The organism is Lysinibacillus antri (assembly GCF_003977595.1).
GTDB lineage: Bacteria > Bacillota > Bacilli > Bacillales_A > Planococcaceae > Ureibacillus > Ureibacillus antri.
In genome coordinates, this window is sequence record NZ_RYYR01000010.1 from 1 (window position 1) to 57,671 (window position 57,671).

Annotated in this window: 55 protein-coding genes, 1 pseudogene, 1 riboswitch and 1 other annotated feature (1 of these 58 running past the window's edge); of the genes and pseudogenes, 32 read left to right on the top strand and 24 right to left on the bottom strand. The window is 37.8% G+C overall.

Annotation, left to right across the window (positions count from 1 at the left end; all coding sequences use genetic code 11):
• Positions 1–128: 128 nt before the first annotated feature.
• The 3 genes from EK386_RS08955 to efeO are packed head-to-tail and all read right to left on the bottom strand — an operon-like array spanning position 129 to position 3,937.
• Positions 129–1,844, bottom strand: coding sequence for an FTR1 family iron permease (locus EK386_RS08955; protein ID WP_126658820.1), 1,716 nt, complete (start codon positions 1,842–1,844; stop codon positions 129–131).
• Positions 1,819–3,054: an iron uptake transporter deferrochelatase/peroxidase subunit gene (gene efeB / locus EK386_RS08960; RefSeq protein ID WP_126658821.1), complete on the bottom strand. Its 1,236-nt coding sequence runs from the start codon at positions 3,052–3,054 to the stop codon at positions 1,819–1,821. The genes EK386_RS08955 and efeB overlap by 26 nt, the downstream gene beginning before the upstream one ends.
• 13 nt (positions 3,055–3,067) lie before the next feature.
• Positions 3,068–3,937: an iron uptake system protein EfeO gene (gene efeO, locus EK386_RS08965; protein ID WP_126658822.1), complete on the bottom strand. Its 870-nt coding sequence runs from the start codon at positions 3,935–3,937 to the stop codon at positions 3,068–3,070.
• A gap of 224 nt (positions 3,938–4,161) precedes the next feature.
• Here efeO and EK386_RS08970 point away from each other — a divergent pair, with 224 nt between their 5' ends.
• Complete coding sequence (locus tag EK386_RS08970) at positions 4,162–5,232, top strand: nucleotide kinase (protein ID WP_246027632.1); 1,071 nt, start codon at positions 4,162–4,164, stop codon at positions 5,230–5,232.
• Positions 5,233–5,542: 310 nt separating this feature from the next.
• On the opposite strand, the gene EK386_RS08975 is transcribed toward EK386_RS08970, so the two are convergent.
• Positions 5,543–6,730, bottom strand: a complete 1,188-nt coding sequence (locus EK386_RS08975) for a pyridoxal phosphate-dependent aminotransferase (protein WP_126658823.1) — start codon at positions 6,728–6,730, stop codon at positions 5,543–5,545.
• A gap of 322 nt (positions 6,731–7,052) precedes the next feature.
• Between EK386_RS08975 and EK386_RS08980 the strand changes: the two genes are divergently transcribed.
• From EK386_RS08980 to EK386_RS08990, 3 genes are all read left to right on the top strand, one after another.
• A complete protein-coding gene (locus EK386_RS08980; protein WP_126658824.1) occupies positions 7,053–8,279 on the top strand; it encodes an ATP-grasp domain-containing protein in 1,227 nt (408 codons plus the stop codon).
• Between the two features lie 66 nt (positions 8,280–8,345).
• Positions 8,346–9,725 carry a UDP-N-acetylmuramoyl-tripeptide--D-alanyl-D-alanine ligase gene (locus EK386_RS08985; protein WP_126658825.1) on the top strand — a complete coding sequence of 460 codons (1,380 nt, stop codon included), beginning with the start codon at positions 8,346–8,348 and terminating at the stop codon, positions 9,723–9,725.
• A 184-nt stretch (positions 9,726–9,909) separates the two neighbouring features.
• Entirely contained in the window at positions 9,910–10,704 is a 795-nt protein-coding gene (locus EK386_RS08990) for a carbon-nitrogen family hydrolase (protein ID WP_126658826.1), read from the top strand.
• Between the two features lie 275 nt (positions 10,705–10,979).
• On the opposite strand, the gene EK386_RS08995 is transcribed toward EK386_RS08990, so the two are convergent.
• A complete protein-coding gene (locus EK386_RS08995) occupies positions 10,980–11,801 on the bottom strand; it encodes a CPBP family intramembrane glutamic endopeptidase (protein ID WP_126658827.1) in 822 nt (273 codons plus the stop codon).
• A 203-nt stretch (positions 11,802–12,004) separates the two neighbouring features.
• On the opposite strand from EK386_RS08995, the gene EK386_RS09000 reads away from it, so the two are divergent.
• The 8 genes from EK386_RS09000 (at position 12,005) to EK386_RS09035 (ending at position 19,556) form a co-directional block, all read left to right on the top strand.
• Complete coding sequence (locus tag EK386_RS09000) at positions 12,005–13,177, top strand: sensor histidine kinase (protein ID WP_158674399.1); 1,173 nt, start codon at positions 12,005–12,007, stop codon at positions 13,175–13,177.
• A gap of 1 nt (position 13,178) precedes the next feature.
• Positions 13,179–13,832: a response regulator transcription factor gene (locus tag EK386_RS09005; RefSeq protein WP_126658829.1), complete on the top strand. Its 654-nt coding sequence runs from the start codon at positions 13,179–13,181 to the stop codon at positions 13,830–13,832.
• A 218-nt stretch (positions 13,833–14,050) separates the two neighbouring features.
• Positions 14,051–14,884: a CPBP family intramembrane glutamic endopeptidase gene (locus tag EK386_RS09010; protein WP_158674400.1), complete on the top strand. Its 834-nt coding sequence runs from the start codon at positions 14,051–14,053 to the stop codon at positions 14,882–14,884.
• Between the two features lie 14 nt (positions 14,885–14,898).
• Positions 14,899–15,789 carry an SDR family oxidoreductase gene (locus EK386_RS09015; protein WP_126658831.1) on the top strand — a complete coding sequence of 297 codons (891 nt, stop codon included), beginning with the start codon at positions 14,899–14,901 and terminating at the stop codon, positions 15,787–15,789.
• A 170-nt stretch (positions 15,790–15,959) separates the two neighbouring features.
• Complete coding sequence (locus EK386_RS09020) at positions 15,960–16,640, top strand: nuclease-related domain-containing protein (RefSeq protein ID WP_158674401.1); 681 nt, start codon at positions 15,960–15,962, stop codon at positions 16,638–16,640.
• A gap of 198 nt (positions 16,641–16,838) precedes the next feature.
• Complete coding sequence (locus EK386_RS09025; protein WP_126658833.1) at positions 16,839–17,729, top strand: transporter substrate-binding domain-containing protein; 891 nt, start codon at positions 16,839–16,841, stop codon at positions 17,727–17,729.
• A gap of 96 nt (positions 17,730–17,825) precedes the next feature.
• Complete coding sequence (locus EK386_RS09030) at positions 17,826–18,368, top strand: cysteine hydrolase family protein (protein ID WP_126658834.1); 543 nt, start codon at positions 17,826–17,828, stop codon at positions 18,366–18,368.
• A gap of 240 nt (positions 18,369–18,608) precedes the next feature.
• Positions 18,609–19,556, top strand: a complete 948-nt coding sequence (locus EK386_RS09035) for an L-threonine 3-dehydrogenase (RefSeq protein ID WP_126658835.1) — start codon at positions 18,609–18,611, stop codon at positions 19,554–19,556.
• A 168-nt stretch (positions 19,557–19,724) separates the two neighbouring features.
• Here the strand turns inward: EK386_RS09035 and trpB (EK386_RS09040) are convergent, their stop codons facing one another.
• The 7 genes from trpB (EK386_RS09040) to EK386_RS09070 form a co-directional block, all read right to left on the bottom strand.
• On the bottom strand, positions 19,725–20,888 hold the full coding sequence (trpB, locus tag EK386_RS09040; RefSeq protein WP_126658836.1) for a tryptophan synthase subunit beta: 1,164 nt from the start codon (positions 20,886–20,888) through the stop codon (positions 19,725–19,727).
• A gap of 133 nt (positions 20,889–21,021) precedes the next feature.
• Positions 21,022–21,804 carry a tryptophan synthase subunit alpha gene (trpA, locus tag EK386_RS09045; RefSeq protein WP_126658837.1) on the bottom strand — a complete coding sequence of 261 codons (783 nt, stop codon included), beginning with the start codon at positions 21,802–21,804 and terminating at the stop codon, positions 21,022–21,024.
• The gene (gene trpB / locus EK386_RS09050) at positions 21,801–22,991 is read right to left on the bottom strand and encodes a tryptophan synthase subunit beta (RefSeq protein ID WP_126658838.1); all 1,191 of its coding nucleotides are present in this window, start codon (positions 22,989–22,991) and stop codon (positions 21,801–21,803) included. The genes trpA and trpB (EK386_RS09050) overlap by 4 nt, the downstream gene beginning before the upstream one ends.
• A gap of 7 nt (positions 22,992–22,998) precedes the next feature.
• Positions 22,999–23,625: a phosphoribosylanthranilate isomerase gene (locus EK386_RS09055; RefSeq protein WP_126658839.1), complete on the bottom strand. Its 627-nt coding sequence runs from the start codon at positions 23,623–23,625 to the stop codon at positions 22,999–23,001.
• Positions 23,625–24,422, bottom strand: a complete 798-nt coding sequence (gene trpC / locus EK386_RS09060; RefSeq protein WP_126658840.1) for an indole-3-glycerol phosphate synthase TrpC — start codon at positions 24,420–24,422, stop codon at positions 23,625–23,627. Before trpC ends, EK386_RS09055 begins: the two co-directional genes overlap by 1 nt.
• Positions 24,423–25,457: an anthranilate phosphoribosyltransferase gene (gene trpD, locus EK386_RS09065; RefSeq protein ID WP_126658841.1), complete on the bottom strand. Its 1,035-nt coding sequence runs from the start codon at positions 25,455–25,457 to the stop codon at positions 24,423–24,425.
• Between the two features lie 100 nt (positions 25,458–25,557).
• Positions 25,558–25,812 (bottom strand) — a binding site (T-box leader).
• Between the two features lie 179 nt (positions 25,813–25,991).
• Positions 25,992–26,474 carry a QueT transporter family protein gene (locus tag EK386_RS09070; RefSeq protein ID WP_126658842.1) on the bottom strand — a complete coding sequence of 161 codons (483 nt, stop codon included), beginning with the start codon at positions 26,472–26,474 and terminating at the stop codon, positions 25,992–25,994.
• 6 nt (positions 26,475–26,480) lie between these two features.
• A riboswitch (PreQ1 riboswitch) is annotated at positions 26,481–26,525 on the bottom strand.
• 433 nt (positions 26,526–26,958) lie between these two features.
• Here EK386_RS09070 and EK386_RS09075 point away from each other — a divergent pair.
• Genes EK386_RS09075 through EK386_RS09085 form a run of 3 tightly spaced genes read left to right on the top strand, consistent with a single transcriptional unit; the run spans position 26,959 to position 29,804 of the window.
• Positions 26,959–27,957: an ABC transporter substrate-binding protein gene (locus EK386_RS09075; protein ID WP_126658843.1), complete on the top strand. Its 999-nt coding sequence runs from the start codon at positions 26,959–26,961 to the stop codon at positions 27,955–27,957.
• Positions 27,958–27,985: 28 nt separating this feature from the next.
• Positions 27,986–29,017 (top strand): ABC transporter permease, encoded by a 1,032-nt coding sequence (locus tag EK386_RS09080; protein WP_126658844.1) that lies wholly within the window; start codon positions 27,986–27,988, stop codon positions 29,015–29,017.
• Positions 29,010–29,804, top strand: a complete 795-nt coding sequence (locus EK386_RS09085; RefSeq protein WP_126658845.1) for an ABC transporter ATP-binding protein — start codon at positions 29,010–29,012, stop codon at positions 29,802–29,804. The genes EK386_RS09080 and EK386_RS09085 overlap by 8 nt, the downstream gene beginning before the upstream one ends.
• Here the strand turns inward: EK386_RS09085 and EK386_RS09090 are convergent.
• From EK386_RS09090 to thiD, 6 genes are all read right to left on the bottom strand, one after another.
• Entirely contained in the window at positions 29,801–30,217 is a 417-nt protein-coding gene (locus EK386_RS09090) for a hypothetical protein (RefSeq protein WP_126658846.1), read from the bottom strand. The two genes, EK386_RS09085 and EK386_RS09090, sit on opposite strands and share 4 nt — an antisense overlap.
• A 62-nt stretch (positions 30,218–30,279) precedes the next feature.
• Complete coding sequence (gene ilvA / locus EK386_RS09095; protein WP_126658847.1) at positions 30,280–31,542, bottom strand: threonine ammonia-lyase IlvA; 1,263 nt, start codon at positions 31,540–31,542, stop codon at positions 30,280–30,282.
• Between the two features lie 198 nt (positions 31,543–31,740).
• Positions 31,741–33,090, bottom strand: a complete 1,350-nt coding sequence (locus tag EK386_RS09100; RefSeq protein WP_126658848.1) for a YjiH family protein — start codon at positions 33,088–33,090, stop codon at positions 31,741–31,743.
• A gap of 426 nt (positions 33,091–33,516) precedes the next feature.
• Positions 33,517–34,194 carry a bacillithiol biosynthesis deacetylase BshB2 gene (gene bshB2, locus EK386_RS09105; RefSeq protein ID WP_126658849.1) on the bottom strand — a complete coding sequence of 226 codons (678 nt, stop codon included), beginning with the start codon at positions 34,192–34,194 and terminating at the stop codon, positions 33,517–33,519.
• A gap of 12 nt (positions 34,195–34,206) precedes the next feature.
• Positions 34,207–34,557 carry a YojF family protein gene (locus tag EK386_RS09110; protein ID WP_126658850.1) on the bottom strand — a complete coding sequence of 117 codons (351 nt, stop codon included), beginning with the start codon at positions 34,555–34,557 and terminating at the stop codon, positions 34,207–34,209.
• 119 nt (positions 34,558–34,676) lie between these two features.
• Positions 34,677–35,510 carry a bifunctional hydroxymethylpyrimidine kinase/phosphomethylpyrimidine kinase gene (gene thiD / locus EK386_RS09115; protein WP_126658851.1) on the bottom strand — a complete coding sequence of 278 codons (834 nt, stop codon included), beginning with the start codon at positions 35,508–35,510 and terminating at the stop codon, positions 34,677–34,679.
• A gap of 190 nt (positions 35,511–35,700) precedes the next feature.
• On the opposite strand from thiD, the gene EK386_RS09120 reads away from it, so the two are divergent.
• From EK386_RS09120 to EK386_RS09145, 5 genes are all read left to right on the top strand, one after another.
• The gene (locus tag EK386_RS09120) at positions 35,701–36,378 is read left to right on the top strand and encodes a uracil-DNA glycosylase (RefSeq protein ID WP_126658852.1); all 678 of its coding nucleotides are present in this window, start codon (positions 35,701–35,703) and stop codon (positions 36,376–36,378) included.
• A 286-nt stretch (positions 36,379–36,664) separates the two neighbouring features.
• A complete protein-coding gene (locus EK386_RS09130) occupies positions 36,665–36,955 on the top strand; it encodes a YwdI family protein (RefSeq protein WP_126658854.1) in 291 nt (96 codons plus the stop codon).
• Between the two features lie 55 nt (positions 36,956–37,010).
• Positions 37,011–37,388 (top strand): DUF423 domain-containing protein, encoded by a 378-nt coding sequence (locus EK386_RS09135; protein ID WP_126658855.1) that lies wholly within the window; start codon positions 37,011–37,013, stop codon positions 37,386–37,388.
• 119 nt (positions 37,389–37,507) lie between these two features.
• On the top strand, positions 37,508–38,686 hold the full coding sequence (locus EK386_RS09140; protein ID WP_126658856.1) for an amidohydrolase: 1,179 nt from the start codon (positions 37,508–37,510) through the stop codon (positions 38,684–38,686).
• 33 nt (positions 38,687–38,719) lie between these two features.
• Complete coding sequence (locus tag EK386_RS09145) at positions 38,720–40,402, top strand: methyl-accepting chemotaxis protein (RefSeq protein WP_126658857.1); 1,683 nt, start codon at positions 38,720–38,722, stop codon at positions 40,400–40,402.
• An 82-nt stretch (positions 40,403–40,484) separates the two neighbouring features.
• On the opposite strand, the gene EK386_RS09150 is transcribed toward EK386_RS09145, so the two are convergent.
• Entirely contained in the window at positions 40,485–40,922 is a 438-nt protein-coding gene (locus EK386_RS09150) for a spore coat protein GerQ (protein ID WP_246027633.1), read from the bottom strand.
• 47 nt (positions 40,923–40,969) lie between these two features.
• Positions 40,970–41,302, bottom strand: a pseudogene (locus EK386_RS09155) (cell wall hydrolase).
• A gap of 343 nt (positions 41,303–41,645) precedes the next feature.
• On the opposite strand from EK386_RS09155, the gene EK386_RS09160 reads away from it, so the two are divergent.
• Entirely contained in the window at positions 41,646–41,828 is a 183-nt protein-coding gene (locus EK386_RS09160) for a hypothetical protein (protein WP_126658859.1), read from the top strand.
• Positions 41,829–41,864: 36 nt separating this feature from the next.
• On the opposite strand, the gene hemQ is transcribed toward EK386_RS09160, so the two are convergent.
• Positions 41,865–42,620, bottom strand: coding sequence for a hydrogen peroxide-dependent heme synthase (gene hemQ / locus EK386_RS09165; RefSeq protein ID WP_126658860.1), 756 nt, complete (start codon positions 42,618–42,620; stop codon positions 41,865–41,867).
• Positions 42,621–42,801: 181 nt separating this feature from the next.
• On the opposite strand from hemQ, the gene lipL reads away from it, so the two are divergent.
• Positions 42,802–43,632 carry an octanoyl-[GcvH]:protein N-octanoyltransferase gene (gene lipL, locus EK386_RS09170; protein ID WP_126658861.1) on the top strand — a complete coding sequence of 277 codons (831 nt, stop codon included), beginning with the start codon at positions 42,802–42,804 and terminating at the stop codon, positions 43,630–43,632.
• Between the two features lie 78 nt (positions 43,633–43,710).
• Here lipL and EK386_RS09175 read toward each other — a convergent pair whose 3' ends face one another.
• Positions 43,711–44,382, bottom strand: a complete 672-nt coding sequence (locus EK386_RS09175) for an RsfA family transcriptional regulator (protein WP_126658862.1) — start codon at positions 44,380–44,382, stop codon at positions 43,711–43,713.
• 319 nt (positions 44,383–44,701) lie between these two features.
• Between EK386_RS09175 and EK386_RS09180 the strand changes: the two genes are divergently transcribed.
• Together EK386_RS09180 and EK386_RS09185 are read left to right on the top strand one after the other, a co-directional pair.
• Entirely contained in the window at positions 44,702–44,926 is a 225-nt protein-coding gene (locus EK386_RS09180; RefSeq protein WP_126658863.1) for a YuzB family protein, read from the top strand.
• Between the two features lie 258 nt (positions 44,927–45,184).
• A complete protein-coding gene (locus EK386_RS09185) occupies positions 45,185–46,435 on the top strand; it encodes an HD domain-containing protein (protein ID WP_126658864.1) in 1,251 nt (416 codons plus the stop codon).
• 53 nt (positions 46,436–46,488) lie between these two features.
• On the opposite strand, the gene thmT is transcribed toward EK386_RS09185, so the two are convergent.
• Entirely contained in the window at positions 46,489–46,674 is a 186-nt protein-coding gene (thmT, locus tag EK386_RS09190; RefSeq protein ID WP_126658865.1) for a 2-hydroxymuconate tautomerase, read from the bottom strand.
• 66 nt (positions 46,675–46,740) lie between these two features.
• Here thmT and EK386_RS09195 point away from each other — a divergent pair, with 66 nt between their 5' ends.
• Positions 46,741–47,259 (top strand): YwhD family protein, encoded by a 519-nt coding sequence (locus tag EK386_RS09195; protein WP_126658866.1) that lies wholly within the window; start codon positions 46,741–46,743, stop codon positions 47,257–47,259.
• Between the two features lie 448 nt (positions 47,260–47,707).
• Here EK386_RS09195 and EK386_RS09200 read toward each other — a convergent pair whose 3' ends face one another.
• Positions 47,708–49,765, bottom strand: coding sequence for a transglycosylase domain-containing protein (locus tag EK386_RS09200; protein WP_126658867.1), 2,058 nt, complete (start codon positions 49,763–49,765; stop codon positions 47,708–47,710).
• Between the two features lie 373 nt (positions 49,766–50,138).
• Between EK386_RS09200 and speB the strand changes: the two genes are divergently transcribed.
• From speB to EK386_RS09235, 7 genes are all read left to right on the top strand, one after another.
• Positions 50,139–51,011 carry an agmatinase gene (gene speB, locus EK386_RS09205; protein WP_126658868.1) on the top strand — a complete coding sequence of 291 codons (873 nt, stop codon included), beginning with the start codon at positions 50,139–50,141 and terminating at the stop codon, positions 51,009–51,011.
• 277 nt (positions 51,012–51,288) lie between these two features.
• Positions 51,289–51,729 (top strand): YwiB family protein, encoded by a 441-nt coding sequence (locus EK386_RS09210; protein ID WP_126658869.1) that lies wholly within the window; start codon positions 51,289–51,291, stop codon positions 51,727–51,729.
• Positions 51,726–53,393, top strand: coding sequence for an arginine--tRNA ligase (gene argS / locus EK386_RS09215; RefSeq protein ID WP_126658870.1), 1,668 nt, complete (start codon positions 51,726–51,728; stop codon positions 53,391–53,393). Before EK386_RS09210 ends, argS begins: the two co-directional genes overlap by 4 nt.
• 189 nt (positions 53,394–53,582) lie before the next feature.
• Positions 53,583–53,972 (top strand): MerR family transcriptional regulator, encoded by a 390-nt coding sequence (locus tag EK386_RS09220; RefSeq protein WP_126658871.1) that lies wholly within the window; start codon positions 53,583–53,585, stop codon positions 53,970–53,972.
• On the top strand, positions 53,965–55,464 hold the full coding sequence (locus tag EK386_RS09225; protein ID WP_126658872.1) for a class I adenylate-forming enzyme family protein: 1,500 nt from the start codon (positions 53,965–53,967) through the stop codon (positions 55,462–55,464). Before EK386_RS09220 ends, EK386_RS09225 begins: the two co-directional genes overlap by 8 nt.
• Positions 55,465–57,132: an acyl-CoA dehydrogenase family protein gene (locus EK386_RS09230; RefSeq protein WP_126658873.1), complete on the top strand. Its 1,668-nt coding sequence runs from the start codon at positions 55,465–55,467 to the stop codon at positions 57,130–57,132.
• A gap of 296 nt (positions 57,133–57,428) precedes the next feature.
• Positions 57,429–57,671 carry the beginning of an acyl-CoA dehydrogenase family protein gene (locus EK386_RS09235; protein WP_126658874.1) on the top strand. Its footprint extends 969 nt past the window's final position, so only the first 243 of its 1,212 coding nucleotides appear in the window; it begins with the start codon at positions 57,429–57,431; its stop codon lies off the right edge, out of view.

The following is a 57,671-nucleotide window of genomic DNA, read 5'->3' on the forward strand; positions in this document are numbered from 1 at the left end:
CTTAAAATAAATCGATATAATACCCAAAAATCCGGAAAAATGACAAAAGGCTTTCAGAATGAGACCATTCTGAAAGCCTTTTGTCGACAATCTGAACACTCGCTCAAGATTAGCGAGTGTTGTTTTTGTTAGATAGTTTTTGCTAACTTTTGTCTAAATGCTACCGCAATTGAAATTACAAGTAATAAAATTTGTCCAATTAGTGTTTCAATAGTAGGATAGAAGCCAATCGAACTAATGACCGGTAGTTGGTGAAGTACGTTTGATGGGATAACATCTGTTAGTTGTAAGGTATGAATACTTGTGCCAATAATTTTAAAGGCTAAAAGGTAAATAAAAATAGTGGCTAAGAAGAAAAACTTATGCACAGGTATTTTCAATGACAACTTAAACATCACTAAACCAACAACGATTAAAATAGCAATAGCCAAGATAATTCCTAAAACAAAGTCGAATATAGGCATCTTAGGCGCAACACCAACATAAAAAATAACTGTTTCAGCTCCTTCGCGGAAGACTGATAAAAAACTGATCATTGCCATAGCAAATATCGATTGTTTAGAGATAGCATTTCCCAATTGCTTTGATAAATAAGCATTCCAAGATTTCACGGTTGATTTATTATGAAGCCAAATCCCAACGCCAATCATCATGGCAGCAGCTATTAATCCTACATAACCTTCAAGCATTTCTCGACTTGTATTAACGGATAGTGAATTAAAAATTGCAGATAACATCACAGCAGCTAAAATAGATAGTACAACTCCTGCAAGTGCTCCCGTATAAATCCATTTTGTCATATGATTCTGATTTGATTTTCTTAAAAATGAAACAAGTACCATGATAATTAATAGTGCCTCAAGACCCTCACGTAGTAAGATCAAAGCCGAATCCCAAAAACTATAACTAGTATGGTCCTGTAATAAAGAGATTTCTGTTTTAAATTGACTTAGTTGATCTTTCACACTATTATAATTCGGACTTTCTTTTAATAACTCACTTACTAAAATCGGCATTTTGCTTTCAATGGCTGTATACAAGCTACCGTTACGTGTTGATACTTCCATTTCTACATTTGGCCAAACGATAATGAATTCTTTTAAAAGATCGCTAGCTTCTGTAAATTCCCCATTGTCAATGGAGTCTTCCGCATCATTCATTAAATCAATTAACGTTTGAAGTGAATATTCTCCTTGAGCAACTTCAACGTCCTCACCAGCAATAAATTGTTCAATAGTTGTTTTTAATGTTTCATATTGTGACTGAACAAGTGATAAGTCAGGCTCTTCACTAGCAAGGGTAATACGGATAAACGACATTTGGGTTTCGATTTGTCCGTACATACCAATACTTTCTTCACGTATTGGCCGTTCATAAAGATTCCATTTCTTATCAAACTCATTATAAGCTTGTGTGATCGTGGAAATGTCCTGTGATGTTAAGGCTTCTTCAAACATTTCCATCACGGGTGAGAACTTATTCTTGAAATCACTTCGTTGTTGTTCTTTATCTACTGGGTTTTCCAATTTTTCTAAATTAGAAAGAGCTTTTGATAAACTAGATAGTGCAGTTTGTCGTTCTTCTGCAGAGGCTGCATTTTGTACTTCTAGCAATATATCGTCTACTACTTGTTTAGCTTCTGTTTCAGTAGAGCTAACATGTGCCCAGTTGGAAGAAAACTTTTCAATAGCATTGATCGCCGCTTCATCATTTCCTTGCTTTGTATTAATTAATGCATCTGTAATGGAAATATAGTACTCACTGTAAGAAGTCTCCGCGTAAGTAGGAGAAACAAATAGAACAACACAAAATATGAGACTACAAAGTTGTGAAAAGAGCTTCACCGATATAACTCCCTTTAGCTACACCTGGGAAGCAAGCAAAAATTGCACTTCCGCGGTGTGTAATGTATTCATTTAATCGATCCAAACGACCAAGACTATTTTGGATATCAATAAAGCTTTTAGGATCCTTTTGGAATGAAATGAATAATAAGCCTGCATCATAAGCACCAGTTGCACTAACGATTCCCGATGAATAGGAAAAGGCACGTCTTAATATCGTTTTATTTGCCTTTTTCGCTAAAAATACATGAGAATCTTCAGGAATGAGTAATTTATTATTTTTATCTACTGCAGTTAAATCCACTTCATCAAATTCATTTGTTTTACCAATCGGTGCACCACTATCACGATGGCGTCCAAAAGCTGCTTCCTGATCTTTTAAAGATGTGCGATCCCATGTTTCCAAATGCATTTGAATACGCCGAACAATTAAATAGGTACCATTTGTCATCCAACTCTTTCCACTATCTACCCAAACAGTACGATCAAAATCAGTAGGAGTGGATGGATTGACAGTTCCATCTTTAAAGGAAAAGAGGTTTCGTGGTGTACCCCCATTAGCTGGTAGAGCATTAAATCCGGTTTGTGTCCATTTTAAAAGGACTTTGCCGGATGCTTGCCGGATTAAATTACGTACCGCATGAAAAGCGACTTGTGGATCATCCGCGCACGCTTGAATACATAGGTCTCCGCCACAAAAAGCCTCATCAAGTTGGTCTTTCGGGAAGTGGGGCAACTCTTTTAATTCACTTGGCTTCAAATGAGCTAGACCCAGTTCTTTTTTTTCAAAAAGGGAAGGACCAACCCCAAATGTAAGTGATAAATTGGAAGCGTCCAATCCATTTGTTTCTCCGGTATCAGTAGGTGGCACATAAGCATTGGTTGTACTGTCACCAATGTCTTCTCCATTCATTAGTCTTACGGAAAGAGGCGTCCACAGTTTAAAGAGGTCTTGTAATTCTTCTTTTGTCGATGCAAGTACCTCTAATGAAGCGAAGTAAACATGCTTTTGGACTGGTGTTGCAATACCGGATTGATGTTTTCCATAAAACATAACTTTATTGGCAGCCAATAGATTGTCATCAACGGGCATTAAATTATAGCCAAGTGCCTTTGCAACACCACCAAAACCAGAAGCTCCAATAGCGACACCAGCAGCAGTCATACCTGTTAGCTTTAACATTTCACGTCTTGTAATTTTTTTAGACATTGCTCTCGTACCTTTACTCTAGAATAATTCCCATTTGACTAAGTGGTTCACCTAATTGATTCACTGCAGTTGCCAGCTCTTTTGTGTTTTCTTCTGTAAGGTCTACAAATGAAACATAACCACCATCAGCCGTTTCGTATTTAGCAAGTAAATCGTTTACAGCAGTGAATTTTTCTTCTAAAGTCGTCGCTAAAGCTGCATCTTTGTCTTCAATCTTAGCTCGTAAAATATCAAAGATTTTTTCTGCACCTTCAATGTTTGCTTTGAAGTCATAAAGGTCCGTATGGGAATAAATTTCTTCTTCGCCTGAAATTTTTGAAGTTGATACTTCATTCAATAAGTCAACTGCACCTGTAATCATCAAATCAGGAGTCACTTCAACTGTTTGAACCAATGCATACAATTCCTTTACATCTGTAAGTAATTGATCGGCAATCGCTTCGTAGCCCACAGTTGTATTTTCTTCCCATAGTGCATACTCAAGTTTATGGTAACCTGTCCATTCCTCTTCACCTTTACCTGCTTCTTGAATATCAACAAGTCGTCCATCAATTCGTGGATCTAAATCGCCAAAACTTTCCGCAATTGGTTCTGAACGTTCAAAATACATACGAACAAGGGGATATAATGTTTTTGATTGTTCTAGATCGCCAGCTTTAAATGCATTCACGAATTTTTCTGTTTCAATTAAAAAGGAATCCATTTGTTCTAATGCAAATGCTTTATATGTATCTAGCTCTGTTTGTAAATCTACTTGTGGTATCGTGCTAGTTTCTTCAACTTTTGATGATTCCGATGTATTAGAAGCTTCATCCGTAGAATTACAAGCACCCATTATTATGCTGCTTGCTAATAAGGCGGTCATGAATGATTTATATTTCATTTTTATTCCTACTTTCGTTACCTTTTACGATAATGATAATCTTTCTCGATTGAAAAAACAATACTATCCATTAACATGGACAAAATATTAATAGGATTATAGAAATAATAATAAAAGATAATTTAATTTGTGAATTTATAAATGGAGGGAATTAACCACATCTGGTACATTTTTTAGGCTTTCAACATAAAAATAAGGTATCAACCTTATGGAAGGATGAGATTTTGAGCGGAACAGTGACGCACTTTTTCGGGCGAGCGTTAACAGGGCAAGGGATGAAGGCTTTATATAAGGAATTAATGGAAAATGAAGCAAACACAATCTACCTCCTTAAAGGGGCATCTGGTTTTAAAGTCTCGGAGTTAATAAAAAAACTGGGCTATCATTATAACAACCAAGGCGCTGACATTGAGTATTTCCACGACCCACTATTTGAAAATGTATTCGAAGCATTATATATTCAACATCCTCACAACATTCTTTTTCTTCATACAGCTAACATCACCATCGACCCCAAATTATCAAAGCCGACCATCACAATTCCACTACATGAAAGTGTAAACGTACAAAAGCTCTTAGAAAATGGTGAGCAACTATTAAAGTTGAGCGAAACAAAAGAGGATTATCATAACAAATATTTTGCAAGTATAAATAAAGCGCTAAAAATCCATGACGATTGGGAAGTTGAAACAAGACGTCAAATGGATTGGGGCGGCCTTAATAAGCAAATTGAAGAGTTTTTCCAACATTTATTTGGCACGTCGAAATTAGAAAAAGAGGGGAAACGTACCCATCGTTTATTGGGAACATTAACCCCTGCTGGCGCTCGCGATACGCTACAAAGTATTACGCAAAACCTCGAGCAACGATTATTTATTAAAGGCTATCCAGGCACAGGAAAGTCTTCGATGCTGAAGAAATTAGCCAATGAAGCCCAGGCGAGAGGGTATGATGTCCAACTCGTTTGGTGCGGATTGGATTCGAATTCCATTGATATGGTCATACTTCCAGAATTAAAGTTTTGTATATTTGATAGCACCGAACCACATGTCTATTTCCCTGATGAAACACGACCAGGTGATGTGATATTTGATATTGCAAAACATTGTCATCCAACAAAAGTAGAAGAAGCCAATATTAAAGAAATCGTTGCAAAATACAAATCCGCCATATACGATGCGATTGCCTACGCGAATTTGTATGCCGAAGCCGAAAGAAAAGTTCGGGAAATCCATGATGCAGCTATAAATATGGAGGAATTTGAAAGCCGAGTGAAAGGGTTGTTTGGGGAGTAGTAAGTGGTCGCAAAAAACTGCTAAGCACATAATCCATGAAAAATCGCACATAACCCAATTCCAAAACTAGCCAAGCGCCCACAAACGAAGCGATTTCAAAAATCATAAAAGGGATTCCTTCTAAGTCCAACGCTTAGAAAAGAATCCCTTTTCCCATTTATCCCGCATTAACGGGCAGTAAAGACTCCCACCTCAAGACTTAAGTAAAACAAAAAGGATGGGTGGGAGATCAACTGCTGGCATGCGCCCGATTGGTTCAACTAACAATCCGTGGGGGATGAAGAAAACCCCCACGGATTGAAGTTTCACTTTATTTAACTGATATCGATTCCGTTTTAAAAATCCCTAATCGTTCAATTCGTCCAATCGCTTCCTTCATGCGTTCTTCATTCACTAACAAGCCGACACGCACGTATCCCTCGCCAAATTCACCAAATCCATTTCCAGCAGCAACGGCTACATTGGCTTTTTCCAACAATAGATCAGCAAACTCCTCACTCGTGTAGCCATCTGGAACCTTTAACCAAGCAAAAAAGGAGCCTTTTGGAGCTTCGACATTCCATCCAATTCGGTGTGCTTCTTCGATTAATACGTTACGGCGACTTTCGTAAATCGCGCGTTGTTCCTCAACACAAGCTTGATCGCCATCCAACGCGGCTACTGCTGCATGTTGCACAGCAGGGAATAGGCTACAGAATAGGTGGTCTTGAATTAAGTTGATTGCCGCGATGATGTCAGCATTTCCCACTGCAAACCCTACACGCCAGCCTGCCATATTATATGTTTTCGATAATGTATAAAACTCAATTCCCACATCTTTCGCACCTTCTGCTTGAAGAAAACTGACAGGACGCTCTCCATCAAAACCAAGAGCGCCATAGGCAAAGTCATGCACGATTGCAATGTCATGGTCCTTCGCAAATTGCACCGTTTCTTCAAAGAATGCTAGATTTGCCGTACCACCAGTCGGATTATTTGGATAGTTTAAATACATTAATTTTGCGCGGTTCTTAACCTCATCGGATAAAGCATCATAATCGGGTAAAAATTCATTTTTATCCACTAAAGGCATTGTGTCGAAGTGAACATCTGCCAGCACAGCACCTGATAGATAATCTGGGTAACCAGGGTCAGGAAGTAACATATAGTCTCCAGGGTTTAAAATCGCCATTGGTAACTCGACTAATCCGACCTTCGCACCACCTAAAATGGCTACCTCTGTCGTAGGGTCAATGTCGACATTGTACTCACGTTTATAAAAGTTTGCTGCAGCTTCCCGTAGTTCTTGAACACCTTGAAATGGTGGATATTTATGAGAAATTGGATCTTCAGCAGCAGATTGTAGCGCTTTAATTATATGTGGAGGCGTCGGTCTGTCCGGATTCCCTTGACCAAGATTAATAATGTCACGCCCTTCAGCAATCGCCGCACTAACCTTTTGTGCAAGGGCAGCAAAAAATTGAGTAGGAAGTTGTTGAAGTTTAGTTGATTGTTTCATATATATTTCCTCTTCTATATGTAATTTTTCTTCATACAATGGATTCTTTTAAATTCAGAAAATAATTACAATTTAATATGTTGAAATAATCGTACAATAATCTGGGAGTGCCTGCAATATGAATTATCCACCTTTAGTATTTATGACTTCAATAATAATCGTAATCGACATAATGTCCGAAATGCTGTATGTAGCCCTTAAACCGAAAGTTCCAAAATAAATTTTTATCTGATTACTTATGCCTAATAGTTTTCGGAAGTTCAAAATATAAATAATGATAGTGAAAAAAATTTAATAGAAAGTTTTGGAGGCGTTAAAAAGGATGAACGCTATTATATTTATTGAAACATATCAATCAGGTTCCTCAAGGGAGGGTGTTAGAGCAGCAAAGAAACTGGGTTACAAAGTTCATCTAATCACTTCAAATAAGAAAATAATAGAAAAGAAAGATGCTTTTCCTGAAATTGATGAAATACATTTTTTAAACACGGAGGATATTTTAGAAATTGAGGAGACCATCAGTAAAATCGCCGAAATTGATTCCATTTCTTGTGTGATTAGTTTTATCGATGCGTTTGTTCAAATTGCAGCAAATTTTTCTAACCAATTTTGTGGAACGAATATTTCGGCGGAATCCATGAAAATTATGGACGATAAGTTATTAACAAGACTAAAAGGCGGAAATAAGGAGTATTCTTTAAGCCATTTTATATTAAAAAAGGATAGCCATATTGATCAATTCTTCAGAGAGTTTCCCTCACAATCTCCAATAAGATTCCCCTTAATTGTTAAGTTACCAAAATCATGCGGATCAAAAGATGTATATTTAGTAAATTCAAATATGGAATTAACACAACGATTGGAGTTCTTAAGAGATAGTTCTCCAACAAGCGATATATTGATTGAAAAATTTGTAGATGGTCCACAAGTGATTGTTGAGGCAATTGTTTATAACGGAAAAATCGAAATTTCCGCCATCATCGAACAACAAATAACGAAACAGGAAAGATTTATTGTAACAGGCTATAGTCTTTCTAATGAACTTGATGACGATTATAAACATTCATTAATTAAAGTATCACAGGAAATTTTACAAGATATGGAATTTAAAAATGGGAATTGTCATTTAGAATTAAGGCACGACGGGGAAAAATGGAGATTAATTGAAGCTAACCCTCGTATCTCAGGAGGAGTTATGAATAAACTCATCAATGAAGCTTATGGATATAATTATGCGGAGCAAATATTAAAAGTTTATTTAAAAGAACCTCCAACATTGTCCAAAACGAAGGAAGAATGTGTGTATGCTCAATATTTGACGGTGGATACAATGGGTGAATTATTAAGAGTGACAGGAAGAAAGAAAGCGGAAAAGACACCTGGTGTTGTTGAGGTGTATATTAAGCCAAAAAAAGGTCAATTTCTCCAACCACCATTGGCAATGGGGCATCGTTATGGTTATGTACTAGCGAAAGGAACAACAAAAGATGAGGCAAAACAAATTGCTATAAAAGCAGCCGATTTAATCACGTTTATTCTTAAATCATAATATTTTTGGAAGCCTAGGATGCGTTTCTTCACCTATTTTTCTATTACTAACAGGAGTGATTGAAGTGTGAAAAAGTTATTATTAAGCGAGATCAACAAAATAATAGATGGTCGCATATTAAATAAACATGAAATTAATCCAGTAATAAAGAATGTCATATTAGGAAAATCGGATAAAATTAAAAATTCGACACTCATATTTTTTCCGAGGAAAGCAAAGCTAGAAACCTATAAAAATGATTTGAAATCCTGTGTGATCGTAACCGAAAGACCTGAATTATTTATGGATTTCGCTGAATGTTTTACGATAGTGAAGGTAGAAGATTCAAGAAATGCCTATAATAAGTTTGTTCAATTTTATCGTCACCTTTTTCCAATACCTGTAGTAGGGGTAACGGGTACGTGTGGGAAAACCACTACGAAAGAAATGATTGCAACAATTTTAAAAGAGGATCGAAAAATAGTAAAAACGATATCCAGCCAAAATTCACGCTCTTTAAATCTGGAGTATTTAATGAAAATCAACGAACAAACAGATGCGGCAGTGATTGAGGTTGGCGTAGGGTTTCCAGGTGGGATTAAGGACTTCGATTTGCATTTTGAGCCATGTATAGGTGTCATAACGAATATAGAAATCGACCACATGAAGGGTTTTAAAACGCACCAAAGTTATATTAATGAAAAGGCGGAGATGGTAAATATTATTAATAAAAATAAAGGAACAATTATCTTAAATAAAGATGATATGAATATTCGAAATTTAGATTTGAAGGATTTTAAAGGTAAAATTCGATATTACGGAATAAATGATGGTGATTTAAGAGCAAGCAATATTCACTATAACGAACAGGGTATGGAATTTTCTGTTTATGATGGTAAGCAAATTTATCAATGTAAAATTAATTGTTTTGGAAGACATAATGTTTATAACGCACTAGCCGCACTAGCTGTCTCTACTACTCTTGGTATCTCTTTAAAAGATGCGATTAAAAGGCTACAAAATTTCCAACCATTAAATAGACATTTGCAAATACGAACAGGGATTAATCAGTGTACATTAATTGATGATACGTGGAATACTAACTCCAAATCAATTGATGCAGCTTTGCAAACGTTGGCTTCCCTCGCAAATGGGAGAAAAACAATTGCTGTTTTAGGGGATATAGAAGAGCTTGGAGATTTATCTGAGAGTGAACATAAAAAAATTGGAACCTTTATTCATAAATATAAAATTAATCAACTAGTTACAATTGGAAAAGAAGCGAAATTTATTGCTCAAAAGGCAACTGAACTGGGCATGAACCCGGGTGATGTTTTTACATTACAACATCAAGACGAGTTGTTAAACATTTTAAAAACAATTGCGGATGCAAATAGTTTAGTTCTAGTAAAAGCCTCTATGAGAAATTCCTTCCACGAAACTTTAAAAAAACTTATTATTGATTAGTTCGAAAATCTATCTATCTCTATCTTAATCACCTCGTTGTCTTGTTTTAAGATGAGGTGATTATTTTATATGTTTTCAAAAACAGATGGCATACATTTCTCTAAATACGTGGAGATATATGGCATTGTAACGTCCTTTCTGCTATCGTTTATAAGAGAATCAGAATTGTCTAGGGGGTAGAAAAATGAAAATCGGATGTATTCAAATGAATGTCGGCTTTGGGAAAGTGGAAGAAAATTTCGAACGCGCAGAAAATCTAATTCGTGAAGCAGCCAGTAAAGGGGCAGAAATCGTCGTACTCCCAGAAATGTGGAATACGGGCTATGCGCTCGAAAAATTAAGCGAACTAGCAGATCTAAATGGGGAACGTTCACAGGCATTCTTAAGCAATTTAGCAAGTGAATTAGACATACATATCGTTGGTGGTTCGGTGGCAACAGAAAAAGAAGGCAAATTCTACAACACAATGTATGTATACAATCGTGATGGGGAGCTTGTAAGTGAATATAGTAAAGTACATTTATTTAGATTAATGGATGAAGATAAATATTTAGCAGCTGGCGATGAAATGAATCGCTTTGCATTAGGAGACATCGAGGCAGGCGGGGTAATTTGCTATGATATTCGTTTCCCTGAGTGGCTGCGTGCCCATGCATTAGCCGGGGCAAACGTGTTATTTGTTTCTGCACAATGGCCAACACCGCGCATTGATCACTGGAAAACGTTATTGCAAGCACGTGCCATCGAAAACCAGTGCTTTGTTATCGCCGTCAATCGAATTTCACGCAACCCAGAGAACTTCAATGGGCAATCGATGGTCATTGAACCGTGGGGCGAAGTGTTATGGACAGGTGCAGAAGATGAAGAACTAGCCATTATCGAAGTAGACTTCTCAAAAGTTGAAGAAGTGCGCGGCCGCATTCCAGTATACGATGATCGCCGTCCTTCTCTTTATGCAGGCGTTGTGGAAGAAGACTAGAGGTACGACTTATTCAATATTAAGCGTTCTTATGGTGGGATTAGCACTTAATATATGTTATGTCGTATCAAGTGATCGGAAATCTATCATTTTGAGTGGCAAATGAATCGAATCCATTTCAAATGAATAATGTTTACAAAAAATTAACAAAATTCATGCAACAAATGAAAACTTTCACATATGGTAATAACAAGACTCTCTGGGGCTGACGACAGCTTTGGGGGGTCTTTGTTGTTTCGTAAAGAACCATAAAAAAAGCTGGCAAATGCACCAGCTTAGATGTTCTTTCCAATCGCTTTTCTCTTTTTCAAATCTTTCCGAATGACTAGATAGATAATGAAATAGAAAATGACGCCAATAATTCCAACATCACCTGTTAGATAAGCAACGATCGGGTCAGTGTTTGTTGTAAAGCTTGCACCGAACCCCCAAAGGACATTGTGTGCACCGTGAGCAATCACAGCAGGCCAAATACTACCCGTAATAAATCGTAAGTAACCAATAAAAAAGCCAACGAACAGCAAATTCATCATAAATAATGGGATGAAAATGATAAAGTTTGTATCGGAGTGATATTGACCACTAAAAAGAATCGGTGCTATATGAAAAAGGCCCCAAATAAATGAACTGACAAACAACGCTTTTTCGATCCCTAATGGTTGTAAGCGAGGGAGTAGGTAGCCCCTCCAACCAATTTCTTCACCGAGGATTTTCGTTAATGACGTAATGACAATGGTCGCAACGAAACTAAATAGTAATAGGGGAATATTTCCTTCCAGTTCAGCGGGGACCGTGAATTCGGCTAGACCAGTATTCCAAACAATCACATAACCTACCACAATGGGAATAATTGGTGTCACAAACCCGATTAAAAAACCTTTCATTGAAAACTTGTGCAAGCCAAGTGATGACCAGCCACTCTTGCTGAATAGTTCGCCTGTGAAAAGCATCATCATAAAGCCAACGAATAACGGGACAAACATTAGTAAACCAACATCTGTATTTTTAGGTAAAAGGAAAGTAAAAGCAGTCGCCAAAATGAGTGTAAAACTAGTAAAAGCAAACGCCTTTTGAATATCGGACAATTTCTTTAACATGTTTGATCCAACCTTTCTTGAATTTCAATCTTCTCCGCACATCTGTTTCTTGCATTTTCATCATAGATAAAAATAGTCACAGAGGGGTAGGGACCAAAGAGCACGTAAAAGTCATAAAAAAGTAACGAAGCGATCTACTAAATTAACTTTACGCATTTCATTACTATATGGTACTTTATGGGTAAATGAGCGCGAGGGGAACAATGATGGATTTACACGCAAGGCGGCATTGGAGCTGGACGGATTGGTTTTTTTCTGCTCTTCGCTTAATCAGTGTTTTAATGAGTGTCACCTATCTTTATGGCTATACGCCGGCAGAACAGCGCGGACTTGTCATGACAATTGCTCTGTTTGCATATGCAGTGCCTCAAACTTTCTATTTGCCAGGGCATATAAGGCCAAGATTGTTTATTACAACGGAAATTATTCTAAGTGTTGGATTTACCATTTATATGATGTCCTTCCTTTCACATGATGTAAATACAGTAAGTTACTTATATATGCCAGCTATTATTATTTGCTATTTATCTTCTAAAAAGTTATTTCTTTCGTTGGCACCGTTCATTATTTTCGGATTTCCAATTCTATTTCAAGCTGTTGGAAATCATGATGCCGACTATGTAGTGAGTCAGGTTAGTAATTTTGCCTTATTTTGTGCGATTGGATATGGTTTTGGGGTGTTTCTTCGTCAAAAAGATCAACTATCCGATAGTCTACATGAAATTGAAGAGAAAAATGAACAATTGGAACAGTATATTCACCAAGTGGAGAGAATCACCTTGTTAGAAGAAAGAAATCGAATGTCTAGAGAGTTGCATGATACAGTCGGTCATTCGTTAACGGCTTCCATAGTTGCGATGGAGGCCATACAAAGACTAATGGATCGAGATGCAGAGGCGGCAAAAAAACGGCTAGGTGAATTAATTGCCTTCAATAGAAAGAATCTAGAACAAATTCGGCAAACCGTACACGAAATGGCTATGAATGAATTGAAATGGCCACTGGAAGAACTGATACAACGAACAGCAGAGGAGTTTTCCGAACAAACGGAAACAAAGGTGTTTGTAGAAACAACTACTGATCAATTAATAGTAACTGAAGCGACTAAACTTGCTTTACTTCGTTGTTTACAAGAAACACTGACCAATGCCAAGAAACATGGTGGTGCTTCTGAAATTAAAATTTTGCTAGATTACAAGAATGAGCAATTAACGTTAACCGTTCAAGATAACGGAATCGGCTCGGATGATATGAAGGAAGGCTATGGGATTCAAGGTATGAAGGAGCGAGTCCAAGCGTTACGTGGATCCATTCAGATTGACTCTAGTTCAAGTAAAGGAACGGCTATATCAATTGGAATTCCATTGGAGGGATAGAATGAATGAAATACGTTTGCTGCTTGCAGAAGATCAGGAATTAATACGTTCGAGTTTGCAAATCGTCCTAGAAATGGAGGAGGATTTGGTGATCACAGCAGCAGTAGAAAATGGGGAAGAGGCATTAAACTATTGTGAAAAAGACCAACCAGACCTTATTTTAATGGATGTCAACATGCCCGTAATGAACGGGATTGAAGCGACGAAAAGGATAAAAGAAAAGTATCCACAGATTAAAATTATTATACTAACCACGTTTCAAGAAATGGACTATGTAATTGAAGCGCTTCAGGCTAGTGCGGAAGGATATTTACTAAAGGCAATCGATACAAAGGACTTAGTAGCAGGCATTCGCGTGGTAGCAAAGGGCGGACATTTAATCAATCAAGAGGTAGCAAAGCAGTTATTTTCTGGGCATATACATAAAACAGACAGATCGACGCAACAAAATGCCCACCGTTACGGATTGAGTAAGCGAGAGTTAGAAATCCTTCGCTGCTTATGTGATGGGTTATCCAATCAGTCGATTGCAGAGAAGTTATTTCTCTCTATGGGAACCGTCAAAAACTATATTTCAAGCCTCTATAGCAAACTGGAAGTCTCAAACCGAAAAGAAGTGTTAGAAAAAGCACAAAAAGAAAAGTTAATTGAATAGTCATTGGCTGCTATGCTTCTAATGATATAATTGCGCTGAAAATCTGTGCTCCTGCGGTAGTAACAATAAATTGTCACTATCCTCGTCCCAAAGGGGGCGTTCGAAAATCACTTTTCGAACGCCCCCTTTTTTATGACTATTCAATGACTCAGAAGCACTAATGGATTATGACTATATTTGTATACAATGATGTCAGAGCAAAGAAAGGGGCGTTTCAAATGAAAGGGATATATTCTGTAATTGGAAAAACGATTGTCGGCGTTTTAATGATATTTGCAATCATTCTTGTATTAAGTTTACTAGATCAGGTTTTATTGAAAGAAGCGAATTTCGGCAATTTCATCTCGCCGATTGGGCTAGGGTTAACAGCGGGTTTGATGGTTGTATTATTTGAGCGGAAGAACAAGTTTGACATTGGTTGGAAGGATCGGTTTGCCGTTCAACATGTATTTACCGGGATTGTCATGAGCATGATTGTGATGACCGTCACGATGTTTTTCATGTTAATGACGGGAAAAGTAGCTTTACAGGAACAGTTCTTTGGATGGAATATCATTCTGTTTCATGTATTTCTATTTTTAATGGTAGCGACTGGCGAAGAATGGCTATTACGCGGGTATTTCTTTGGATTGTATCAGACGAAAATCGGTAATAAAACAGCAATTTTCCTCAATTCGATCTTGTTTACGACCATACATTTGTTCAACCCGGAATCGTTTTCTAGACCAATCGAACATATGTTAATCGAGATGACCAATATCTTTTTAATCTCCCTGTTTCTATCCATGACACGCCTTTTTTCAGGAAGCCTATGGATGCCTATTGCTATTCACTTTTCAATAAACTTTCTTCAGTCCGCGATTTTTGGATTTGCCAATGGGGGAAAAGAGGTAGAATCGGTATTTCACCTAATTTACGATGAGCTTACTCTTTGGAATGGTAGTGGCTATGGATTGGAGTCGAGTTTCATTTTTACTCCAATATTAGTGCTTGCAAATGGAATGTTGTTCGTTTTATATAGACGTAAGCGTAAGAAAGTACTGGAAGTATAAGGAGGTTTAGATCATTGGGCTTACAAGAGTGGAATATGGATGGGAAGGTTTGTTTAATTACTGGAGCGAATGCAGGTATTGGGAAGCGGGCTGCACTTCAACTGGCTAAATTGGGTGCGGAAGTAATCATAGTCTGCCGTAATGAAGTAAGTGGGAAAATGGCAGCTAAAGAAATCATTACGAAAACAGAGAATCCTAGAGTCACGTTCTTAAAGGGAGATCTTTCATCCCAGACCAGTATTCATCAACTCTCAAGGGAAATACACAATCAGTTTGATCGACTTCATGTGTTGATCCATAACGCAGCAAATTTTGATTTGTCTATGAAAAAGCCAAAGTTCACTGAGGAGGGAATCGAAACTATTTTTGCTACCAATCACTTAGGTCCGGTTTTGCTTAGCAATTTGTTAGTGGATCAATTAAAGGAGGAAAAGGGGCGAATCATTACAATCGCTTCAAAGGGTTTATTGGTATATCCATTTATGACCGTTGATTTTCAAAATTTAAACGGAGAACAAAGCTTTTCGCCGACGAAAGCCTATTATCAATCAAAACTGGCACAACTGATGTTTACGTATAAAGCTGCTGAAATACTACAACCAAAAGGCATAACCGTAAACGCTATCCGAGTACCTAGTGTCCAATTGGATGAAGGACGACATGAGGAAGTATCTGCTTTGCTGAGGACAGCCTACAAAATAAAGCGAAAGTTCTCGATTACACCAGAACAAATGGCACGCACATATGTTTATTTAGCTGCCAGTCCCGACTTAGAACAGATCACCGGTAAGTACTTTGACGAGGAAAATAATATGGTCCATTCCTCCAAAAAATCCTATGACCCGTCTGTAATAAACAAACTTTGGGAAGTGAGCAATCAACTTACAAAAATTGAGCAGTGGTGATGTTCTAAAATTGAGAAATAATAATTGTTTGGTTTATAAGACTCTCTGGGCGGATTGTAACTTAGTGGGTCTTTTTTATTGTTTTTAGTACTAGAGAGTTTTTTAGAAGGGTTTGAATAAATTTCCAAATACATTAAAATTAGATACATAATTTGGAAATGAGGGGTAAGATGATTCGAAATCTAGTGAAGTTTGCGAAAAGTGTTTTTAGTAAGAAGGAATCTGTATTTAATCAAAAGTCAGCATTTTCTACATATAAGGAGCAAACAGGGAACGGAAGATTAGCTACAGCATTCAATAAGGGGAATAATGGTGAGTACTTATCTTATAAAGAAATAGCAAGTTTACCAGGGTATCATAAAGTGCTATTTAATTTATATCTTCCTAAAAATGAGAAGACAACTGAAATTGATTTAGTTTATATACATGAGACTGGAATCTACGTCATTGAATCTAAAAACTATAGTGGCTGGATTTTTGGAGACGAAAACAATCGCAACTGGACCCAAACGATGCCTAATGGTAAGAAGTATCCATTCTACAATCCTATTTGGCAAAATAACGGACATGTGCGAGCACTCCAAGCATTACTCCCATCTGTTTCAAAAGCACACTACCAATCCATTATTGTATTTAGTGAAAGATGTACACTGAAAAAAGTAAGTTATGATGCAACAAAAAATATCGTGCTTAACCGGTATGACTTAAGAAAACGATTGTCTAAACAAATTAATAATTCATTGAATGTACTGGAGCCAAGTCAGATCGATAAAATATATAATTTTCTAGCACAGTATTCGAAGGTGGATCAGTCGATAAAAGAGCGACACATTGAGAATATGAAAGTATAAAAATTAAAATAGTATGTAGTTTTATGATTCATAATAATTCGGAAAGTGGGAATCTGAACACTTGATTGTACATTACCTGAACCCCTCCTTTCGACAAAATCTGACTATTTCCATTTTCTAATAATTTGCTAAAATTATCCACAGTTTAGAAAATCACATTGGTGGTTTTAATATTTTATGGATAAGGGAGATAGTCAGATGGATTTTAAAAAACTAGGGAAATTTTTAGCGATGGGGGTTGCGTCGGTATCAATTTTAGCGGCATGTGGTAACAGCGAAAGTGATCCAGCTAAAGAAGATGCTACGTCAAAAACGGAAGATACAACGGAAGCAACACCAGAAGTGCAAAAAGTGAAAGTGGCTTTTGCACAAGCAGCAAAACCGATTACATATGTAGATGAAAACGGAAATGCGGCGGGGTATGATGTAGATGCGATGAAGTTAATCGACGAGCAATTAGAAGAATATGAATTTGAATTCTTCCCTACTTCGGATGAGGATTTGTTCATCGGGGTAGAGCAAGGGAAATATGCAGTGGGAGTTAAAAATGCCTTCTTTACGGAAGAGCGTACGGAAAAATTCCTTTATCCACAAGAATTTATTGGGTTAAGTAGCGCGGGTCTTGTGTTAAAAGCAGATAAAGCGAATATTAAAAACTTAAGTGATTTTGCTACGGCTAATTATAAATTGGCGCCAATTTCTGCAAGTAGTGCTCAATATACAATCGTAGCGGAGTACAATGAAGCATATCCAAATAACCAAGTTCAATTGGACGCAGGGGATGAATTTAATCTAGATGTTGTTCAATGGGTAAACGAAGGTCGTGTTGACGGTGGGATTACAATTGAGGCCATCTATACAGCCCAAGTGTTAAACGAAGAAGGTCCATACTATGCCTTTAAAGACGACCTAGTGTACAACGAATTTGCGGTTATTAAAACGTGGCCATTATTCAATAAACAGCAAACAGAATTCGCAGCGGCTTATGATGAAGCAATGGCACAAGTGCGTGAATCCGGTGCTTTAAGTGAATTAATGGAACAATATTATGGAAAAGATTTATTTCCGTTATTAAATAGTGCGGAGTAGTTAAAATGAGATCTGCCAATGGTTCACGTTGGTAGGTCTTTTCTTTTGTCGTGTAGAATACATAGGAAGAGAATCTTTTAAAAAGGAGTAATTTAAATGACAAAAGAAGCCTTGCTTATTGTTGATATGAGCAATGATTTTGTGGCGGATGATGGTAGTTTAACAGTAGGGAAGCCGGCGCAAGAAATCGTTCCGTATATTGTGGAAAAAGCGAACGAATTTTTAACCAATGACCAAATTGTGGTGGTGGCGATGGATGCTCATGAAGAAAACGATCCACACTTTGAACTTTGGCCAGCTCATAATGTAGTCGGGACAAAAGGGCAGCAACTTTATGGTGATTTATTTACTTGGTTCAATGAGCATCAATCCAATCCCAATGTCCTGATGCAACCGAAAACAAATTATAATGCGTTCTTTAAAACTGGCTTAGCTGAAAAATTAAAAGCTTCAGATGTTGAAAAAGTTCATGTGGTAGGGGTTTGTACGGATATTTGCGACTTTTTAACAGTTGCAGGTGCGGATGCAGAAGGTTTCAAAACAGCTATTCATAAGAGGGGTGTGGCTACTTTTACTGATTTAGGGGACACTTTTATTAGCCATATGAAAATATGTTTCTTTACCGAAATCATTGAATAAACCAAAATGTAATTTCTTAAGCTTCGTTCCTAGTCAGGGGACGGAGCTTTTTTCGTGCTGTATGTTTTTACATCTATCGGCCCTCTTGCATATGATAAAAAGATGACAGCTCTACACAAATTTTTTATTGTCTTTTTATAATGAACGAATTATAATAAAAATCAATTGAAACATTGATATATTAAGGTTTTAGTGTGTTTTTGAGGTGGACAATTGTTTTCTAACAGAGGAGGTTGCAGCATGAAAAAAATAATTGTAACGGGTGCGTTAGGTCAGATCGGTTCTGAGCTTATTGTGAAATTACGTGATATGTATGGGGAAGAGAATGTTTTATCAACGGATATTCGAAAAGACACGAGCGTATGTGGTCCGTTTGAAATATTAGATGTAACAGATGGAAAGCGTATGTTTGAACTTGCCAAGCAATTTGAGGCAGATACGATGATTCATATGGCGGCTTTACTATCGGCTACCGCAGAAAAAAATCCGTTATTCGCATGGAATTTAAATATGGGTGGCTTAATGAATGCGTTGGAAGTATCAAGGGAGTTAAATTTACAGTTCTTTACACCAAGTTCAATTGGTGCATTTGGGCCATCAACGCCAAAAGACAACACCCCTCAAGATACGCTCCAACGTCCCACAACGATGTATGGGGTGAATAAAGTAGCGGGAGAATTGTTATGTGACTATTACTTTAACCGATTTGGTGTGGATACACGCGGTGTGCGATTCCCAGGGTTAATTTCATACGTTACGCCTCCTGGTGGGGGAACGACTGATTACGCGGTTGATATTTATTATAAAGCCGTTGAGCAAGGACGATACACATCCTATATTGCAGAAGGTACGTATATGGACATGATGTATATGCCAGATGCGCTACAAGCCATTGTCAATTTAATGGAGGCAGATGGGGAAAAATTAAAACATCGCAATGCTTTTAATATTTCAGCAATGAGCTTTGAACCTTCCCAAATCGCAGCGGAAATTAAAAAACATATCCCATCGTTCAAAATGGATTATGATGTGGATCCGGTTCGCCAAAAAATTGCGGATAGCTGGCCAAATGCAATTGATTCATCCGCTGCCGTAGAAGAGTGGGGCTTCAAAGCAGACTATGATTTAGCAAAAATGACGATTGATATGTTAGATAAATTACAACGAAAAAATAAAATGATTTCATAAAAGAAGGCTAGGAGAATGGGCAAAAACCCCGTTCTGCTAGCCTTCTTTTATGTCTAGCTACAGTGGCTAGCTCCTCGACAACTTCGGTGCTGTCTGCAAGGGCAAAGAGCGCCCTTTTGTCAGCCCCTCCAGTTGTTGTCGGAGCTGGACGAGCCACTTCCGCTTTTCTTACTTATTTAACATGGCAAAAACTTGCTCTACGTCTTTATCGCCACGCCCGGATACATTAACAATAATGCTATCTTCTGGTGAAAGGGTAGGTGCTAATTTTAATGCATGTGCCACTGCATGAGAACTTTCTAATGCAGGAATAATGCCTTCTACTCGTGATAATGTTTTAAATGCTTCTAATACTTCTTCATTCGTTGCCGTTACATATTCACCACGACCAGTAGTATGTAAGTAGGCATGTAGTGGACCAACACCTTGGTAATCAAGACCTGCAGCAATTGATTCAGTATCTAAAAGATTGCCTTCTTCATCTTGTAACACATAACTTTTAAATCCGTGGAATACAGCAGGCGAGCCTTTTGATAATGTAGCCGCTCCAGCAGGTTCAACCCCGATTAGACGTACTTCTTCATCGTTAATGTAATGGTAGAAAGCACCCGCTGCATTACTACCACCACCAACAGCAGCCACCACAGCAGTTGGAAGTTTACCTTCTTTCGCTAAATGTTGAGCGCGACTTTCTTTACTGATAATCGATTGGAAATGTTCAACCATCTCCGGATATGGAGTCGGTCCAACAGCAGATCCAATTAAATAAAACGTATTTTTATAGTTTGCGACTAAATCTGCAAACGCTTCGTCTACCGCTTCTTTTAATAAACCTTGACCTTTATCTACCGCCACGACTTCTGCACCTAATAACTCCATGCGGAATACGTTTAAAGCTTGGCGTTTTGTATCTTTTGCACCCATGTAAATTGTGCATTCCATACCAAACATCGCACACGCAGTAGCAGTTGCCACACCATGTTGACCAGCGCCCGTTTCCGCGATGACACGTTTTACACCCATACGTTTTGCTAATAAAATTTGACCAAGTACATTGTTAATTTTATGAGAACCTGTATGATTTAAATCTTCACGCTTTAGGTAGATTTTGGCACCACCAAGTTGTTTTGTTAAATTTTCAGCTAAATAAAGAGGATTTTCGCGGCCAGCATATTCACGTAAGTAGTACTCTAGCTCTTCATTAAACTCAGGGTCATTTTTATATTTCTCGTATTGCTCCCCAATGTATTGTAAAACTTCTTGTAAATCTTCAGGAACGAAACTACCACCAAAATCCCCATAGTACCCATTTTTAATTGCTGTTTGACTCATTGCTAACATCTCCCTATATATAAATTTAATAACAACCTGAATCTAGTTGGAATCCCGCCAAAAATGGTGAAAATCCCGCCATTTTGTTTTAAAATCCCGTCAAACTTTGAAATAATTCCGCCAACCTCAAAATCTACCGTACTGTAGCTACTTTAGAAGCTAATACTAATTCCTCAATCGTCGCCCAATCGTCATTTGCTAAGCTGTCAACAATTTTACTGCCGACAATCACTCCGCTACAAAATGCGCCGAAGCTTTTGACGTGATCTGGAGAAGAAATTCCAAATCCTGCTAAAACAGGGGTATCCGTGTAGTCTTGAATTTTGGCAAAGTGCTCCTCTAATTCATTTGCAAAGCTAGAGCGTGCACCTGTAATGCCGTTTACTGTTACGGCATAGATAAATCCTTCACTTGCTTTTGTTAAACGTTCCACTCGTTCAGGCGTACTTGTTAAAGAAACGAGTTGGATAAGGGCAATATTTGCTTCTTGTAAAGCAGGATGAATAATGTCTTTTTCCTCTAATGGCATATCGGGAATAATCACACCACGAATTCCAGCAGCACTCGCATCTTGGGCAAACTGTTCAACGCCATAAGCTAAAATCGGATTTAAATAGGTCATAGCTACAAGAGGAACTTTAATTTCAGAAGCAAATCCCGCTAACGTTTCAATTACTTTTCGTAAAGTTGTGCCGTTTGCTAATGCACGTTCACCGGCACGCTCAATTGTAGGGCCGTCTGCAACAGGGTCTGTGAAGGGAATACCTACTTCAATTGCCGTCACACCGAGTTCCTGAAGCTTTGAAATGGTTGATTGAAGCTTTTCTAAACCACCGTCACCTGCCATGATGTAAGGGACGAATGCTTTATCGCCATTTGCGGTTGTCGCTAAAATCGCATCTTTTAATTGACTCATGATAAATTCCCTCCAAGTGCTTCAGAGATTGTATGAACATCTTTATCGCCACGTCCTGATAAACAGATAACAAGAATTTCATCCGGTGACATTGTTTTTGCTAATTTTGAAGCGTAATAAATGGCATGGGCACTTTCTAATGCTGGTAGAATTCCTTCTGTACGGCATAGTAACTTCACGCCTTCTAATGCCTCATCATCTGTCACTGTATCGAATTTAGCGCGTCCACTTTCATGAAGGTGACAATGCTCTGGTCCGACACCTGGATAATCTAGGCCTGCTGAGATGGAATGAGCTTCTTGGACAAAGCCATTTTCATCCTGTAATAAATACATAAAGGCACCGTGAAGAACTCCTGTTTGCCCACCTTGAATCGCCGCAGCATGTAGTCCAGTTGCAACGCCTTTACCAGCAGCTTCAACACCGAATAAAGCAACATCTTGATCCTCTACGAAAGGATAGAACATACCGATTGCGTTACTGCCACCACCTACACAAGCAACCACAGCATCTGGTAGACGATTTTCAAGATTTAAAATTTGTGCTCTTGTTTCGTCCCCAATCACACGTTGGAAGTCACGAACAATTGTTGGGAATGGGTGAGGTCCAAGTGCTGAACCTAAAATATAATGGGTATCGTCAATGTTTGTAACCCAGTGACGTAATGCTTCATTTACCGCATCTTTTAATGTAGCAGAGCCTTTTTCAACAGCCACTACTTTTGTACCAAGTAGCTCCATACGGAACACGTTTAAAGCTTGGCGTTTTACATCTTCTGCGCCCATATACACGATACATTCAAGATTTAATAGGGCACAAGCAGTTGCAGTTGCTACACCATGTTGACCGGCACCCGTTTCAGCGACGATTTTTTTCTTCCCCATACGTTTTGCTAGTAGCGCTTGCCCTAACGCATTATTAATTTTGTGGGCACCTGTATGATTGAGATCTTCACGTTTTAAATAAATTTTTGCTCCACCACAATAATCTGTTAACCGTTCAGCAAAATAAAGTGGTGTTTCGCGACCTACGTAATTTTTTAAGTAATATTTCAATTCATTTTGAAATTCTTCATCGTTTTTATATTGATCATAGGCTTCTTCAAGTTCTTGAAGTGCCGTCATTAATGTTTCTGGAACAAACTGACCACCAAATCGGCCAAATCTACCTTTTACTGTTGTTGTCATTATTGGTTCACTCCTTAGCGACTGAAATTGAAGTTGTCGCAGTTTCTATGAATTGTTTAATTAATTCGCTATTTTTTACTCCATCACGTTCTACACCACTTGATACATCCACTCCGAAAGGCTCCACTTGGGCGATGGCACGACCGACGTTTTCTTGGTTTAAACCACCCGCTAAGATGATGCGCTCTTTGGAAATAGAAAGCTGATCAAGTAGGGACCAGTCAAACACTTTCCCGCTCCCACCTGCAAAGTCCGTACCAGGAGCATCGAATAAATAGTAATCGACGTCATATTTGCTTGCTTTTTCAACATCTTCATATGAACGGATCGAAAATGCTTTAATGGAAGGGTAGCCTAAATTTTTGATAAACTGCGCCTCTTCATTGCCGTGGTATTGGACGTAATCAAGTTCAGCTACTTGGACGGCTTGGTGAACTTGTTCTTCGGTTGGATTGACGAAAACACCGACTTTTTTTACATGAGACGGGATTTGTTGTGCAAGTTGTGCGGCACGTTCGAACGAGATTTGACGTTTACTTGGAGCAAACATAAACCCAATCCAAGTAGCACCTGCTTCGATGGCTACTTGCACATGTTCTTCTTCCTTTAACCCGCAAATTTTTACCCTAGCCATTACTTCACGTCCTTTACGAAGAAGGGAAGGGATACTTGTAAGGATTGTAAAGCTTCTTCAACATTTCCACTACGCATTAACGATTCACCGACTAAAACACCACGAGCACCTACATTGGCAACCCGATTTGCATCCTCTGCGTTCCAAATGCCACTTTCACTAATAAACGCGATCTCTTCATGGGCGTTGATTTTTTCAGCTAACTTTTCCGTTTGCGCTAAATCCATTTGGAAGGTTTTTAAATCGCGATTGTTCACACCAATGATTTTTGGTTTGATGGCTAATGCGCGGTCGAGCTCTTCCTCGTTATGAACTTCGACTAATACATCAAGACCTAAAGCTGTTGCGTATTGATAGAAAGCTTTTAGTTGTTTATCTGATAGTGCCGCAACGATTAAAAGAATAACCGAAGCACCAGCAGCTTTTGCGTAGTCAATTTGCACTTCATGAATAATAAAGTCTTTATTTAAAAGTGGGATATCAACGTGATTTGCGATATCTGCTAAATCTTGAAACGAACCTTTGAAATACTTTTCTTCTGTTAAAACAGAGATACAAGCTGCTCCTGCACGTTCATATTTTGTTGCTTGCTCAACAGGGTTTGTGCCTTCAGCAATGAGTCCCTTCGAAGGTGAGGCACGCTTCATTTCTGAGATCACTTGAAGTGTGTCAGATTTACGTAACACATCATATAAGGAAGGACGTACTTTTGGTTGTACATCAAATTTCGGTTTGTTCGCTAACAGTTCTGGAATTAATGTTTCTTTATGTTCAAGAATGGTTTGTAAAATGGTCATTTAAATTGCACGCTCCTTTAAAATATCCTGACTGAATGAAATGATCTCATCTAGTTTTGATAAGGCTCTACCAGATAAAATGCTTTCGCGTGCCATGTCGACCCCGTCTTTTACAGAGTCTACAAGTCCATATGCGAAGAATCCAAGCCCTGCATTTAATAAAACGGCATCAAAATATGAGCTTAGCTTTCCGTTTAATAGCTCGCGTAGAATCACAGCATTTTCATCCGGCGTCCCACCAATTAATTTAGTGATTGGGACAGGGGATAGACCTAACTTCTCAAGATTAATAGTGAAGGATTGAATTTCGCCGTTAGATAGAAGGGCGAGTGTGTTATCACCATCAAGAGAAGCTTCATCCATGCCTTGTGTACCCGAAACGACCACAGCCCGTTCACGACCAAGTAATCGTAAAACATTTGCATATTCCTCGACTAAGTCAGGGCGATTAATGCCAACGAGTTGCGTTTTTAAATTGACTGGGTTTGTCAGGGGGCCACACATATTAAAAATAGTTGGTTTCCCAATATCTCTACGAATTTCACCAAGGCGTTTTAATTTAGGGTGAACTGAAGGAGCATAAAGGAACGCAATGCCATGTTGTTGTAGTAGTTCAACAGAATCACTCACAGTAAACTCTGTATGAATGCCTAGCGCTTGTAAGACATCGGAACTCCCTGAAGCACTTGAAATTTTACGGTTCCCGTGTTTTGCTACTTGCACATCATTTGCTGCAAGGACAAAAGCGGATGTTGTACTAATGTTGAACGTTTTTAAGCCGTCACCACCTGTACCACAGTTATCGATATATTTACCATCTGGAACAGGCACTTCTACTGCATTTGATTTCATGACCGTTGCAAAACCTGCAATTTCTTCGGCCGTTTCACCTTTTGCACTTAAGGTAAGTAGGAAAGATTTAATGTCCTCTTTTGGAGTTTCTTCATTAAATACAAGTTTTGCAGCTTGAACCATATCTTCAAAAGGTAAGTTTTCCCTAGCGTTTACTCGGCTTGTGAATAATTGGATATTCATAAGTTTTCATCCTCCTAATTTTTGAAGTTAGCAGGTAAGAATAGGTGAGGGTGAGTTTTTTCGGAAATAAAAAAGTCCTCTACAAAAGGAATTTCCTTTTGTAGAGGACGATATTATACCGCGTTGCCACCTCTGTTGAAGTAATTGTACTTCCACCTTGGCGTGAATTCATGTTTTGGTCAGAATAAAAGCCCAAAACTCTGAAAACACTTCCTTATAACGTAGGAAAGACGTCAACTAACATAAGTCAGTTGCTCTCATAAGGCCCATTCACGAATCTAGCGCACTAGTTTCCACCAACCACTAGCTCTCTTAAGCGTTCGAAATCGCTACTATTCTTATTCATCAATTTACTCTGCTATTCTCATCTAAACTCTGCTTTGCTCTGTCGGTGGTCGCGCTCCCGCAACCTGCTACCGTACCCGAACAATGATTTAACTAGTATTGTAGACTTTTAGTTCCTCGTTGTCAATGTTTTCAGAAAAATCGCGCGATAAAAAAACCGAGATGCATTATGGCTCTCGGTTTGAAACGTTAAATTAAGTCCTTAAAGTTTAAACGTTTATTTAAAAGATGCATAATCGGCACCCCAACAATTAACACTACCAACTCACCAACTGCACAAGTTAACCATGTCCATAGAAACGGTAATTCTAGTGCAAGATTTAACTCAAACGCAATGATAAACATTGTAAACGTAAATAAGAATGAGTTAATGATCATACGTGCCAGTGTGTTTTTTACAAACTTACAAATCAAAAGGAAGATTGCAAGAGTGATGATGGAATGACCTACTCCAAATACTAGGTCATAAAGGCCGAGTGGTGAGAATAAATTGGCAATAAACACACCAATCACAACACCAAGCATGTAACGTGGGTTAAATGCTACTAAATGATTAAACATCTCAGAAACACGGAATTGAATTTCCGTAAATCCAAATGGTGCTACTAACATAGTTACAGCAATATAAAGCGCCGCAATAATCCCTGTTGTAGCTAAAAATTTTACTTTCATATTCTTTTCTCCTTAGTTTTTTTTCGTGGGATGGTTTCGAACCACGGTGGATAAGAAAAGTGAAAGGCGCCTGTAGCTAGACACTGTTCAAACCCTGACAATTGATATTTTCTTATAATCACACAAAGTAATATATTAATATAGTTTATTTTTTATGTCAAATTTATATCAAAAAATCTAGGGAAATTGCGGAAGATAGCTGAAGTGCGAAAAAAGTCGAAAAATTGTCACAAAATTGATGGTTTACTAATATAACAAATTATTTTGTAAATTGTGATAGTTTAGCGATTTAAAGCGTCAAAATGGTATTGTAGAAGCAATAATTACTTATTTGGTCAGTTCAGTAGGTTCTGATTCTTGTTGACTATTAAATGAGTACATTGTAATATATCGATAAACTCAAATTTTTTAGAATAGTCTAATATATTTAGAAAATTCTAATTAATGAGTTGGACTAGAGAAACTCGGGGGGAATTGACTAATTATGAAGAAACTTTCTTTCTTGCTTTTTGGTTTAGTTCTATTACTTGCAGCATGTGGTGGCGGTGGAGAAAAATCTACTGACTCTACTGATACAGGTACAGACACTAAAACTGAAGAAGCAAAATCATTTAAAGTTGGTATTACACAAATCGTAGAGCATCCTTCATTAGATGCTGCGACAGATGGTTTTAAAAAGGCACTTGAAGATGCAGGACTTGAAGTAGAATTTGTTGAAGAAAACGCTCAAAATGATCAATCAATGAACACTACAATTGCACAAAACTTAGTAAATGAAGGCGTTGATTTAATTTTCGCTAACTCAACTCCATCTGCACAAGCAGTTAAAGGTGCAACATCAGATATTCCAATCATTTTCACTTCAGTAACAGATGCAGTTGGTGCTGAATTAATCGATTCAATGGAAGCCCCTGGTGCAAACGTTACAGGTACAGTGGACTTACACCCTGATACAATTTCAAACACTGTTAACTTCTTAAAAGACGAACTAGGTGCTAAAAAAGTAGGTACAGTTTACAACACTGGTGAGCAAAACTCAGTTGCTCAAATCGAGCAAATTAAAACACTTTTAGAAGAAGCAGGTCTTGAATTAGTAGAAGCTGCAGTTTCAACTTCAGCTGAAGTAAAACAAGCAACTGAATCTTTAATTGGTAAAGTAGATTCTTTATACATCATCACGGATAACACAGTAGTTTCTGCATTAGAGTCTGTAGTAGACGTTGCAAATGCTCAAAAACTTCCACTAATGGTGGGTGAGTTAGATTCTGTAGCACGTGGTGGTTTAGGTGCATACGGTTTTGAATACTATGATATCGGTTATGAAGCGGGTCAAATGGCTGTGAAAATTTTAAACGGTGAAGCAACTCCATCAGAAATTCCATCAGCATACCCAGCAAACTTAAAATTACTTATTAATAAAGCAACTGCTGACAACTTAGGTCTTGAAATTAAAGACACTTGGAACGCAGAATTTAGCAAATAATTTACAGGTAGTAAGGAGATGATTCACCATGTTTACAGCATTGTTCGGTTCGGTTGAGCAAGGAATCATCTATGCAATTATGGCACTCGGGGTGTATCTAACATTCCGAGTGTTAGATTTCCCGGATTTAACGGTTGATGGCAGCTTTGTTACAGGTGCGGCTACTGCAGCAATGATGATTGCACTAGGCTACAACCCAGTATTAGCTACATTGATGGCAATTGTTGCTGGATTTATTGCAGGATGTATGACAGGACTATTACACACGAAAGGTAAGATCAATCCGCTGCTCTCAGGGATTTTAATGATGATTGCGTTGTATTCAATCAATCTACGCATTATGGGGTTATCTGCAGAAAATGCAATTGTGAAACCAAATATTCCACTTATGAACTCTGACACAATTTTTTCCCAATTCCAAGGTTTTTGGGGTAATTTAGGTATTGATGATGCGATGAATAGCTTTATTCGAGAGACTTTAGGTTTTCAATCAGCACCATCGACTTGGGGAACTGTTCTATTAGTATTAATCGTTACGGTAATTATTAAATTTATCGCAGATTGGTTCTTAAAAACAGAAGTAGGGCTGGCGATCCGTGCAACAGGTGATAACAAAAGAATGATTCGCAGCTTCTCGGCAAACACAGATTCTTTAATCGTGTTAGGTCTTGGGATTTCTAACGCCTTAGTTGCATTTTCTGGAGCTTTAATCGCTCAGTATTCAAAATTTGCTGATGCAAATATGGGTATCGGAATGATCGTTATTGGATTAGCATCAGTAATTATTGGTGAAGCCATTTTTGGAACAAAAACTATTTTCCGTACAACATTAGCTGTTGTGGCAGGGGCAATTATTTACCGTATTATTTATGCAATCGCATTACGTATCGATTGGTTAGATACATCTGATATGAAATTGATCACTGCAGTTATCGTAATTTTAGCGCTTGTTATTCCACAAGTTGTTGATAAACGACGGGAAAAAGCACGTAAAGCAAAACGACGATCAGAGCGTCTAGGAGAACAAAATGTTGCGCAAGGAGGGAATCACCTTGCTTAAGTTAGAGGGTATCAACAAGATTTTCAATGAAGGCACACCCGATGAAAAAATTGCTTTAGACAATATTAACTTACACTTAGCACCTGGCGATTTCGTTACAATTATCGGGAGTAACGGTGCAGGTAAATCTACGATGATGAACATGATTTCTGGCGCATTAACACCAGACTTCGGTTCGGTTATTATTGATGGCAAAGACGTAACAAGACTTCCTGAATACAAACGTTCACATTATATTGGCCGTGTGTTCCAGGACCCAATGGCTGGTACAGCACCTTCCATGACAATTGAAGAAAACTTGGCCATTGCTTACTCAAGAAACGCAAAACGTGGGTTACGTGGCGGTGTAAGCAAAGGACGTAAAGACTTTTTTAGAACATCTTTGGAAAAGCTATCGTTAAACTTAGAAAACCGTTTAAATGCAAAAGTAGGAATGCTTTCAGGTGGAGAACGCCAAGCTTTATCATTATTAATGGCGACTTTCACGAAACCTGCCATTTTGCTACTAGATGAACATACAGCAGCCCTTGACCCTTCAAGAGCTGAGTTGATTACAAAATTAACGAAACAACTTGTTGAAGAAGGGAACCTGACAACATTAATGGTTACCCACAATATGCAACAAGCCATCGATTTAGGAAATCGCCTTATTATGATGGATAAAGGTCAAATCATCCTAACAATCGATGAAGATAAAAAACCAAACTTAACGATCCCAGACTTAATGACCGAGTTCGAAAAAATCCGTGGAGAAAAAATGAACTCAGACAGAGCGTTACTGGGCTAATAGAAAAGAGGCCATCTCAAATTTGAGATGGCCTCTTTTCTTTTGGGGATTTTTATGAAATGTGCTAAGTCGCACGTAAATTGAACAAACTCGCACATAAAGTCACGAATATCGCACATAAGCCCCCAAAAACCGCACATAAAGTCACGAATATCGCACATAAGCCCCCAAAAACCGCACATAAAGTCACGAATATCGCACATAAGCCCCCAAAAACCGCACATAAAGTCACGAATATCGCACATAAGCCCCCAAAAACCGCACATAAAGTCACGAATATCGCACATAAGCCCCCAAAAACCGCACATAAAGTCACGAATATCGCACATAAGCCCCCAAAAACCGCACATAAAGTCACGAATATCGCACATAAGCCCCCAAAAACCGCACATAAACTCATGAATTTCGCACATAACCAATTAAACACCAAATAAAAAACGCACTCGATACATAATCGAGTGCGTAAATCTCTAAATTAAACCAACAATCCAAACAACGTACTATCCTTATTCACTTCTTTAAATTCGAAGCCGTTGACACGCATGCGGTCGACAAGACCTTGATAGTCTTCGGGCTTGCTTACTTCGATTCCAACTAGGGCAGGACCAGCTTCTTTGTTGTTTTTCTTCGTATATTCGAAAGTTGTAATATCATCGTTTGGACCAAGCACAACTGTTAGGAATTGGCGTAATGCACCAGCACGTTGCGGGAAATTGACGATGAAATAATATAAAAGTCCTTCAAATAATAACGATTTTTCGCGAATTTCTTGCATACGGCTAATGTCGTTGTTTCCACCTGTGATTACGACAACTGCAGATTTGCCTTTAATTTGATCTGCATATAAATCAAGGGCTGCTACTGGAAGGGCACCAGATGGCTCAGCAACAATGGCGTGTTTATTGTATAAATCTAGAATCGTTGTACTGACTTTCCCTTCTGGAACAAGGACGATATCATCTAAATATTTGCGGCAAATTTCGTACGTTTTCGTTCCAACACATTGTACCGCTGTCCCGTCACAGAATTTATCAATTTTATCGAGAGTCGTTGGGCCATCGTTATCGAAGGCAGCCTTCATACTTGCTGCTCCGGCTGGCTCTACACCGATGACTTTACTGTTTGGTGATAGGTTCTTCACATACGAAGAAATTCCAGCCATTAGACCGCCGCCACCAATTCCACCGAAGATGAAGTCAATTGGTTCTTCGATGTCATTCATCACTTCTACTGCTACTGTACCTTGACCCGCCATGATGTCTAAATCATCGAATGGGTGGATAAAGATCATATCGTGCTCATCACAGTAGTCCATTGCTGCTGCTGCGGAATCGTCGAATGTGTCACCAGCTAAAATGATTTCAATATTGTTACGACCAAACATGCGAACTTGATCGACCTTTTGTTTTGGCGTTGTTAAAGGCATGAAGATCGCACCTTTAATGTTTAGGTGAGCACAGGCAAATGCTACGCCTTGTGCATGGTTACCAGCACTTGCACACACTACACCACTTGCACGCGCTGCTTCTTCAATTTTTTTAATTTTATAGTATGCACCACGCAACTTAAATGAACGAACGTGCTGTAAATCTTCACGTTTGAAATAAATGTTGGCACCATACTTTTCTGATAAATATTCATTTTTTTGAAGTGGTGTATGTACAACAACATCTTTTAATAAGTGATGGGCAATTAATATATTTTCAACTGCAAAGCTTTTAGTATCTGCAACTTCCATTATCTTGTACCTCCGTTTTATCTAAAACATTTTCTAATTTTAACATAGAAATCGAGTTTTTTTACAAATATTTATTGAATTCAAAAAATTAAATCAATGAAAACGCTTATATTTGAACGAATTTTTAACTTTACATAATATTGGTATTGAGGGATTATCCAAAAATGTAAAAGGGCTGGCAAGTGCCAACCCTTTTGCTTAGAAAATTATATGTGCAACCAACGCAATTATTGGAATAGAGATGAGTGTACGGATTAGGAAGATAATAAATAAATCCCAAATCTTAATTGGTAGTTTTGTTCCTAAAATTAATCCGCCGACTTCTGACATGTAAATTAATTGTGTTACTGAAACTGTTGCGATGAAGAAACGAGTTAAGTCAGATTCGATACCCGCTCCTAAAATAGAAGGTAATAACATATCTGCAAAACCAACGATCATTGTTTGAGCTGCTTCATCCGCAAAAGGAATTTGGAGTACAGCTAAAATTGGCTCAAATGGCATCCCTAAAATTTTAAAGACGCTTGTGTATTCAGCAAGAACTAATGCAATCGTGCCGAAAGCCATAATGACTGGTGTAATGGCAAACCACATTTCAAGTACGTTCTTAAATCCTGAAGCAATGACTTTTCCTAAATTTTGATTACTCTCTGCTTTTGTTAACGCATTGTGTAAGCCGAAAGATATAGCGTTGTATCCTTCTGGAATATCTTCACGTTTTTCATTAGCTACTGAGCCATCAAAATTTGTATCAGGTTTCTGACGTAATGGGTAAATACGTGGCATAATGAATGCTAAAATTAACCCGACTACAATAACCGTTCCATAGAATTGGAGGAAGTAGTTATTTAAGTTTACTGTTTCAAGGACAACGAAACAGAAAGTAATGGATACAACTGAGAATGTTGTAGCGATCGTTGCAGCTTCACGTGCTGTATAGTTGCCGTCTTCGTACTGTCTAGCTGTTAGAAGAACACCGATTGTTCCATCTCCAACCCATGATGCTAAACAGTCGATAGCAGAACGTCCAGGAATTTTAAATAATGGACGCATAATTTTTACCATCATGGAACCAAAGAACTCGAGTAAACCAAAGTCCGTAAGTAATGGTAACAATAACCCGGCAAATAGGAATAGCGAGAACATCATTGTAACTAAGCCGCCATCTGGAGTAATTAGTAGCCCGGCAGTATAGTCACTAATAAAGCTTTCTGGACCAACTTGGAATAAATACATCGCTGCAAAAATAACAGCTAAAATACGCATAATCGTCCAGAACCAGTTTACACGGAATAATGAATCCCAAATTGTGTGCTCTCTGTTTTGTGGAACAAATTTAATTATTACTGAGCCTGTTGCTGCAATAATAAAGATAATAAATGCAAACCAATGTATGAAGGATGCCGTTAAATCTGATACTGCATTAGCGAGTAATGCAATTGGAACCTTTAAACCGTCTTCTGTATTCATTGGTGTAATAAATAAAAATACACCAACAATTGAAAGAAAGATAAAAAGGAACCATGTATATGGAGTGAATTTTTTCATGATGTTTTTACCTCTTCTGTTGTAGTAGTATTTGAATATTTATTCAATATAAAGGAGAAATATACAGTTGTAAATAGCTTTAGTTAAAGTAAAATTATTCAGAAACTTTCAAATGTGTGAAAATTGAATAGGTTTACAAGATATGGGTTTTTCTCTACGTTGTGAAGAGGGATTCCCGTTTTTCTGAGTGGCAATAGATGCTATTTTTGTAATGGTTCAAATCCTTGTTGGGTAATGCATTAGTGTATAAAATTTGAATGGTTTTCACATAGGTCCTAAAAACCTATACGTAATTATTCTTAGAAGAAGTTTACTATTAAGCGTGTTTTTTTATTCAATTATATGTATACGATAGGGGGAGGTAATTATTGCTATTGAAATGAAAAAAGGGAATCTCTAAATGTAGAGTTCCCTTTCGTATCTATTTTAGTCTTCAAACTGATAATGATAAAATCTTTCGAAGTGTAGCCAGCTATCACTCATAGGTCTGCCATCATCGATACGTTTCGTGCTTTCTTCAATCATCCAAGCAGTTTGAGAAGCATGAGCTTTTAGTGCATTTACTTTATCGAGTTTTACGTTGCTTACATCGATTTCGATATTCGGAGGTCCTACTTCAGCGAGGGTGTTGTTCGCAAAACCGACTGCGTAAACGGTTGGACGTTCATCTTTTGGAATGCGACGAACAGCTTCTATCACGGCGCGTCCAGTGGCTTCGTGGTCTGGATGGACGGCATAACCCGGTAAGAACGTAATGATTAATGAAGGATTCAACTCATCGATTAGATTGGTTACGAGTTTTACCATTTTTTCATCATCTTCAAATTCAACGGTTTTATCGCGTAATCCCATCATTCGTAAGTCGTCAATGCCCATATGCTTACAAGCTTCTTTTAATTCTTCACGGCGAATTTCAGGTAAAGACTCTCGTGTTGCAAATGGAGGATTACCAAGATTTCTGCCCATTTCTCCTAAAGTTAAACAGGCGTATGTAACAGGGACCCCCATATTTCGGTAAAGTCGAATCGTTCCTGCTGACGAAAAAGCTTCGTCGTCTGGATGAGGAAAGACAACTAAAATCTGGCGTTGTGGTTGTAAAGTCATGTACTTCACTCCTTAATAAGTAAATGGTGTTTCACTAATTTCTAGTGCCACAGCAAGTTTTCCAGTATAGTCTAGCCCAGCCATTAATAGGCGGCCTTTTTCATCCAATTTGTAATGGGTAATTCCTTGAGCATAAACCCAGCCATGCTCCATTTTTAATCCTACGCGGTGTGGCGTGTCATCAATAATTTTGGCAAGTTCAAAGCGAATCTTTGCATTACGAATAAAAGCCCCAGCATTAAACACTTTTTCATCAAAATGCGTGGCATAAGCTCCATTCGTTGTTTCTAGATGAATATAGACGTCTTTGTTCGCAAAAGAATTAAGTAATTCTTGAATCTCGTTCACTTGTACTTCCTTCATCTTAATTCTCCTTTCACATCTACTTACAAAACAGTATAGTAAAAATTGCTACTTAATGAAAGTACCAGGCACCCGAACAATTTCGAATTTTCCGAATTGTTTGGGTGCCTGGCACTAAATTAGATTTGTTTTACAATTACTTCTGGCGCGCCAAGTCTTGGTTTTGCGCCGTGGTATACAGGTCCTACAAATTCGTTTAGTTTCCAGCCATGTTTGATTCCAGCTGCAACAAATTCTTTGGCTTCAATAACTGCTTCTTTCACAGATAATCCATTTGCAAGATTTGCTGTTACACTTGCTGCAAATGTACAACCTGCACCATGGTTATAAGTTGTATCTACTTTTTCAGTTTCTAATAAGTAGAAATCTTGACCATCATAGAATAAATCAACTGCTTTATCAGATTGCAGTGCGCGGCCACCTTTAATCACAACATTTTTCGCACCTTTTTCTACGATTTTTTCAGCAGCGATTTTCATTTCTTCAATCGTTTTTGGTGTACCAGTGCCTGCTAGTTGACCTGCTTCGAAAAGGTTTGGTGTTGTCACAAGGGCGTTAGGTAATAAATATTCAATCATTGCGCCAACTGTACCAGGATTTAGTACTTCATCTTCACCTTTACAAACCATCACGGGATCAATGACAACATTTTTTACGCCAGATGCTAAAATTGCTTCACCACTTGTTTTGATTACTTCTTCTGTTGAAAGCATGCCTGTTTTTAGTGCATCAATGCCAGTAGAAAAAGCTGTTTTTAATTGGGCTTTTAACACATCAATCGGTAATGTATGAACACCGTGTGCCCAGTTGTTATCAGGGTCCATAGTGGCAATCACTGTAACTGCCGCCATGCCGTAAGTATCATGTTGTTCAAATGCTTTTAAGTCTGCTTCTAACCCTGCACCACCTGATGCGTCAGAACCAGCGATTGTTAATGTTTTTTTCAAAGTCATCTATATCGTACTCCTTAATTTAAGATTATTTAATATAATGAAGTATATACTAATGCTGACTTTGTAAAAATAGTCAGAATGATTAAATAGTATATGGTCAGACTTAAAGATTACTTAAAAAATTGTGCTAAAAACTACTATTGAAACATGGGTGTTAATAAAGTACGTTGAAGAAGGGGTGTATTTAAATATGAAAATGAATTTCCATAATGAGTGGCAGACAATCCTTGAGGAAGAGTTTGCCAAGCCGTACTTCAAAAAACTAACAGACTTTGTAGCATTGCAATATAGTACATCAACAGTGTATCCACCAAAAGAAGAAGTCATGAGTGTTTTTCATACAGTGCCCTATAAAAAAGTAAAGGTGGTCGTGTTAGGTCAAGATCCTTATCACGGACCAGGACAAGCTCACGGGATGAGTTTTTCTGTCAAAAAAGGAGTTCCACATCCACCGAGCTTACGAAATATTTTTAAAGAACTTTCAACGGATATCGGTTGTAAGGTCCCAAAAGATGGTTATTTAATGAAGTGGGCGGAGCAAGGAGTATTTTTATTAAATACGGTTTTGACTGTTAGACAAGGTGAAGCTAATTCCCACAAAGGAGTTGGTTGGGAGCAATTTACAGATACGGTCATTGGAAAGTTAGCAATGCGAGACGAACCAATTGTGTTTGTATTATGGGGAAAACCTGCTCAAACGAAAAGAGCCATTATTGAAAAAAATGGTGCGCATCATTACATTTTACAAGCACCTCATCCAAGCCCATTAAGTGCCCACCGTGGATTTTTCGGCAGTAAACCCTTCTCTAAAATAAATGAAAAGTTAGTTGAGTGGGGGAAAGAGCCGATTGATTGGTGTTTGGAATAGTAGTTATTACCGATAACTACTATTCATCCCGCTTAAAACGTGTGAAGTTCACTTACTTTCCACTTTATTGGAATCGTGTTAAATTGATATAGAAAGTCAGGGATTATATGAAAGTAAATTGTTTTAAGTGCCAACATTTTCGAGTGACATGGGATCAAAATAACCCTAGAGGATGTGCGGCCTACCAATTCAAATCAAAACAGCTTCCCTCAATGGTCGTAAAACAATCTTCTGGAATGGATTGCATGCAATTTTCACTTAAAACTACAGAGGAGGCACGAAAAAGATGATTTCGTACCAAACGTTAATCAATGAAATCGAACAACTTGTAGCAAGTGCAAAAGGTGAGAAAGATGAGCAACAAATACGCGAACAACTAAGTGCAGTTCGTGCATTATGTAATGTGGCGTTATCAAGCAACAAGCAAACTCAGTCTGGAAGCGTTAGTTATAAAAGCAGCGCAACTCCAGTGAGTAACTCGGTTCAACAGGACAATATTGTAAATAATGTATCATCACTTAACGGAGCAAAATTAAAGGAAAACGATGCCAATGGAGAATCGATTTTCGACTTTTAGAAATTTGCCGTGAATTTTTAGAACAGAATACATAAGAAATGAGGTAATTTAAATTATGAAAGGTTCAATTATATCCGGTGCTATCCATGGCTTTTTAGCGGTCGCTTTAGGAGCATTTGGTGCCCATGCTTTAAAAAATATACTCGATGATTACGGTACAGGTATTTGGGATACTGCAGTGCAATATCAAATGTTCCATGCCACTGCTTTACTGTTTATTGGTGTATTAATGAGTTCGAAATTACTTGGAGGGGTCAAGCAACTTAAAATTGCCGCGATTTGTATGAATCTAGGTATTTTAATTTTCTCAGGTAGTTTATTTGTTCTAGCAATCTCGGGTATTGGTATATTAGGTGCTATTACGCCAATTGGGGGAGTATTGTTTTTAACAGGTTGGGTTCTAACAATCGTTGCTGTTTTAAAGCATAAGTAAAAGTACTTAAAAATTGTGAGTAGTTAGATGTAATTCTTTAAATTTCGTAATAGATTGATATAGTAGGTAAACAATCTAACATTAATGAAATATTGGTCGAAATGGAGAGGGGATTTCCTATGGATTATTTGTTTTCGGCATTACATAAAAATTATGAAGAAATGGTATCGATTCGCCGGTACTTACATGCTAATCCGGAGCTATCGTTTCATGAAGTGCATACACCAGCATATATCGCAAACTATCACCGAGAATTGGGGCTCCAAGTACGTGAAGGAGTAGGTGGAAGAGGGGTAGTGGCTACTTTACGTGGGGCAAAGCCAGGGAAAACAGTAGCATTACGTGCGGATTTTGATGCTTTGGCGATTCAGGAGCTTAATGATCTCCCATATAAATCAAAAGTAGATGGGGTTATGCACGCCTGTGGTCATGATGGCCATACAGCGACATTACTTGTCCTAGCGAAGGTTTTAAAAGAGATGCAAGAACAACTTGCGGGAAATGTTGTCTTTATCCATCAATTTGCCGAAGAAATTACTCCAGGCGGGGCAAAACCAATGATTGATGATGGCTGTCTAGATGGCGTCGATGTAATCTTTGGAACGCATTTATGGGCACCAATGCCTTTAGGAGATGTTGGAGTACGCACTGGTCCGATTATGGCAGCAGCTGATATGTTTGATATTACGATTCATGGTAAAGGTGGTCATGGCGCAGAACCACACAATTCAGTAGACGCGATTGTCATTGGTTCGCACTTTATGACACAATTACAAACATTGGTTTCAAGACGAGTGGATCCATTAAAATCGGCAGTTGTAACTGTTGGGCATTTTGAAGCTATCAATCCCTTTAATGTCATTGCTGAGAATGTCGTCATTAAAGGGACGGTTCGTACGTTTGAAGAGAGCGTGCGTAGTCTTCTTGAGCAGGAAATTGAATTGTTATTGAAATCGGTTTGTGAAGGGGCTCATGCTACGTTCGACTATAAATTTTCAAGAGGGTATCCACCAGTTGTGAATCATAAAAAGGAAACGCAATTTCTTGCAGATGCAGCTTGCCTTGTACCAGAAGTGCAAAATGTAAAAGAATGTGCGCCGTTTATGATTGGTGAAGACTTTGCGTATTATTTAGAAAAAGTGCCAGGGACATTCTTTATCACGGGGGCAAAAAATCCAGAGTGGGAAGAAGCTTATCCTCATCATCATGCACGATTTAATTTTGACGAACGTGCCATGTTAATCGCAGCAAAAACGATGGGACTTGCAACACTAAAATATTTAAAACATAGCAAATAAAAACTACTACTATGATGATTGGGGGAGTGATTTATGAGTATTGGTGGGAAATTGAGTCTTTCATTTTATTCATTAATTGTTCTTATATGTATTTCAGTTGGTGTAAGTTTTTTTAATTTGAATACGATTGATAAAAACATGGACGAATTATTAGATAAGCGGCTTGCACAAATGTTAAACATTGAAGAAATGCGTTATTCGTTAGCGATGCAAGGGTTATTGGCACGTCAAATCGTTATTGATGATTCAAATTCGATAGATAGCTTAATAACATTTAAAGAATTGTTTGATGAAGAATTTGCGACATTAAAAGAAGCTTCTAAAAGTGATGTCATGAACGGTTACATTTCAGAAGTTGAAGATGTAAGAGCAAGTTACAATTACAATATGGAAACAGCAATTAAAGAGATTCAAACAGGGAATACAAGCCGCGCAATAATGATTATCAATGGATCTCTTTCAGAAGATAGCAAAAATCTAACTGGAATTACAGACAAAATGTTTGAATACCAAACAAAACAACTTGATCAAATTCACAAGCAATCGGATTCTTCTATGTCCTCAGCAAAAACGATCTCAACTGTCGTATTAATTGCTAGTTTACTAGTAAGTATTTATTTAGTGATCTATGTAAAACGCTCAATTACAATACCATTAAGAAATGTTGTAAAGTCAGTTAGCGTTGTTTCAACGGGGAACTTAACGGAAGAAGATCTAAAAGTTCGTACAAAAGATGAAATCGGTCAACTTTCACAAGCCTTTAACACAATGAAAGGTAACTTAAAATCATTAATTGTCAATGTTCAATCTAGTACGGAACATTTAAGTGCAGCTGCAGAGGAATTATCGGCAAGTACCGAAGAAATAACAGCTTCCACTGAAGACATTGAGCAACGTGTTGGAGCCACTGCTGAACAAGCAAAGGTCAGTGCGCAAGCGGCAAATGAAAGTGCTCGTTCCATGGATGAAACGGCTGCTGGTGTACAACGTATTGCTGAATCCACGCAAGTTTTACACAATAGTTCAATAGAAGCAAACGATACAGCAACGCATGGGACAACGATTCTTCAACAAGCAGAACGACAAATGGAAACAATTAGTCATTCTACAACATTAGTAAATGATCTCGTTCAACGATTAAGTAAACAAACAGAAGAAATTGAAAGCATCTCCAAAGTAATTACAGATATAACGGAACAAACGAATCTATTAGCATTAAATGCGGCCATTGAAGCAGCAAGAGCAGGCGAGCATGGAAAAGGATTTGCGGTTGTTGCCGAGGAAGTTCGCAAACTTGCGGAAGAGTCAAAAATGTCAGCGAGCCAAATTTTTAATCTAACTGTAGAGATCAAATCGGATACGGATAATGTAGAAAAAGCGGTAAGTGAATCCTTAACTACAGTCAATGATGGTGTGAAAGTGATTGGCGCGGCAGGGGAATCCTTTAAAACGATTGTCCATTCAGTAGAGAAGATGAAAACGCAAATTGAAGAAATTTCCGCGACATCTGAACAAATTTCGGCAAGTGCTGAACAAGTTTCCGCATCAGTGAATGAAATTTCTAATGGCTCATCGGAATCAGCTAAAGATGTAGAAATGATTGCCGCTGCAATTGAAGAGCAAGCAGCAACAATGGAACAAGTAAATCATGTAGCTGTGGAGCTTAGTGTTAAAGCCCAAGAGTTACAAAACGAAATACAGAAATTTAAAATTTAAAGAAAAGCGGAAGCGGCTCGCCCAGCTCCGAAAACAACTAAAAAATCCACTTCACCAATTTTAAGTGAAGTGGATTTTTTCATTATCCGGGTAGGCCAGGTGTTTGAGCGAAATATGCTAATTCTTCATCAAACTCAGCGTAATCAAAGTAAATCATTGGGAATAAGAAGTAATGATTTGTTTGTAATTCACGAATAATGGCATGATCTCGACCTGCTTCAACCACAACGCCCCGTACTCTTTTTGTATTTCCTTGTTGGTCGATCCCAGTTGCAGATGGAACTGTAAAATAGAATGTTCCTGGTTTCCCTCGGTTTAAACGTAAAATATTTTCGATGTATGATTCTTCGCGAAGATTTGGTGCAGTGATATTTCGACCAGGCATGGCGGTAATTTGCATGTTACCTCCACCAGTCGCTGGCGGCATCATTTGCTGTCCTGTAAATTGGCTATTCTGATATGTCGGGTATTGCCCTGTAGGATATTGCTGTTGACCCATTTGATTCCAATAATAATACAATAAAAAACATCCTTTCAAAGAAATTTTACCATTAGGTTTGATGTTGACTAAACAGTTGAACAATCTTGAGTTGTTGATGCAAAGAAGCAATGCGATTTAAATCTGCCTACATTCCACTGATTAAACTACTGTGTAAGACAATCTCCAGTTGGCATGAAAAACCGTAAAAATCTTTTAGCTGGTGGAAAACATTCGCCTTGAATTAATCGCCTTGCGAATGCAAGATTTTCAGGGCGCACCTGCTGATAAAAGTATTCTTTTGGGGTTGCTTCAAAACCACCTGAACTTTGATATACCATGTGTTCTAGTGTTTGAACATTTTTAAAGTCGAGGCAGTCTGCAACAACACGGTTAACACCGACATTACCGACCAATAGCATCCCTAATTATCCGTCGCCTTCCGCTTCTGCTCACATTAACCGAGCGAGTAAGGAAATTTGCGCTTCATTTGCTGCTACCCTAGCCAAATCACAAACCTCCTCATTACAATGTATATGCATTGGTTACCATTTAAGAATAATGAAATGATAAAAATTCGCCTATGGGTTTAATTTATGAAACATATTACTTTTAAGTTCATATTTTGTATAAAAAAGACAAATTATTAATACAATGAAGTAATAATAGTACGTTTTTCATGTTTCTAGTATTTTGGATGCGGTAGTTAGAGAAAATGGATAAGGGGAATCGTTTAATAAGAAAATTACCTTAGGGGTTGGTACGATGCAAATTGGTATATGGATAGGAATTCTCTTCAGTGCGATTATTGCCTTTGTTGTCGCAAGTTTTTACGAACAACCGTTGCATTGGTATTTATTTGTGTTGATTGTCTTTGTTGGTTTTTTCATTAATACCATTATTTTAATATTGAAAACCAAGGATGAAGGCGAAAAAAACGAGACGTAGGTGAATTGTCCCTCGTCTCGTTTTTTGTATAGACGTTTATTTATTTACTGATAAGAATTTAGTTAGCTTGTCGTTATCAAGAAGATTTCCAACTAGGAACTCGCCAAATTCACCGTAACGTGCTGATACTTCATCAAAGCGCATTTCGTATACGATTTTTTTGAATTGTAACATATCGTCTGAGAATAATGTTACGCCCCATTCATGGTCATCCAAACCAACAGAACCTGTAATGATTTGTTTAATTTTACCTGCATAGCTACGGCCGATTAATCCGTGAGAGTGCATTAATTCACGACGCTCATCCATGGATAGCATATACCAGTTGTCATTTCCTTCGCGGCGTTTGTCCATTGGGTAGAAGCAAACATAATTTGTACGAGGAAGCTCTGGGTATAGACGGGCACGTACATGTGGATTTTGATATGGGTCTTCATTTGATTGGCCAGCTAAATAATTCGATAACTCTACTACGGATACATATGAGTATGTTGGAACTGTGAAATCAGCAATGGCTAATTTATTGAATTCTGCTTCTAATTCTTGAAGTTCTTCTGGTGTTTCACGAAGAATCATTAACATGAAATCAGCTTTTTGTCCGATAATCGAGTAGAAGGCATGAGATCCTGTTTTTGCCACATGTGTTTCGTTTAGTTTTTCTAAGTAATTTACAAATTCATCAATGGCATTTGAACGTTCTTCTTGTGATACTAATTTCCAAGAAGTCCAGTCAATTGCGCGGAAATCGTGTAAACAGTACCAACCATCTAGTGTAATAGCTGCTTCATTCATTTCATAAACACTCCCTTAATTGATAATCATTCACGATTATCTTAGCATAAAATCTAGATAATTCCTTTATCGAACCTTATATTTTGTCGAATTTCACAGATTCGTCATTAGTATGCACTTCTTTTAATCCATTGATAAATCATGTATCCTTGAAGTAATTACTTTTTTGTAGGAGTTAACTATGCATCCTTTATTACAACAACCAACTTGGCGCTTTATCGATCAATCTAATACAATGAAAAACCGCTCGCCCCTCGAATCCTTTGCGATGGATGATACTCTTTGTGAAATCGTCGGGCAGTTGCAATCACCATCAACAATTCGTACATGGGTTCATGATGACACGGTCGTGTTGGGGATCCAAGACCATCGACTTCCTTTTGTGCAGGAGGGAATGGCGCTATTAAAAGAGCAAGGCTATCATTCCATTGTGCGTAACTCGGGTGGTTTAGCAGTCGTTTTGGATAGCGGTGTTCTTAATATGTCTATAATTTTATCTGAACAACTCGAAGCGATTCCAATCAATAGAGGCTATGATGTGATGGTGGCATTCATTCAATTATTGTTCCCGGAAGTAGCAGATAAAATAGAAGCTTATGAAATTGTCGGTTCCTATTGCCCGGGTTCATATGATTTGAGTATTGATGGCAAGAAGTTTGCGGGGATTTCTCAACGCCGCTTACGTCAAGGGATTGCTGTCCAAATTTATTTATGTATTGAGGGTAGTGGAGAGAGTCGTGCGAAACTCATAAAAGATTTTTATAGCATTAGTTTAAAAGAGGTCAAGACGAAATTTGACTACCCACAAATTAATCCATCAGTCATGGCAAGTTTAAGTGAACTATTAAATAAGCCAATTACTGTTTTTGACACAGTCCTTCGTTTACAAAACCTACTTTATAACTTAGGAGAGCTTGAAATTAATTCATTAATGGAGAAAGAATCTGAATTGTATATGTTCTACTTAAAACGAGTGCTCGAACGGAATGAAAAAATGTTGAAGAAAAGCTAAGGCTCCTCGTAAAGGCTATGGCACGCTCGAACTCTGTAAATATATACTTTTAACGTAAAAGAAAAAACGTGCATGTGCTTAATTCGGCACATCCACGTTTTCCTTTTCAATTGCGCCTGTTGTATAGTTGGCTACTAAGTTACCGTTCTTCTCCATTTTAAATACAGGTGCAACACGTTGTTCATCTTCTTCTAGAGTTACTAATCTACGAGCGCGGTTCATAATTTGAACAAATTGCTCATAATCTTCGCGAATTTCCTTATTCTCTTGTTCTAGTCGTCTTAATTGAGCCTCTAACTCTTTCACTTTTTCTGTTGCAGTGTTTGCAATATGGCGCCATTTTGTCGCTTCGATATCGTTACCACCTTGATGTTGCAAGCGTAATAGATAAGCAATGACAATATCTAAATTCAAAGCTGATAATGGAATCGATTTTACCTCTTCATTTGTGCTAGTTGTAGTAGAACCAGGTAAAAGATAAACAGGTTGAGAGCGGCGTCGACCAGACATGCCTAATACTCGCATTCTCTCTTTTCTTTCTTTCTTTGCTTGTGCTAGCTCTTTTTCATATAAACGGCGAACAACGGCATTCCAACGAAAACCACATGCTGCAGCTGTACGATTTAACGCATCACCAGCTTCCTCAAATGCATTTAATTGCGTACTTCCTTCTTTGACATGGCGAATTACTGCTTCTGCTAATAATTCATCATTTTCTTTTAACCAAGCATCTTGTCTTACTTTGACCATTGTAAATCCTCCTCTTAAAATAATAGTAATTTGTTATCTCAAAACTATATTGTCCAAGATGTACCAATTTTATTCACCTATATTTATAGAAAAAAGAAAATATATAAAAGTATGAAGTTTTGGATTTTTATTAGCAGTTTTTCAAGAGCTTGGCGAGCCACTGTAGCTTTTCTTAAGACCTTTGACGGATATATACGGTTTTTACTTGCTGATGTAGTTTTGCTACGATAAAATAACATTTGTGTAAAAATGAATACTCAAATAAACTAGATTATAAAACCGTATATACAATATAAAAATAGAAAGGGTTGTTGACTAAATGGCAAACGAATTTAAAGTTTGCGATGAATGTCAGGCCGTTAATTTAAAAACGTTAATTCCGAAATTAAAACAATTAGATCCAGATGCGACGATTGAAATTGGCTGTCATTCATACTGTGGTCCAGGCCGTAAAAAGACTTTTACCTTTGTAAATGGTCGACCTGTCAATGCATTAACTGAAGATGAGTTAATGGAAAAAGTAATAACAAAACTAAAAGGGTAAGTAATAAAGGGGGCGTCCGAAAAGTGATTTTCGAACGCCCCCTTTGCGACGAGGATCGTGACAATTTATTGTTACTACCGCAGGAGCACAGATTTTTAACGAAATTATATCATTAGAAGCATAGTTGTCCAGAAAGTGTAATACTTTCTGGACAACTCTTTTTGTTGTTTCAATTGAACGAAATGAAGACTGTTAGGTGTATTTATGTCAAAACTCCCTTATAATAGGAAATAAGATAGTGGGAGTGAGGTGTGGACAGTGAGTAATTACGCTAATGCTAAGTTAGTAGAAGAAAAAGTATTTAAGGATCCTGTGCACCGCTATGTTCATGTGCGCGATCAAGTAATCTGGGATTTAATTAGTACAAAGGAATTCCAACGATTACGCCGCATTAAACAACTTGGCACAACGTATTTAGTGTTCCATGGTGCAGAACATAGTCGATTTAATCATTCTCTTGGTGTCTATGAAATTGTACGAAGAATTATTGACGATGTGTTTAGAGGAAGAGCGGATTGGGATGAAAGTGAACGATTGGTTGTCCTATGTGCAGCACTTTTACACGATTTAGGACATGGACCGTTTTCTCATGCCTTTGAAAATGTTTTCCATACAGATCATGAATATTTTACAAGACAAATATTATTAGGCAATACGGAAGTAAATGCGGTACTAAGGAAAGTATCACCAGATTTTGCTGAAAGGGTTGCCCTTATTATTGAAAAAAATTATACAAATACATTAGCCGTCAGTTTAATTTCAAGTCAAATCGATGCGGATCGAATGGATTACTTACAACGAGATGCTTATTTTACTGGGGTTAGCTACGGTCACTTTGATATGGAAAGAATTTTGCGTGTCATTCGTCCAAGACAAGGACAAATCGTGTTTAAAGCTAGTGGGATGCACGCGATCGAGGACTATATCATGTCGCGTTATCAAATGTATCTTCAAATCTATTTTCATCCAGTCTCTCGCAGTGCTGAAGCGATATTAAATCATGTATTAAAAAGAGCGAGAAAGTTATATGAAGATGGCTATCAATTTAAAATGAAGCCGACCCATTTTGAATCATTCTTTAAAAATGAAGTAACTTTGGAAGATTATTTAGCACTTGATGAAAATATTTTATTAGCGTATTTCCAATTTTGGATGGATGAAGAAGATGCGATATTAAAAGATTTATCGCGCAGGTTTGTGAATCGGGATTTATTTGCCCATGTGGATTTAAATCCAGAGGAAGAACCAGAGCGTTTTGCTTGGCTGGTCGAACAAGTGAAATCGATTGGTTTAGATCCTGAGTATTATATAAAACCAGATTCGACATCGGACTTACCTTATGATTTTTATCGTCCGGGTTCAAAATCAACGAAAAAACCAATCTATTTGGAGATGCCAAGTGGAGAAATTCGGGAGCTTTCTGAACAATCCCATATCGTGTCAGCTATGGCGAATAATATAAAAGTAGATTATAAAGTTTATTATCCGAAAGAAATTATGTTTATGTAAAATAACCCTACTACATTTGAAACTATGTAGTAGGGTTAATTATTTGGAAGTTTTTATTTATCCGAAGCACGAACGCCGCCAGTAGCGTAGTGATTTTTTGCCATTTCTTCAATAACAATCGTTACTGCTTCCGGTTTTGCATTAACAGTTTCGACAACGGCTTCTGTTACTTTTTCTACTAAAGCTTTCTTTTGTTCATCAGTACGACCTTCTAATAATTTTACAGTTACTATAGGCATTTTAAGTCCTCCAAGGATAAAATTAGTGTATATTCATTATAATAGGCTTAGATGGAGGGATTTACAATGGCAAATGAAGAAACAAAAAAACAAAAATTGGGCTTTACAATTATTAAAAATGATCCAACAGACGGGCATAAAGGATTTGGCATTGGGTCATTATCATTAGAAAATGTATCGCCAGTTTTCATTGACATACAAGAAAAACATGCGTTTATCGATATAGGGGCCATGCATGCGAAAAGTGACGTGGAGCGTGGTATTAAATTTACAACAGACAAAGCAGATTCAGAGGGCGGAAAACCCTATTGGCTCGTATGGGTAACGATTGACTTTAAGGAAGAGGGACCTTACTTTGCAGGGGTAACGGCATGTGAAATGGTCGTCAACCGAGAAAAAAGGCGCGGCTATAAAATTTTAGCAGATCACGTAAATAAAATGGATAAATCGATGAAGCGAAAAATCATTGTCGAGCATATGGATGATGTATCAAAACAAGTGTTAGCTGAATTTTTACAATCACATAACCTTGAAATGTGGGGAAATAGCGACGAACAATTACGAAATGATTTAGCAGTAAATTAAGGAAATAATGGTGTCTAACTCATATGTAAAAATTTTCCCTAGATAATAAATAGGCAATTTTTATTATGAGTAAATGTTTGTTAGTCAATAATTTTGCTTAAATTTACTATCTAATATTGAACAAAGTGTGACATTTATTTTAGCTATTTAATCCATTGTTGAAACTCAGTTTGAAAAAAAGTACACTGAATGTAGCTGACAATAGTGAGCTAGGACACTTGGCAACCGAATAGCTTGAGACTTATGCGGCATTTGAAACATCCCAAGCCGAATGCCCCATGATTCTCACGCTTTCGCCTTGCCATAAAAAAGCTTTCTCTTAAATAACGGAAGTATTTTCCGTGTTAAGAGAAAGCTTTTTTGTTACAAGATTTTGCTTCCAAATACTTTTCTATTAATAGCAAATAATTAGGGAGAGCAAGCAAATAACTAAATTCTATTTTCGCTTTTAATTAAACACATCGTTAAATGTCTCAAAAGGGAATAAGTCTAGGAAGTCATTCCATGAATCTTCATTGAAGAACTCATTATTTGAGCATTTTTCTTCAGGGACATCTTCTTTTTTTACATATAAGAAGCGTTGTTTTGGACAAGAGTCTGTTGCGAGTTTTCCAGTCTCGATGTCTATTACTACGCCTTCAACCCCTTTAGGTGGTTTAAAGTTTTCATTCGGTTTGCCTTTGTTGATGGCTTCCATAAAATCAATCCAAACTTGTTTTGAAGCCGCCATATCAGCTTGGACAGAAAGGGTTTTGCCTTGGTCATAGCCATTCCAAACACCCGCTGTTACATTTGGTGTATAACCGACTAACCATTGATCACTAACAGTAGTTCCCGATTTCGCTGCATACGTATGGGTCATGCGCGGTCGAAGAGAAACCCCTGTAGCTGGAGAATAGTCACTATACACTGGATCGAATATTCCTGTCATCATATCTGTTAAAAGGAATGCATCTTCTTCTGAAATCACTTGTTCACTTTTCGGTTTACTATATTCGTATACCATTTTGCCATCGCCATCTTGAATGGAAAGAATCATTGTCGGTTCTTTCTTCTTCCCATTTGCTGCGATGGTATTGTATGCGCTCGTTAATTTATAAAGAGATGTTTCAATTGTTCCTAACGCAATGGAAGGGTTGTCTGCATCTGTATAATTTAAATCGAAGCGTTTTAATATATCACTATAAGCTTCATATCCAATTTTCTCTAATGTTTTTACCGCATAAATGTTGTCAGAGATCGCGATTGCTTGTGCGAGAGACATTGCACCATCCGCAAATTGACCATTAACATTTTGTGGCTTGTACGTTGCTCGACCATTATCATAGGTAAAAATCGTTTCACCCACTTCTAAATAAGTTAAAGGTGAGAACCCATTTTCTAATGCAGCTGCATAAAGAAGGGGTTTAATGGCTGAACCTGGTTGTCGGACGGCTTGGGTTACACGGTTAAAGGAACTTTTAGAATAATCGCGTCCGCCGACTAATGCTGTTACGTGGCCGGAATCTACTTCCATACTGACAAATCCAACCTGTAAATCACTGTCAGGCATATTACTTGCAACAGATTCTTCAGCTGCTTTTTGATGGGCTTGATTTAATGTTGTTTTAATGACCCATCCACCTTCACGAATGTTGCGATGTTCTTTTTCTAGAATTTTTTCTGCTTCTTGCCAAGCCGCATCTAAAAAATATGGAGCAACGGATTTTGTTGCAGCCCATTGTTCGTTTTTCAAGACAATTTGTTCCTCATTGGCACGTTCCTTTGCTTCAGCTGAGATATAGTTTTGTTCTTCCATTAATCGTAAAATGACTTTTTGACGATTGATTGCTTTTTCATAATCATTAATTGGGGAATAAATGCTAGGGCCCTTTGGAATACCGGCTAATAGCGCTGCTTCTGCTAAAGTTAGATCGCTAGAAGATTTACCAAAATAGTAACGACTCGCTGCTTCCACACCATACATACCGTGGCCATAGTTTACAGTATTTAAATAGCCTTCTAAAATCTCATCTTTATTATAGAAAACTTCAAGTCTATAAGCGTAAAAAGCCTCCTGAATTTTCCTTGTCCATGTTTTATCTAAAGTTAAATAAAGGTTACGTGCAAGCTGCATTGTAATTGTACTCGCACCTTCCGCTTTACTTTGCGTTTTTAAGTCTTTTAAAAGCGCACTGGCAATTCGTGAAAAATCGAACCCGCTATGCGTATAAAAATCTTTATCTTCTACGGCGACGGTTGCATCTAGTAAATAAGGAGAGATTTCATCGAGCTCCACCCAATATCGTCGTTCAGCAGTAAAAAAATCACCAATGCGATTCCCGTTACTATCTAAAAACACGGATGCTTTTGTCATTGTAAGGGGAGGGGCACCAGTAATTTGTGCATACAACCGCAATGCACCTAATGACACGGCTACTGCACAAATGATAGCAACAACAGTGAAGGCAGTATGTTTCATCCATTTTTGCCGTTTTTGTTTTTTGCGATAGCTTTGTCTTTTCATCCGTATTTCACCTCATTTTTTTTATATTTTCTAGTATCAAATTTAAAAGTTTGAATAATGCCTGCGATCGCGAGCCTTAACACTATTAATAGCTAATCAATGTTTTATTCACAGTAACAACAGTATGGTCGAGTAATAATCACTTTAATCGAATTTATACATAAAAAAACTGTTGCACTTTGTCTAAAAACATCTATACTTTTTTGCAGTATGTATAAAACTATACGAATAAAGTCAATGAAAGTTCCTAATTCTTCATTTACCGGAATCTTCAGGTAGCTTTACACCTTGAAGTTTGTCCGTTTGATGGGATATATGTCGGAAACTTTTTAAAACAAATGTAAAGAAAAATAACTTAGTAGGTGAACAAACAATGAGATTCGATGAAACATATTCAGGTAACGTATTTATTAAAAGTCATCCAAATTACGAGGAATCAAAGGCAGTTCTATACGGAATGCCAATGGACTGGACAGTGAGTTATCGTCCAGGATCACGTTTTGGTCCAGCACGTATTCGTGAAGTGTCAATTGGATTAGAAGAGTATAGTCCATACCTAGACCGCGAATTAGATGATGTGAAATTTTTCGATGCTGGTGATATTCCACTACCATTCGGAAATGCGCAAAAATCATTAGATGAAATTGAAGGTTTTGTGAAGCGTGTATTAGCAGATGGGAAAATTCCTGTGGGCATGGGTGGAGAACATTTAGTTTCTTGGCCAGTAATGAAAGCAGTTTATGAAAAGTATAACGATTTAGCGATCATTCATTTTGATGCACACACAGACCTACGTACAGACTACGAAGGGGAACCACTTTCACACTCAACACCAATTCGCAAAATTGCTGAGCATATCGGACCAAATAATGTGTATTCATTTGGTATTCGTTCAGGTATGAAAGAAGAGTTTGATTGGGCACGTGAAAATGGGATGCACATTTCAAAATTTGAAGTGTTAGAGCCGTTAAAAGAAGTATTACCTTCACTATCTGGTCGCAATGTTTACGTAACAATTGATATTGACGTATTAGATCCAGCCCACGCACCAGGTACAGGTACAGTCGATTGTGGTGGTATTACGTCAAAAGAATTACTTGCTTCCATCCACGCTATTGCTGGTAGCGATGTAAATGTAGTCGGCTTTGACTTAGTAGAAGTAGCACCAATTTATGACTCATCCGAAATGACAGCGAATACTGCGTCGAAATTATTACGCGAGATGATCTTAGGTTGGGTAAAGTAACCTCTTAAATCGGTTGCGTGCGGATTTTGCTGGAATACGAGCGACTTTTCTGGATTTACGAGCGGGTTTTTGAGAAATACGAGCGCTTTTTCCAGATTTACGAGCGGTTTCGAGTAAAATACGTGCGACTCGCCCTATAAAATAGAAAATAAGCATGGAAAACCGTAAAACGTTTTCCGTGCTTATTTTTTCTCCAATTAAGTTCAACCTTGATAAAAATAGACAATTCATCCTATAATGATAAGGTTATAGTAAAGTTAGTCTGGAGTGACTAGGGATGAATACGTTTGAAAAAAGCGTGAAAATTAAATTGAATTCTACCATCCAACCAATTGATGGTGAACCCGAAAACTATGAGATGTGGTTAAATGGATCTTATATAAATAAAGCAGGTAAAACGTATTTACGCTATGAAGAGGTACTTGATGACAAGTCCATTCAGACAACTGTAAAAATGGACAACCTTCAAGCGTTAATTTTACGAAGTGGGGGAGTAAAAATGAGGCTCCCATTTAATAGCGAAAAACAAGAAAGTGGGCATTATGATACCCAGTTTGGTACATTGCCAATCCTAACAGAAACTCATCAATTAACCCATGATCACGAAGAGGAACATGGGATTAATGGAAACTTTAAAGTTCAGTATGACCTCATTATAAGTGGTCAATCTGTCGGAAAATATACGTTAGAAATTCATTATTCGGAGGGACAAAAATGAACGCAGTAGAACAATTGCAACAATCCATTAAAGATGCGCTTGCATTAGCCGTTACAAAATCAGGTCTAGTAGAAGAAGGGGCGCAATTTAATATCCATCTTGAAACACCGAAAGATAAAGCAAATGGTGACTACGCAACAAACTTAGCAATGCAATTAACTAAATTAGCGAAAAAACCACCACGTGCGATTGCAGAATCGATCTTAGAAAACTTAGAAACTGAAGGTACGGAAATTGAAAAATTAGAAATCGCTGGTCCAGGATTCATTAACATCACAGTGCGTAAAGATTTCTTAGCAGACGTAGTAAAAGCAGTAAAAGAACAAGGTGAAAATTACGGTCGTTCAACTGCTGGAAATAAAGAAAAAGTTCAAGTGGAGTTTGTTTCAGCAAATCCAACTGGTGACCTTCACTTAGGACATGCTCGTGGTGCAGCATTCGGAGACTCATTATGTAACGTTTTAGACTTTGCAGGCTTTGACGTTTCTCGTGAATACTATATTAACGATGCAGGTAACCAAATTAACAACCTAGCTTATTCTTTAGAAGCACGTTACAAACAAGCGTTAGGTATGGATGCAGAAATGCCTGAAGATGGTTACCATGGACAAGATATTATCGATATTGCAGGGAAATTATCTGAGCAATTCGGTAATTCGATTTTAGATAAATCAGATGAAGAGCGATTCAACTTCTTCCGTGAGCACGGCTTAAAATTAGAATTAGATAAATTAAAAAATGACTTAGCAAATTTCCGTGTTAATTTTGATGTTTGGTATTCTGAAACATCTTTATATCAAAACGGGAAAATCGATGTTGCATTAGATAAATTAAAAGCAAACGGTCATGTGTTTGAAGAAGAAGGAGCAACTTGGTTCCGTTCGACAACATTTGGTGATGATAAAGACCGTGTTTTAATTAAATCAGACGGTTCTTTCACATATTTAACGCCAGATATTGCGTACCACGAGGACAAAATCCAACGTGGGTTTGAAAAGCTGATTAATATTTGGGGTGCCGATCATCATGGCTATATTCCTCGTATGAAAGCGGCCATTCAAGCGCTTGGTTACGATCGCGAAAAATTAGAAGTTGAAGTGATCCAAATGGTTCAGCTTTATAAAAACGGCGAAAAGTACAAAATGAGTAAGCGTACAGGAAATGCTGTAACGATGCGTGAGTTAGTGGAAGAAGTTGGACTAGATGCAGTGCGTTACTACTTTGTGAAAACGGCTTGTGATTCACACATGGACTTTGATTTAGACCTAGCTGTTTCACAATCGAACGAAAACCCAGTGTATTATGCACAATACGCACATGCACGTATTTGTTCAATTCTACGTTCAGCTGAGGAACAAGGATTTGCCTCTTCATTAGAAAACTTAAATCTGTTAGCTGATGAAAAGTCTGAAGATGTACTGAAAAAAGTAGGCTCGTTCCCACAGGTCGTGGCAGATGCTGCAAAACATCGTACACCACACCGCGTAGCCAACTATATTCAAGAGTTAGCTGCAGCGTTCCATAGCTTCTACAACGCAGAAAAAGTATTAAATCCAGAAAATAAAGAACTAACAGAAGCGCGTCTTGCTTTAATTAGCTCCGTTCGCGTAACATTAGCAAACGCATTACGATTAATTGGTGTAGCAGCTCCTGAAAAAATGTAATAAAAATATTGAGGCCAGTCTCTTTCATAAGGGGCTGGTTTTTTTGTTCTCGTCGGGATTATGGGATGAATATCTATAATATGTATCAATTTTTCTATTAAATTCACAATTTCCCTTGAGATTTACGTTAACGTCAATGCTATACTTTTGATTAAATACAACATTTGCCAGCGTTGAAGAGGTGATAAAGTGAAAACGATTCAAGAGGTGGCAAAGCACTTCAATGTGTCTACAAGAACTCTTCGATACTATGAAGAGATTGGTTTACTTAAGCCAAGTCGCTCTATTTCAAATCAGCGAACATTTTCCAAAAAGGAGATTGCCAAACTGAAACTCATTTTTCGTGGAAAGAAGTATGGCTTTTCATTAGAAGAAATAAAGGAGATGGTGTTGCTTTTTGATCTCGATCGTACAGGCATTCAACAGTTAGAACGAACAGTTGCATACGGTGAACAAAAAATGAAAGAAATCGATGGAAAAATTGCTGAGCTTACGCAAATCAAGGGCGATATTCAACAATTGCATGCGGTATTTAGTGAAAAATTAACGAAATTAAAGGGAGAGATGCTTGATGAATAGTTCAAATTTGTTAGCAAGAAATGCCCGTAAATATCCGAACAATGAAGCAGTAATTTGTCATGGTAGAAGAGTAACGTATGACGTATTGGACAACCAAGTTACACGATTAAGTAATGCTTTATTATCTTGTGGAATTACACAACAAGATAAGGTGCTGCTATTCATGCCAAATGTTTTGGAATTTATCGTTAGTTATTTTGCCGTACAACGCATTGGGGCCATTGTTGTTCCAGTCAATGCGAAATTTACACTTTCAGAAGTTGAATATGTAGCCAATCATGCAGAAGCAAAAGCAATCATCGCTCATGAAGCAATATTCCCAGCTGTTGAAAAGCTTGCCAATGTTGAATTGAAAATCAAAACAGGCCAAGCAATAGACGGATGGGAAAGTTACAACGATTTACTAGAAAATGCGAACACGACACCGATTGATTGCCAACTAACTGAGGATGACTTGTCCACGATTCTTTATACTTCAGGTACAACTGGTAAGCCAAAAGGAGTTTTATTTAGCTATCGAAATATTTTAGCTGTGGCGCAAATGATTGCCATTGAAATGGAAGTAAAACCAGAAAGCCGTATCCTACTAATGATGCCTTTAACACATTCAGCACCTCTTCATTTATTCTTAATGTCTAGCATGTTAGTTGGAGCAACAAGCGTCCTTACACCAACTTTTACACCGGATTTATTCATTGAAACAATCGAACAAGAAAAAACGACTCATTTCTTTGGAGCGCCTGTTGCGTATTTAGTCACGGCATCCCATCCGCGCCTAAAATCAGCGGACCTTTCTTCAATGAAATGGTGGGTATACGGTGGGGCACCATTATCGGAAGGTGAAATTCGCCATATCGAACAGGCATTCCAAGCTGAGCTAACATGTGTGTATGGGCTAACAGAAGCAGGTCCAAGTGGTGCTCTTTTATTTGGTCATGAGCATGCAAAAAAAGCAGGGAGTGTCGGTTGTCGCGCACCGTTTGGGACAGAACTTCGCATTGTCAATGAACTGGGAGAAGACGTTCCAGTGGGGGAAATTGGGGAAGTGGTTCTTTATGGTGAGGGGAATATGATTGGCTATTATAAAGATGATGAAGCGACAAAAGCAGCTTTTATTGATGGTTGGGTGAAGACAGGGGATTTAGCTCGTTTTGATGAAGACGGCTATGTTTGGATAGTTGACCGCAAAAAAGATGTCATTATCTCAGGTGGTGTTAATATTTATCCGAAAGAAATTGAAGATCGTATCTTACAATTTGGCGGAATATTTGAGGTGGCCGTTGTTGGGGTTCCACACGAAGAATGGGGCGAAACGGTCAAAGCGATTTTTGCAGCGAAAACACCAATCGATGAACAGCAACTAAAAGATTACTTATCAGAGCATTTAGCAAAATTCAAAGTACCTCGTCTATATGAGCAAGTGGAAGCACTCCCAAGAAATGCATCAGGGAAAATCTTAAAACACCAACTAAAACAGCAGGTGGTGAATTAAATGAACGTATTACAGTCCACAAGTGAAAAAGAAAAAAATTACTATACAAATGACGATACACTTCACAAAATACTCGAGCAAATGTTAGACGAGGACTTACTGGACTATGCAAAGCGTGAACTACACGATTTTGGGGAACTTGTCGCAAACGAAATTGATGAGCGAGCTAAACATACCGATAGAGAAGGAGAGCCCCGTCTAAAACGTTACAATCAATATGGCGAAGAAGTTTCAGAAGTCTGGGTAAACGAAGGCTATAAAAAGACAATTCAGCAAACATACAACACGGGCATTGTTGGCTATGTGCATAAAGAAATCCCGCAACTTGGCAAAAAGGGGAATTATGTGTATAGCTTTGCACAAGGCTATTTGTTGTCCCATGCAGAACCTGGTTTTTATTGCCCAGTTACACTAACAATGGCAACTGCCTATTTACTGGATCATTATGCAGATGAGGATGTAAAGGCACGATTCCTTCCTCATGTTTGTTCAACAGGTGATGTAGAATTATTTGAGGGAGCAACGTTTTTAACGGAGCGGCAAGGTGGGTCGGATGTTGGCGCAAATGTCGTAGAAGCCCGTTTTGATGGCGAAAATTATTATTTATACGGCGAAAAGTACTTTGCCTCCAATGCAGGAATGTGCGGCGTTGCGATGGTGTTAGCTCGTCGGGAAGGTACAGCTACTGGCTCCAAAGGTTTAACATTATTTGCAGTGCCTTGGAAAAAGGAAGATGGCTCTATTAATCGGTTACGTATTCGTCGATTAAAAGATAAATTGGGTGTTCGCGCAGTGCCTTCTGGAGAAGTAGAATTTGATGGGGCATTAGCCTATGTTGTGGGCGACCCTGATAAAGGAATCTACTACATGCTAGAGGCGTTAAACTTATCAAGAATTTGTAATGCTATAGCATCGGTAGGCATTATGAGACGTGCGTATTTAGAGGCAAAACATTATGTTTCAAATCGCAATGCATTTGGTCAAGTGTTAACGAACTATCCGATGATCCAAGATTCATTGGCGAAGTTTACAGCAAAGCTTCATGTGGAAGTTGCCACTACTTTTGATTTAATTCAATTATATGATGCTGTCTCAAATGGTGAAGCGACCGAAAAAGACGTGATCTTAAACCGTCTAAATATTGCCATCATGAAAAAAGAAACGGCTGAACAAGCGGTAAAATATGCAAGTGAGGCAATTGAACTCCATGGAGGTAACGGCTATATTGAGGACTTCGTAACACCGCGCTTATTACGTGATGCGCAAGTTCTAACGGTTTGGGAAGGGACTGCCAACATATTAGCGTTAGAATTGATTCGTTTATTTAAAAAGTTTGATGCGCACCAACTATTTATAAACGAAATGACATCACGTCTGGATGCAATTAAATCGAGTAACCTTAAAGGAATTGTCATTGAAAAGGTTCGTTCACTAGAAGAAGACTTGAATCTATTTAGTACATTAGATGATGCAATGCAAACATTTGAAGCAAAAGAAGTGGCTAAAAAGATGGCATTAGTATATGAAAGTGTTGTTGCGATAGAATGGGCTGATCACTATGGAGGAAAATACGAGAAACTGGCGGAAATTTATTTAGAGGATCAGTGGCAATTGAGGAAACTGGGGGATAACTCCAAAACTTTACAATACTTTCGTGAAATAATTTAATCATAATCTAAAGGGAGCGTAACTGCTCTCTTTTTATTTTGGTCGCTATACGAGCGATGATATAACATACTGTCAAACAATTTAGAATACACTTACTTTTGCTTGAAGACTGTAAGGAAATTATATACTTTTGTATAATTTGAATAATCCCTATAAAAAAACTTGTCATTTGCTATTGACGTTTTGATAAAGGAAAAGTAAAATACTGTTTATTAGATAACCATCTTTACGAAGTGGATTAGTAGGAATTTTAAATAAATTTTTAAAGAATAATAAATGGAGAAGGAGGGACTAAATTGAAAGAGCTTTTTATTAAAACAGAACAACAACAACTTTGGTTAGAGAAATTAGCAACATTAGAAGAAACGTTTAAAAAGAATGCACAACAAATCGATGAACAGTCATCATTTCCTCATGAGCACATTCAAGCGTTACGTGATATTGGTTATACAAAGCTGACATTACCAAAAGATCTTGGTGGAGAAGGCTTTAACGTATATGAAGCATTGGTGCTCCATGAAACATTAGGTAGTTACGAT

What these genes read in the sequence shown, in the direction of transcription:
- efeB (WP_126658821.1), bottom strand. Translation starts at nt 3,054, where the DNA reads ATGTCTAAAAAAATTACAAGACGTGAAATGTTAAAGCTAACAGGTATG.
- efeO (WP_126658822.1), bottom strand. Translation starts at nt 3,937, where the DNA reads ATGAAATATAAATCATTCATGACCGCCTTATTAGCAAGCAGCATAATA.
- EK386_RS08975 (WP_126658823.1), bottom strand. Translation starts at nt 6,730, where the DNA reads ATGAAACAATCAACTAAACTTCAACAACTTCCTACTCAATTTTTTGCT.
- EK386_RS08980 (WP_126658824.1), top strand. Translation starts at nt 7,053, where the DNA reads ATGAACGCTATTATATTTATTGAAACATATCAATCAGGTTCCTCAAGG.
- EK386_RS08990 (WP_126658826.1), top strand. Translation starts at nt 9,910, where the DNA reads ATGAAAATCGGATGTATTCAAATGAATGTCGGCTTTGGGAAAGTGGAA.
- EK386_RS08995 (WP_126658827.1), bottom strand. Translation starts at nt 11,801, where the DNA reads ATGTTAAAGAAATTGTCCGATATTCAAAAGGCGTTTGCTTTTACTAGT.
- EK386_RS09000 (WP_158674399.1), top strand. Translation starts at nt 12,005, where the DNA reads ATGATGGATTTACACGCAAGGCGGCATTGGAGCTGGACGGATTGGTTT.
- EK386_RS09005 (WP_126658829.1), top strand. Translation starts at nt 13,179, where the DNA reads ATGAATGAAATACGTTTGCTGCTTGCAGAAGATCAGGAATTAATACGT.
- EK386_RS09010 (WP_158674400.1), top strand. Translation starts at nt 14,051, where the DNA reads ATGAAAGGGATATATTCTGTAATTGGAAAAACGATTGTCGGCGTTTTA.
- EK386_RS09020 (WP_158674401.1), top strand. Translation starts at nt 15,960, where the DNA reads ATGATTCGAAATCTAGTGAAGTTTGCGAAAAGTGTTTTTAGTAAGAAG.
- EK386_RS09025 (WP_126658833.1), top strand. Translation starts at nt 16,839, where the DNA reads ATGGATTTTAAAAAACTAGGGAAATTTTTAGCGATGGGGGTTGCGTCG.
- EK386_RS09030 (WP_126658834.1), top strand. Translation starts at nt 17,826, where the DNA reads ATGACAAAAGAAGCCTTGCTTATTGTTGATATGAGCAATGATTTTGTG.
- EK386_RS09035 (WP_126658835.1), top strand. Translation starts at nt 18,609, where the DNA reads ATGAAAAAAATAATTGTAACGGGTGCGTTAGGTCAGATCGGTTCTGAG.
- trpB (WP_126658836.1), bottom strand. Translation starts at nt 20,888, where the DNA reads ATGAGTCAAACAGCAATTAAAAATGGGTACTATGGGGATTTTGGTGGT.
- trpA (WP_126658837.1), bottom strand. Translation starts at nt 21,804, where the DNA reads ATGAGTCAATTAAAAGATGCGATTTTAGCGACAACCGCAAATGGCGAT.
- trpB (WP_126658838.1), bottom strand. Translation starts at nt 22,991, where the DNA reads ATGACAACAACAGTAAAAGGTAGATTTGGCCGATTTGGTGGTCAGTTT.
- EK386_RS09055 (WP_126658839.1), bottom strand. Translation starts at nt 23,625, where the DNA reads ATGGCTAGGGTAAAAATTTGCGGGTTAAAGGAAGAAGAACATGTGCAA.
- trpC (WP_126658840.1), bottom strand. Translation starts at nt 24,422, where the DNA reads ATGACCATTTTACAAACCATTCTTGAACATAAAGAAACATTAATTCCA.
- trpD (WP_126658841.1), bottom strand. Translation starts at nt 25,457, where the DNA reads ATGAATATCCAATTATTCACAAGCCGAGTAAACGCTAGGGAAAACTTA.
- EK386_RS09070 (WP_126658842.1), bottom strand. Translation starts at nt 26,474, where the DNA reads ATGAAAGTAAAATTTTTAGCTACAACAGGGATTATTGCGGCGCTTTAT.
- EK386_RS09075 (WP_126658843.1), top strand. Translation starts at nt 26,959, where the DNA reads ATGAAGAAACTTTCTTTCTTGCTTTTTGGTTTAGTTCTATTACTTGCA.
- EK386_RS09080 (WP_126658844.1), top strand. Translation starts at nt 27,986, where the DNA reads ATGTTTACAGCATTGTTCGGTTCGGTTGAGCAAGGAATCATCTATGCA.
- EK386_RS09090 (WP_126658846.1), bottom strand. Translation starts at nt 30,217, where the DNA reads ATGTGCGAAATTCATGAGTTTATGTGCGGTTTTTGGGGGCTTATGTGC.
- ilvA (WP_126658847.1), bottom strand. Translation starts at nt 31,542, where the DNA reads ATGGAAGTTGCAGATACTAAAAGCTTTGCAGTTGAAAATATATTAATT.
- EK386_RS09100 (WP_126658848.1), bottom strand. Translation starts at nt 33,090, where the DNA reads ATGAAAAAATTCACTCCATATACATGGTTCCTTTTTATCTTTCTTTCA.
- bshB2 (WP_126658849.1), bottom strand. Translation starts at nt 34,194, where the DNA reads ATGACTTTACAACCACAACGCCAGATTTTAGTTGTCTTTCCTCATCCA.
- EK386_RS09110 (WP_126658850.1), bottom strand. Translation starts at nt 34,557, where the DNA reads ATGAAGGAAGTACAAGTGAACGAGATTCAAGAATTACTTAATTCTTTT.
- thiD (WP_126658851.1), bottom strand. Translation starts at nt 35,510, where the DNA reads ATGACTTTGAAAAAAACATTAACAATCGCTGGTTCTGACGCATCAGGT.
- EK386_RS09120 (WP_126658852.1), top strand. Translation starts at nt 35,701, where the DNA reads ATGAAAATGAATTTCCATAATGAGTGGCAGACAATCCTTGAGGAAGAG.
- EK386_RS09130 (WP_126658854.1), top strand. Translation starts at nt 36,665, where the DNA reads ATGATTTCGTACCAAACGTTAATCAATGAAATCGAACAACTTGTAGCA.
- EK386_RS09135 (WP_126658855.1), top strand. Translation starts at nt 37,011, where the DNA reads ATGAAAGGTTCAATTATATCCGGTGCTATCCATGGCTTTTTAGCGGTC.
- EK386_RS09140 (WP_126658856.1), top strand. Translation starts at nt 37,508, where the DNA reads ATGGATTATTTGTTTTCGGCATTACATAAAAATTATGAAGAAATGGTA.
- EK386_RS09145 (WP_126658857.1), top strand. Translation starts at nt 38,720, where the DNA reads ATGAGTATTGGTGGGAAATTGAGTCTTTCATTTTATTCATTAATTGTT.
- EK386_RS09160 (WP_126658859.1), top strand. Translation starts at nt 41,646, where the DNA reads ATGCAAATTGGTATATGGATAGGAATTCTCTTCAGTGCGATTATTGCC.
- hemQ (WP_126658860.1), bottom strand. Translation starts at nt 42,620, where the DNA reads ATGAATGAAGCAGCTATTACACTAGATGGTTGGTACTGTTTACACGAT.
- lipL (WP_126658861.1), top strand. Translation starts at nt 42,802, where the DNA reads ATGCATCCTTTATTACAACAACCAACTTGGCGCTTTATCGATCAATCT.
- EK386_RS09175 (WP_126658862.1), bottom strand. Translation starts at nt 44,382, where the DNA reads ATGGTCAAAGTAAGACAAGATGCTTGGTTAAAAGAAAATGATGAATTA.
- EK386_RS09180 (WP_126658863.1), top strand. Translation starts at nt 44,702, where the DNA reads ATGGCAAACGAATTTAAAGTTTGCGATGAATGTCAGGCCGTTAATTTA.
- thmT (WP_126658865.1), bottom strand. Translation starts at nt 46,674, where the DNA reads ATGCCTATAGTAACTGTAAAATTATTAGAAGGTCGTACTGATGAACAA.
- EK386_RS09195 (WP_126658866.1), top strand. Translation starts at nt 46,741, where the DNA reads ATGGCAAATGAAGAAACAAAAAAACAAAAATTGGGCTTTACAATTATT.
- EK386_RS09200 (WP_126658867.1), bottom strand. Translation starts at nt 49,765, where the DNA reads ATGAAAAGACAAAGCTATCGCAAAAAACAAAAACGGCAAAAATGGATG.
- speB (WP_126658868.1), top strand. Translation starts at nt 50,139, where the DNA reads ATGAGATTCGATGAAACATATTCAGGTAACGTATTTATTAAAAGTCAT.
- EK386_RS09210 (WP_126658869.1), top strand. Translation starts at nt 51,289, where the DNA reads ATGAATACGTTTGAAAAAAGCGTGAAAATTAAATTGAATTCTACCATC.
- argS (WP_126658870.1), top strand. Translation starts at nt 51,726, where the DNA reads ATGAACGCAGTAGAACAATTGCAACAATCCATTAAAGATGCGCTTGCA.
- EK386_RS09225 (WP_126658872.1), top strand. Translation starts at nt 53,965, where the DNA reads ATGAATAGTTCAAATTTGTTAGCAAGAAATGCCCGTAAATATCCGAAC.
- EK386_RS09230 (WP_126658873.1), top strand. Translation starts at nt 55,465, where the DNA reads ATGAACGTATTACAGTCCACAAGTGAAAAAGAAAAAAATTACTATACA.